A 56622-nucleotide genomic window follows, 5' to 3' on the forward strand; every position below is an offset into this window, starting at 1 on the left:
CGGTGTCAGTCACTGGAACTTATCCCATCTATAGAGTTCCGCGCCCGGTCGGTCCGCCGACGGTCGCAGAACATGGCTTTGATGATAATTGAATGATCCCGCCCCAGATAGGGTCGCGGGATCACGCATTCAAGCGCCCAGGCACCAGGCGAGCACGGCCTTCTGCGCGTGCAGCCGGTTTTCCGCCTCGTCGAAGACCACCGAGTTCGGGCCGTCGATGACCTCGTCGGTCACTTCCTCACCGCGATGCGCCGGCAGGCAGTGCATGAACAGGGCGTCGGGCTTGGCATGCTTCATCAGGTCGGAATTGACCTGATAAGGCAGGAACACGTTATGGCCGCGGGCGCGATGCTCCTGGCCCATCGACACCCAGCAGTCGGTGACGATGGTGTCGACACCGCGAACCGCGTCTTCGGGCGAGCGCGTGATCATGACCTTGCCGCCATTGGCGCGGGCCCAGTCGATATACTTCTGCTCCGGCTCGCTGCCCTCGGGCACGGCGATGTTGACGTTGAAGCTGAAGCGGGCCGAAGCCTCGAGCAGCGAGTGCAGCACGTTGTTGCCGTCACCGGTCCAGGCAAAGGTCTTGCCGCGCACCGGGCCGCGATGCTCCTCGAAGGTGAGGATATCGGCCATCAGCTGGCACGGATGGGTGTCGTCGGTCAGGCCGTTGATGACGGGAACGGTCGCATTCTCGGTCAGCTCGAGCAGTCGGTCATGCGCGGTGGTGCGGATCATGATGGCGTCGACATAGCGCGACAGCACCTTGGCGGTGTCGGCGATCGATTCCGAGCGGCCGAGCTGCATCTCGGTGCCGGTCAGCATGATGGTTTCGCCGCCAAGCTGACGCATGCCGACATCGAACGAGATGCGCGTGCGGGTCGACGGCTTGTCGAAGATCATCGCCAGTACCTTGCCCTCCAGCGGCTTCGATCGCTCGCCGGCTTTCAGGCGCGCCTTGCGCTTGGCTGCGTCGTCGAGAATCCCGCGAAGGTCGCTCCCGGAAAGTGCCGAGAGGTCGGTGAAATGGCGAATCCCGCTGGTCATGTAACTTCCTTGGGTTCAGCCGCCGCTGGCGGCGGCCTTGGAAAGGCTGGCAGCTCCGGCGCGAACCCGCGCGAGCGCCTCTTGGATGTCCGCGTCGCTGGTCGTCAGCGGCGGCAGCAGGCGGATCACATTATCACCTGCGGGCACCGCAAGCAGCTTGTGGTCACGCAGCGCCATGTTCACCTTGGTGTTGGGCATGGTGCATTTGAGACCGAGCATCAGGCCGGAACCGCGGATACCCTCGATCACGTCGGGGAACTCGTCGGCGACGGCGGCGAGGCCCTGCTTGATCAGCAGTGCCTTGCGGCTGACCTCATCGAGGAAGCCTTCCTCGAGCACGACGTCGAGCACGGCATTGCCGACGGCCATGGCAAGCGGATTGCCGCCAAAGGTGGTGCCGTGCACGCCGGCAGTCATCGCGCTTGCTGCCTCCTCGGTGGCCAGGCAGGCACCCATCGGGAAACCGCCGCCGATGCCCTTGGCGATCGCCATCAGGTCCGGATTGACGCCGGCCCATTCATGGGCAAACAGCTTGCCGGTCCGGCCGATGCCGCACTGGACTTCGTCGAAAATCAAGAGCAGGCCGTGCTTGTCGCAAAGCTGGCGCAGGCGCTTCAGGGATGCGGTCGGGAACGGACGGATGCCGCCCTCGCCCTGCACCGGCTCGAGCATGATCGCCGCCGTCTCCGGTCCGATCAGCTTCTCCGCCGCATCGATGTCGTCAAAAGCGACCTGGTCGAAGCCTTCGACCTTCGGACCGAAGCCCTCAAGATATTTGGCCTGGCCGCCGGCGGCGATTGTCGCCAGGGTGCGGCCATGGAAGGCGCCCTCGAAGGTGATGACGCGGTAACGCTCGGGATGCCCCTTCACATACTGGTAGCGGCGCGCCGTCTTGATCGCGCACTCCAGCGCTTCCGCACCCGAGTTGGTGAAGAAGACGCGGTCGGCGAAGGAGTTTTCGGCCAGGCGTTCGCCAAGCCGGCTCTGGCCGGGGATCTGGTACAGATTGGAGACGTGCCAGAGCTTGGCAGCCTGCTCGGTCAGTGCCTGGACGAGATGCGGATGGCTGTGGCCCAACGAATTCACCGCGATGCCACCAGCAAAATCGAGATATCGCTCGCCGGTTTCGGTGATCAGCCAGGAACCCTCACCTCGCTCGAAAGCCAGAGGTGCACGAGCAAACGTCTCGAAAAGCGCCGAACCGCTCATTATATGTCTCTCCGAAGCCCGGAAAATCAAAAAGCCGCCTCAGAGCGGCGGCCTGCGGCTATATCAGGTTTTTCTGCCATGAAGTCAACGAAAACGTCGCTTATGCCAGCGCATTCCACGCCACCCGTTGCCGCGTAGCCACGTTATCTCGGCAAGTTGGGGAAAACCGTAAAAACCGAATCGTGCTGCCCTCTCGGACTCTTGTCACGGAGTCAGCGCATCGGTAATTGTAATTGAGAAATAACTAGATTTCGTGCGGCGGACATAATCACCGAATAGATGTGGTGTCCAACCGGCTTTGCCCGGACGGAAAAGGATTCCGAGTACTGCGCGTTAAATCAGGAGCACTGTCTCATGAATTGGACTGACGAGCGGGTCGAACTACTCAGGAAATTGTGGTCGGAAGGTCTGAGCGCGAGCCAGATCGCGGCGCAATTGGGCGGCGTCAGCCGCAATGCCGTCATCGGCAAGGTTCACCGCCTGAAATTGTCGAGCCGCGGCCGCGCGACGACTGCCCCGGCCCGTCAGAAGAAGACGACGCAGGCAACGACCGCGACCAAGACTGTGCAGCGCACAGTCACGGCGACGCGCACCGTAACCGCCAGCATCGGCGCAACCGCGCTGCAGGCGCAGTTCGAGGTCGAGCCGGTTGCCCGCCAGTACATCCGCCCGGTTGAGAACGTCGTCGTGCCGATCTCGCGCCGCCTGCAGTTGGTTCAGCTCAGCGAGCGCACGTGCAAGTGGCCGAACGGCGATCCGCTGAGCGAAGACTTCAGTTTCTGCGGCAACGAAGCCGGTGAGAGTGGGCCCTATTGCGGCTACCACTCGAAGATCGCCTTCCAGCCGGCCTCGGAGCGCCGCCGCTCGCGCTGAGCGAATAGCAAACAGTGCAATTGAGAAAGGCCTCGGATCGCCAAGCGTTCCGGGGCCTTTTCTTATCCGCTACTCACCATTTGCTGCTCTCACAGCCACCCGTTCTTCCTGAAGCGCCAGTACAGGATCGAGCAGATCGTCGCGATCGCGACCAGCACGGTGGGATAGCCGTACTCGAAATGCAGCTCGGGCATCTCGGCGAAATTCATGCCGTAGATGCCGGCAAGCGCCGTCGGCACGGCGAGGATGGCCGCCCAGGAGGCGAGCTTCTTGGCGATCGCCGTTTCCTGGCTTTGGCCGACAAGCAGGCTCGCCTCGAAGGCGAAGGCCAGCACCTCGCGCAGATTGTCGACCTTTTCCAGCACGGTGCGGATATGGTCGGTGACGTCGCGAAACAGCGGATGCATCGCCGGTCGCAACTGCGGCAGGTCGGCGCTGGTCAGGCGGCGACAGACCTCGACCAGTGGGCCGGCGGCATTGCGCAGGCGCAACAGGTCACGCCGCAGCATGTAGAGCCGCTCGATGTCCTTCGACGTCATCGGCCGCGCCAGAACGCCATCCTCGATGAGGTCGACCTCTTCCTCGATCTGCTCAAGCACCGGCATGTAGTTGTCGACGATGAAATCGAGGATCGCGTAGAGGATGAAGTCCTCGCCTTTTGCCAGCGCGCTCGGACAGCTTTCCCAATGCTGGCGGACAGCGGCATAGGAGGTCGAGACGCCGTGGCGGACGCTGACGATGTAGCCCTTGCCGACGAACATGTGTGTCTCGCCGAAATTCACCCGACCCTGCACCAACTGCGCTGTGCGTGCGACGATGAACAAGGCATCGCCATATTGCTCGATCTTGGGACGTTGGTGCGGATGCTCGGCGTCCTCAATGGCAAGGTCGTGCAGATTGAACTGGCGCTGCACCCTGAGCAGCAGCTCGCGGGCCGGCTCGAGCAGGCCAATCCAGACGACGTGGCCTTCCTTGGCCGCCCAGAGGCCGGCTTCTTCGATCGGGATGTCGGCAATACGACGGCCGCCGAAATAGACGCTGGAGGCGACGACACCGCCTTCCAGCTCGGGGTCCTTGTCGAACTTCCTGGCCAGTTCGGTCATGCTGCACCCCTGCGGGGATCAGCCCCGCCGATCGGAGACTATTCTAGACCTTCACCACCCGGCGCAGAAGAGCCTGCGTCCATCGTGGCTCAGCCGGACTTTCCCTCGCCTTCCAGCGTCACGCGATGGCTCTTGTCTTCCTTGGGACGCTCGGGCGGCATCTGCTCTCCGGTGACGATGTAATAGATCGTCTCGGCAATGTTGGTGGCGTGGTCACCGATGCGCTCGATGTTCTTGGCGACGAACAGCAGGTGCGTGCACGGGGTGATGTTGCGCGGATCTTCCATCATGTAGGTCAAAAGCTCGCGGAACAGCGAGGTGTACATGGCGTCGATCTGCTCGTCGCGGTCGCGCACGAAGCCGATACGCTCGACCGAACGCGAGGCGTAGACGTCGAGCACTTCCTTAAGCTGGGTCAGCGCGAGCTCCGCCAAAGCCTCCAGGCCGCGGAACAGGCTGTTGGGTTGCCGGCCCTCGGCCACCGCCAGCACACGCTTGGCGATGTTCTTGCCAAGGTCGCCAACGCGTTCGAGATCGGCCGAAATACGGATCGCGCCGACGATCTCGCGCAGGTCGGTCGCCATCGGCTGGCGCCTGGCGATGATCAGGATCGCCTTGTCGTCGATCTCGCGCTGGGCCTCGTCGAGCACGATGTCGTCCTGGATCACCCTCTGGCCAAGTGCCGGGTCGGCATTGACCAGAGCGGCGATCGCCTGATCGACCATACGCTCAGCCTGGCCGCCCATCGCGGCGATCTTCCGCGCCAGGAATTTCAGCTCGTCGTCGTAGGCACTGACAATATGTTGTGACTGCATGGCCGAATTTTCTTTCGTCGGTTCCCGTTGGGGAATCGTGATCCTGAATCTAGCGCTTTACGCTAGCCGCATGACGGAAAAAAGAAACCGGGGAAGGATTTAGCGCCGGCGCGACGAAATCTGCCAGGTCTGCACATCGGAAAGATCGCTTTGCCGGCTTCAGGCAATCATCGCGTGTGATTGGCCAACCGGTAACTGTAGATGCCACCCACAAGCAGCGGCACCAGGAACGCCGCCAGCAGTGCGGCGATCAGCCAGGTCGGATGCTGCACCAGCAGCGCGCAAACCACCAGCACGATGCCGCCGGCAACGAACAGCATGCCGGTCAGCCGCTGCGTCGCGCGCCAGAGCGCGGGATCATTCATGATCCACGGCAAGCGCACGCCGGCGATGGCATTGGGCTGGGTTTTGGGCATGACGTTGCCCACAAGGATCAGCATGACGCCAAGCGACAGCGTGATGACGCGCACCATCTGGTCGGGGTAGCCGAGGCCGATCAGCACGATCGAGCCCTGGATCGTCAGCATCAGCCCGGTCATGAGGGGTATGACGGTCGCAAAGGCATGTTTGCTCGACGCCATCTGCTCCGGTCCCGCCCGGTTTCCGATGAAGGCCAGCAGCACCGACAGCGTAACAACCGCCACGGGCGTCAGCAGCAATGCCGTGTCGCGCGGCCAGAATGCATCTGCCTCGCCGCTCGGCCCCCAATGGATCGGCAACATCGTGCCCGCCGGCACCAGCAGGTAACCGGCAAGCGTGACGGCAGCGAGGGCTGCCGCAAGCGCCAGATTGATGCGCGAAAACAGGGCCTGCTTCATGGTTCCTGGTCCTTCAGGCTGAGGAGTCCTGTTAGGGCCTCCTCGAGGATCGACGTGTTGAGGTGATAGATCAGGCTCGTGCCGCGCCGTTCGACAGCGACCAGCTCGGCCTCCTTGAGCTTGTTGAAATGCACCGACAGCGTCGGTTTGGTCAGATCGAAATGCCCTGCCAATTCGCCCGCGCTCAGCGGCCCGTTCTTGAGCAACGCCAGGATCCGCCGCCGGACCGGGTGTGAAAGCGCCTCAAAAACCGCATTGATCCCCATCTGGCCGCCGTTGATTGTGTCTGCGCTATTATTTAGAAATTCTTCTAATTAGAGTCAATGCGAATTATCGAAATGCAGAAGCGTCGACCGGCTGCCCATGCCAGGCGGTCGACGCTGCATGCGACAAGGCAAGTTTTGCTTGCGGCTCAGGCGATGGGGAAATGCACTGTGAAGGCCGATCCTTCGCCCAGCTTCGAGCGGATCGACAGCCTTGCGCCATGCCGCGTCAGGATGTGCTTGACGATCGACAGGCCGAGGCCGGTGCCCTTCTGCGCACGGCTGGTCTCGACATCGACGCGGTAGAAGCGCTCGGTGACGCGTGGAATATGCTCTTCCGGAATGCCCGGACCGAAGTCGCGGACGGTGACTTCAAGCTCGGCTTCGCTGCCCTGCCCGACGCGCCGCATCGTCACCTGCACGCGCCCGCCCGACTGGCCGTATTTGCAGGCATTTTCGAGCAGGTTCTGGAACACCTGGAACAGCTCGTCGCGGTCACCGTGAACCTCGAACGAACCATCGCCGAAATCGCGCTCGACGACCACGCCGGTCTCTCCGGCCAGAGGGCCGAGCGAGGCGATCACCGCGTCGACCGTCTGGCGCAGGTCGACGCGGACGCCGGGCTTGAGATAGGGCTTCATCTCCAGCCGCGACAGCGACAAGAGATCGTCGATCAGGCGAGCCATGCGGCCGGTCTGGTTCTGCATGATCTGCAGGAACTGGTCGCGCGCATTGGGATCGTTACGGGCCGGACCGCGCAGCGTCTCGACGAAGCCGGCGATGGAGGCGAGCGGCGTGCGCAGCTCATGGCTGGCGTTGGCGATGAAGTCGGCGCGCATACGGTCGATACGGCGCGCCTCGCTCTGGTCCTTGAACGCCAGCACGAACAGCCCGGTGCCGCGCCCGACCGCCGACGCGGTGACGCGATAAACACGCTCGAACGGCACCCGCTCGACATAGTCCGTAGCCTGCCCGTTGCCCGCGCCCGCCAGCACCGTCTCGATCAGCGCCTGCATTTCGGGCGCACGGAACTTCAAAAGCAGCGGAAGGTCGGGCCTGATCGCGCCGAAGGCCGTCTCGGCAGCCGCATTGGCATGCACCACCGTGCCGTCGCGGTCGAAGATGATGAGCGGATTGGCAACTGCTGCCGCCAGCTTCTCGCCCGACAGCCTGTCGAGCAGCGAGCGCTCGATGCCGGCGCTGGCCTCGGCCAGCCGGCGGGCTGCCGGCGTGCGCGGCGCGACGAGCGCGAACAAGATTAGCGCTGCAATCGTCCCAAAAGTGAAGGGCACGGAGACGCCGCCGAAGAAATGGACCGCGAGGACGGCAAGGATCGCCGCGGCCAACATCCAGCGGTTCTGGTACAGCCGGCCGACCCCGATCCGCGCCGTGCGCCTTGCCTTCGTCTGCGTGGTGGTCTCTGCCATACGAACGTTTCCGGTGCCGCAGCACCCGCAAGAAGCCTCTGGACCGCTTCCAAGCCACCCAATAGCATGACTTGCCGAGCTGGAAAGGTGCCGAGGTCATGAAAAAAGACAAGGAAAGCAAGAAGGACAACGCCGCCAGCGCGGCGGTTAAGGTCGATCCGGTGCCGGTCGCCGGCCCCGTCGAGATCAGGATCGGCAAGGAAGAGCGCAGCTTCGACATCAACGACCCCGTCCTGCCCGACTGGATCGACAAGAAGGCGCTGACGTCGGGCCACTATCCCTATGACGACAAGCTGCCGCAGAAGGAATACGAAAAGACGATCGAACAGCTGCAGATCGAACTGGTCAAGCTGCAGGCCTGGTTGCAGGCCGTCGGCAAGCGCGTGCTCGTCCTGTTCGAGGGCCGTGACGCCGCCGGCAAGGGCGGCACCATCGCTGCGGTGCGCCAATACCTCAACCCGCGTACGGCGCGCGACGTTGCTCTGACCAAGCCGACCGAGACCGAACGCGGCCAATGGTATTTCCAGCGCTACGTCGAGCATTTCCCGACCTCGGGCGAGTTCGTCACCTTCGACCGCTCCTGGTACAACCGCGCCGGAGTCGAGCCGGTCATGGGCTTCTGCACGCCCGAGCAGCACCGCCAGTTCCTCGACGAAACGCCGAACTTCGAGAAGATGATCGTCAACGAGGGCATCCATTTCTTCAAGTTCTGGCTCGACATCAGCCAGGAGATGCAACTCAAGCGTTTTCACGACCGTCGCCACAGCCTGCTCAAGAGCTGGAAGTTCTCGCCGATGGACATTGCCGGCATCAGCAAATGGGACGACTACACCAGGGCGCTGAACCTGATGGTCGAAAAAACCCACACCCAGCACGCGCCATGGATCGTCGTCCAGGCCAACGACAAGCGGCGCGGCCGCATCGCGGTCATCCGCCATATCCTGCGGGCATTGCCTTATGAAGGCCGCGATCTCGACGTTGTCGGCAGGCCCGACGGCAAGATCATCGCCGAAGGCATGAAGTTCCTGAAGGACTAGCGGTTTGAAGGCAAATGAGTGAGCTCGCGCGGCGGCGCCGATGCGGTGTATTCGCCCAATGGGGCGACCACCGGCATCGCTCCAACAGCAAGCACCACCTGCCCATGGCAGCATCGCCCAACACGCCGTCGCAAACGCGCACAGCCTTCAGAAGCTGCGGCGGTCTTTTGGTTTCAGCGCAAGCCGGCAGCGCCATACCAGCCTCATAGGCGTGGTGCCGTCTGCTTCGTCGAACGCCTGAGCTTCGGTGGCGCGCAATACAGCGCGGACGCAGAAAAAGCGGGGCGGATGGTCGCGTGACTGGAGTCAACCGCAACCATCACGCACCCACGGCCTGCGAGCCGTAAATTTGGATACTACGACAGTAATCGAACCAAGCCACGCCAGCTGTTTCAGACAGCCCGCACGCGCAGGTGCGTCCCCCCCAAGGCGACTGGTCCAGTTGCATTGCAACACCCCCATGCTGCAACTCCCCGCAGGCGATTATGCATATTGGCCCATTTGAGGCCATGCCCCGAACGGGTGAGACGCCGACTAATTAACTTAGATTGTCTTTTTCACCTCGGGGCTTGTGACCCTTGTGGTGCATTGTTCCACAATCGCTTTGCCTGCGCGCGACGACGACGCTAAAGCTTCTGCCAGTGATCATCGCGACGCGTGTCCAGACCGGACACGCGGCAACCGAAGGCCCGGAGCAGACATGAACCCCGCACCGCTGATGCTTGCGATCGTCATGTCGCTTGCAACACTGCCCGGCCCGGCCCGGTCGGCCGAACCGCAGGTGCCGGTGCTGTGGGACAGCAAGGAGCGGCTGCCGAAGCCTGATCTGTCGACGCTGCCGCGCCTGCGCTTCCTGACCACCACAGATTTCCCGCCCTTCAACTTCATCGACAAGGCGGGCCGCCTGTCGGGCTTCCATGTCGACCTCGCCCGCGCCATCTGCGCGGAACTCGGCATTGCCGAGAAATGCCAGATCCAGGCCCTGCCCTGGAACGAGCTCGGCAGCGCGCTGAACGCAGGCGAAGGCGAAGCCCTCATCGCCGGCGTGCCGGCAACGGCCGAGACGCGCGAAAAATACGCCTTCTCGCGGCCCTATCTGCAATTCCCGGCGCGCTTCATCATGAAGAAGGCGCAGGCCGTCACCGAGCCGCTGGTCGACAAGCTGCGCGACAAGCGTGTCGGCGTGATCGCCGACTCGGCGCATGAGCGTGTGCTCAGGGACTATTTCGGCAATCTGAAGGTCGTCACCTATGCCAAGCCGGACTGGCTCAACGCAGACCTCAAAGACGGCAAGCTCGACGCCGTCTTCGGCGACGGCATGCGCCTGTCGTTCTGGCTGAGCGGCACCGACGCCGTCGGCTGCTGCCGCTTTGCCGGCGGGCCCTACCTGGCGCCCGAATATCTCGGCACCGGGCTTGCGATCGCGACAACGCCAGGCAATGCCGCACTTGCCGCAGCCTTCGACTACGCGCTGCACGAAATCTCGGCCAAGGGCACCTTCGCCGAGCTCTATCTCCGCTACTTCCCGGTCAGCTTCTTCTGACCAAGGCTCGACCGGCTCAGGTCAGGGAGCGGTGGCGGGCCTTGGTGGCGCGCTCGATTGCAGCGACAGTCAGCGCGTCGACGCTCAGGTGATGGCGCAGGCGCTGCAGGATGCGCACCTCCTCCATCCGCATTTCGAGATCGACTGAAGCCACCTCGAAGGCCGCCGCATAGGCCGTGTCATGTAGCCGCTCCGGAATTGCCCGGCGGGCGAGTTCGAGCACGCCTTCCAGCCCCGGCTCCTCGTGCAGCAGCTCCTGGCAGTCCTGTGCCACGCCGATCAGCCGCTTCTGGTCGAAGTCCATGAAGACGGGCCAGGACTTGACCACCTCGCCGATCCGCGCCAGCTCGACATCGGTCATGTCGCGGTCGGAAGCTGAGGTGATGACCATCAGATAGATCAGCGCCTCGTGGGCAGTCGGCAAGGGCATGGAGGTCTCCAAAGTGTTGAATCTCGCCCGAACTTAGGAACGCAACCCCGTCACTGCAACGAAAAATGGCCGGAATCGTTGACGCCCGCGGCATGCGCGCATAGAGCATGGCCGTCTTCGGCGGAAACTCCGCCCAACAATCAAAGGGCTCTCGACATGACGAGATCAAACACCATCGATCTCAACCCCGAACTCCTCGCGGCAGCGGCTGAAAGCAAAGCCTGGCCGTTCGAAGAGGCCAAAAAGATCGTCGAGCGCTACAAAGGCAAAGAATTTCCCGAGATCGTCCTGTTCGAGACCGGCTACGGCCCATCCGGCCTGCCGCATATCGGCACCTTCGGTGAAGTGGCGCGCACCACCATGGTACGCCACGCCTTCCATGTGCTGACCGAAGGCAAGGTCAAGACGAAGCTGCTGTGCTTCTCCGACGACATGGACGGCATGCGCAAGATCCCCGACAACGTGCCGGACCGCGCCTTCCTCGAACCGCACCTGCACAAGCCGCTCACGGCGGTGCCCAATCCTTTCGGCGGCGACTACGCCAGCTTCGGCGACCACAACAACGCCATGCTCTGCCGCTTCCTCGACACCTTCGGCTTCGAGTACGAGTTCGCCAGTGCGACCGAGTATTACAAGGCCGGCAAGTTCGACGCGATGCTGCTGCGCGCCGCCGAGCGCTACGACCAGATCATGGCGGTGATGCTGCCGACGCTGGGCGAAGAGCGCCAGGCGACATACAGCCCGTTCCTGCCGATTTCGCCCAAGAGCGGCCGCGTGCTCTACGTGCCGATGAAGCATGTCGACGCCAAGGCCGGCACCATCACCTTCGACGACGAAGGCACCGAAACCACGCTTGAGGTCACCGGCGGCAAGGTCAAGCTGCAGTGGAAGCCGGACTTCGGCATGCGCTGGGCAGCGCTCGGCGTCGACTTCGAAATGTTCGGCAAGGATCACCAGACCAATGCCGTCATCTACGACCGCATCTGCAACCTATTGGGCGGGCACGCGCCGGAGCACTTCGTCTACGAACTGTTCCTCGACGAGAACGGCCAGAAGATCTCGAAGTCGAAGGGCAACGGCCTCACCATCGACGAGTGGCTGACCTACGCGCCGACCGAAAGCCTTGGGCTCTACATGTACCAGCGCCCGCGCCAGGCCAAGAAACTCTATTTCGACGTCATCCCGCGCGCCGTCGACGAGTACTACACCTTCCTCTCCGCGTATCCGCGACAGGAATGGAAGGAACGGCTGGGCAATCCTGTCTGGCACATGCATGACGGCAACCCGCCCGTTGTCGACATGCCGGTGCCGTTCTCGATGCTGCTCAACCTGGTCAGCGCCTCCAACGCGCATGACAAGGCAGTTCTGTGGGGCTTCATCTCGCGCCATGCGCCCGGCGTGACGCCCGAGACGCATCCCGAGCTCGACAAGCTGACCGGCTATGCCGTCCGCTACTTCGACGATTTCGTGAAGCCGACCAAGACCTTCCGGCCGGCCGACGAGGTCGAGCGGGCGGCACTGGAAGCGCTGGAAAAGGCGCTTGCCGACCTGCCCGCGGGTGCTGACGGCGAAGCCATCCAGAATGCCTCGCTTAACGTCGCGCGCCAGATCGAGCGCTACCAGGACCACAGCAAGAAGAGTCCGGAGGGTGGCCCCGGCGTGTCCGGCGCCTTCTTCCAGATGATCTACCAGGTGCTGATCGGCCAGGAACGCGGTCCCCGCTTCGGCTCGTTCGCAGCCCTTTACGGCATCGCCGAAACCCGGGCGCTGATCACCAAGGCGCTGGAAGGCAAGTTGGCGGCCTGACGTGCCACCAGCCGGCGCGGCCGCTGCGTTCAGCCTGGTGCCAGCCCGCGAGGCTGATTTCGAACGCTTGTTCGAGATTAGATTGCATGCAATGCGGCCGAGCCTGGAGCGCATCGGCCGCTTCGATCCAGAGCGGGCGCGTGCCCGCTTTCGCGCGTCGTTCCGCCCCGAGCATACGCGCCTGATCCTGGACCCGGCCGGACAGCTGATAGGCTGCGTCGCCTTTGGCCCACAAGATGGCGCGTTGTTGCTCGAGCACTTCTATCTCGTGCCGCAAGCGCAGGGGCGTGGTGTCGGCGGCGCCATATTGCGACAGCTGTTGGGCGAGGCCAATGAGAGTGCCAAGCCAATCCGCCTCGACGTGTTGCGCGGCAGCGACGCCCGGCGCTTTTACGAGCGCCACGGCTTCGTCGAAACCCATCGCGACGAATTCGACCTCTATCTGGAGCGGTTGCCCGAAAGCGCCTGAATTATTGCGCCGGCTCTTCGACGGCCGGCTCGGATGGTGGCGGCTCGACCGCGGGCAGGCTCGTCCCCACGGGCGTGAGCGTCATCTCGATGCGCGTCGGTACCGGCCCGTAGATGCCCTTCTTCTCGGCCTCGGCCTTCTTGCCCGCCTCGACATAGGGACCACCGGCCTCGGCTTTGGCCCAGCCATTGGCGACCAGCCATTCGCCGACGTCCTGCTTGCCAATGCGGCAGCGGGCAACGATCACGCCGCGCTCGGACTGAGGCGGCACATCGCAGACCACGGCGCGGGAGCGCAGAAAGCTGCGAAACGCCGTGCGCGCCCGCGTTCCGCAGTTCCACTCCTTACCCTCATAGCTGCAGTTTTCGCCGACATCGACGGGGGTCACCCCCGCAATCGCCACACTGAAACCTTTGGCCTCGATCAGGCCTGAAGCCGACGCTACCGGCTGGAACAGTGTTGTGCCGTCCCAATCGTCGGGCATCTTGGGCTTGGGCGGCAACGCCAGGCTGAGTTCGCTCAATGGCGGGCGCGGTGCTTCGCGCACAAGATCGCCCTGCTCGAGCGGCGGCGGGGCGATGTCTTCAGGCGCCACCGGTCTCGACGCAGCCTCGGCATCGAGCGCCTCCGGCTCGACCGCCGACGTGCTACCCTCTTCCGGCGGCGGCATGTCAGGCAGGTCGCTTTCGTCGATCACGTCGATCTCGGGCGCCTCGATCGCCGCGAGCCTGTGCCCGCCCATGGTGACGAGCAAAGCCGCGATGCCGAACCCCGCGGCGGCGACTGCTATGGCTGCCGGACGCACCTTACTGGCTCGCCCACACGATGCGCGCCACCCATTCGACCTCATGGGCCTGAAAACGCCTGATCGGATGCTCGGGATTGAGCGAGACCAGTTCGATGATGCCTTGCGTCTGGCGCTCCAGCACCTTGGCCATGACCTCGCCCGAGATCGTCTTGACCACCACGCGGTCGCCTTTGCGCACCACGGCCCCAGGCTCGACGATCAGGACGTCGCCATTGCGGTAGAGCGGCAACATCGAGTCGCCCTGGACCTCGAGCGCGTAGGAGCTTTCGGTGGCGCGCGCCGGAATCTCGATGAGGTCCCAGCCCTGCCCTGCCGGAAAACCGGCATCGTCGAAAAAGCCGCCGGCGCCGGCCTGCGCGAAGCCGAGCAGCGGCACGCCGGCCGCCCGTTCCCGTCCCTTGGCCCTGCTGACCGTTCGCACCGGTTCGACAAAACCCAGGAACTCCTCGAGCGAGGAATTGGTGGCCTCGATGATCTTGGCCAGCGACTCCGTCGACGGCCAGCGCGGCCGCCCATCGACGGACTGGCGCTTGGATTTGTTGAACGCCGTCGAGTCGAGCCCGGCCTTCTTGGCGAGGCCCGACGCCGAAAGCGAATAACGCTCGGCGAGAGCGTCGATCGCGGCCCAGACACGTTCATGCGAGAGCATGGCGCTCTCCTTCGGACAGGAAAAAATACCTTTCGGCATTTAACCACGCCTGTCGCCGTTGTCCACCGCCAATGCGGACAGCCAGAGTGACCGCGTCGCAGGTCTGCACGCTGCCGCTGATGAAAGGGATCAGCCTGCCAGCGCGGCCATCGCCGCGGGCAGGCCCTTCCTCAAGTCGTCGGCATTCATCACGGGGATCATGTCGACGTTGGCGTTGAAGCCGAAGAAGAAGCGTTCCGCGACCAGCGGCATGTCGGACGAATGGGCCACATCGAGGAAGATGAACGCCGTGCGGCGCCCGGCCTCGGCAGTGAAATAGGCTGCCTCCGGCGTGAGGTCGGCCATGACGCGTTCAATGGCCTGGGGCAGCGAGCCGTCCTTGATCGCCCTGTTGCCGTCTTCGGTGGGGATTGAGACCTTCAGCATCATGCGCATGGCGAACACTCCTCCCAATGCACAATCGTTCAGGTCTCGCTATTTTAGCACTCTCCACCCGCCGCCAGAAGCGGCATCAGTCCTTCGACTTCGCCAGCGTGCGCAGGCCCTTGTGCGAGGCGATGAAGATGCTCTCCTCCTCGCTGGCGTCACGCGGGGTGATGTCGGCGCCGAGCTCGCGCACCAGATCGTCGATCAGCACGAAGCGGCGGTTGGCCCGGTCGTAGACACCGGCGCTGGTCATGATCAGCGCCGCTGTCTCGCCGTTTTCGAGCACGAAGCGGTGCTTGCCGATCACCTCGGAGCCGCTCCAGGTCTCGATTGAGGAGACGACGTCGAAGCGCTTCCACAACCTGATTTCGCGCACGAACACCGTCTGCAGGCCACCCAGCATCGGTGCCCAGCCACGCTTGCGGGCGAGCTCGATCAGGCCCGAGCGCATGAAGATGTCGATGCGACCGACATCGGCCAGCATCATGTAGCGCGCATTGTTGAGATGCATGTTGAAGTCGATGTCGGTCGGCAGGCAGCGGAACGACAGCCGGCCCTCATCGCCAAAACGGTAAGGGCCGCGACGAGATTTCGTCGCGGCCATGCGTGCCAGTCTTGCCCAGACGTACATGCTGCGTCAGGCCGCCTTCTTTTCCTCTGCCTTCGCGTAAGGATCGAAGCGCTGGTAGAAGGTCTCGCCCTTCTCGGCCATGTCGACCAGCAGCTTGGGCGCCTTGAACTCGGCGCCGTACTTCTTCTGCAGGTCCTTGGCGATCTTGACGAACTTCTTGGCACCGATGCCGTCGATGTAGGACAGCGCACCGCCGGTGTAGGGCGCGAAGCCGAAGGCGAGGATCGAGCCGACATCCGCCTCGCGCGGGTCGGTGACGATGCCCTCCTCCATCACGCGCACGGCTTCGAGCGCGATGACCGACAGCAGGCGCTGCTTGATCTCCTCGACATCGACCTTCTCCGGAGCAAGCTGCGGATAGAGGTCCTTGAGGCCGGGCCACAGCTTCTTCTTCGCCGGTTTTGCCGGGTAATCGTAGAAGCCCTTGGTGTTCTTGCGGCCGAGGCGACCATGGCTGTCGACCATGGTGTTGATCAGCGCCATCTGGCGTGGATCGACGGCCTTCTCGCCGAGGTCCCGGATGGTCTGTTTCATGATCTTCTGGGCGAGGTCGACGGCGGTCTCGTCGGTCAGCGCCAGCGGGCCGACCGGCATGCCGGCAGCCTTGGCGGCGTTCTCGATCATCGCTGCCGGCACGCCTTCGATCAGCATCTTGAAGGCTTCCGACATGTAGCGCAGCACGCAGCGGTTGACGTAGAAGCCACGCGTGTCGTTGACGACGATCGGCGTCTTCTTGATGGCGCGGACGAAGTCCATCGCCACCGCAAGCGCCTTGTCGCCGGTCTTCTTGCCCATGATGATCTCGACCAGCATCATCTTGTCGACCGGCGAGAAGAAGTGGATGCCGATGAAGTTCTTCGGCCTAACCGAGTTCTTGCCAAGCGAGGTGATCGGTATGGTCGAGGTGTTGGAGGCAAACACCGCCGACGACTTGAGCACGGCTTCCGCCTTCTCGGTCGTCGCCTTCTTGACTTCCGAATCCTCGAAGACCGCCTCGACCACAAGGTCGCAGCCGGCGAGGTCGGCATAGTCGGCGCTCGGCGTGATCAGCGACAGGAGCTTCTCGCGCTCCTCCGGCTTGGCCCGCCCCTTCTTGACCTGGTCGGAGATCAGGCTGTCGGAGTGCGCCTTGCCCTTGTCGGCCGCTTCCTGGTCGCGGTCGACGAGCACCACCGGGATGCCGGCCTTGGCGGTGACAAAGGCGATGCCCGCCCCCATGAAGCCGGCGCCGATGATGCCGATCTTTTTGAACTTGGTATCGGCGATGCCTTCGGGACGGCGAGCGCCCTTGTTCAGCTCCTGCAGCGACACGAACAGCGAGCGGATCATCGCTGCCGCTTCCCTGGTCTGCATGATCTCGGTGAAGTAGCGCTGCTCTATCCGCAGGCCGGTGTCGAACGGCACCAAAAGGCCTTCATAGACGCATTTCAGGATCGCTGTCGCAGCCGGATAGTTGCCATAGGTCTCGCGGCGCAGGATGGCGATTGCCGGCGGCCAGAGATTGGCGCCTGCGGCAGAATAGACGGGACCGCCGGGCAGCTTGAAGCCCTTCTCGTCCCAGGGTTGGACCGGCTTCAGGCCATTCCTGATCATCGCCTTGGCGGTCTCGATCAGCTTCTTCGGCTCGGCGATCTCGTGGATCAGATTCATGCCCTTCGCCTTCTGCGGCGACAGCGTCTGGCCCGAGGTCAGCATCTGCAGCGCCGACTGCGGGTCGGCAAGCCTCGGCACGCGCTGGGTGCCGCCGGCGCCCGGGAAGATACCGACCTTCACTTCCGGCAGGGCCATCTTGACCTTGTCCGAGTCAGCCGCGACGCGGCCGTGGCAAGCCAGGGACAATTCAAATGCGCCGCCCATGCAGGTGCCGTTGATCGCCGACACCCACGGCTTGCCGCAGGTTTCGAGCTTGCGCCACAACGCGCCCATGCGGCCGGCATTGTCGAACAGGAGCCTGGCTGCCTTTTCCGGATCCTTGGACTTCTCCTTGGCATAGATGCCGAGCATCTTCTGCAGCATGGTGAGGTCGGCACCGCCGGAGAAGGTCTCCTTGCCCGAGGTGATGACGGCGCCCTTGATGCCGGCGTCGGCGACGACCTGGTCGATGATCTTGTCGAGCTCGCCCATCACCTCTTCGGTGAAGACGTTCATCGAGCGGTCGGGCATGTTCCAGGTGACGAGCGCGATGCCATCGGCATCGGTTTCGACCGTGAAGTTGGTATAGGTCATGTCTGTCTCCTTCCGGCCGAAATCAAACGCGTTCGATGATCGTTGCGGTGCCCATGCCGGCGCCGATGCACAACGTCACCAGCGCGGTGTTGAGGTCCCGGCGCTCCAGTTCGTCGAGTACAGTGCCGAAGATCATCGCCCCGGTGGCCCCCAACGGGTGTCCCATGGCGATCGCGCCGCCATTGACGTTGATCCTGTCGTGCGGGATCTCGAAGGCCTGCATGTAGCGCAGCACCACCGAGGCGAAGGCCTCGTTGAGCTCGAACAAGTCGATGTCGGAGATCTTCATCTTGGCGCGCTTGAGCAGCTTCTCGGTGACGTCGACCGGACCGGTCAGCATCATCGCCGGCTCGGAGCCGATGTTGGAGAAGGCGCGAATGCGGGCGCGCGGCTTGAGGCCCATCGTCTTGCCGGCCTTCTTAGAGCCGAGCAGGACGGCCGCCGCACCGTCGACGATGCCGGACGAATTGCCGGCATGGTGGACGTGGTTGACCTCTTCGAGCTCGGGATAACGCTGCACGGCGACCGCGTCGAAGCCGCCCATCTCGCCGGGGATGACGAAGGAAGGCTGCAGCTGGCCGAGCGACTGCATGTCGGTGGTCGGGCGCATGTGCTCGTCATGGGCGAGGATGGTGAGGCCGTTCTGGTCTTTCACCGGAACCACCGACTTCTTGAAGTAGCCCTTCTCCCAGGCCTTGGCGGCGCGCTTCTGGCTCTCGACGGCATAGGCGTCGACGTCGTCGCGCGAGAAACCATATTTGGTGGCGATCAGATCGGCCGATACGCCTTGCGGCATGAACCAGGCCGGCATGCCGACCGAGGGATCCATGAACCAGGCGCCGCCCGACATGCCCATGCCGACGCGCGACATCGATTCCACGCCGCCGGCGATCACGATCTCGTCGGCACCCTGCGCGATCTTCGCAGCGCCGAAGTTGATGGCGTCGAGGCCGGAGGCGCAGAAGCGCGAGATCTGCATGCCCGGCGCCTTGTTGTCGTAGCCGGCCTCGAAGGCGGCCGAGCGCGGGATCACCGAACCGGCTTCGCCGACGGGATCGACGCAGCCGAAGATGATGTCGTCGACTTCTGCCGTGTCGAAGCCGTTGCGGTCGCGCAGCGCTTCCAGCACCTTGGCGCCGAGGCGCACCGCCGGAACCTCATGCAGCGATCCATCCTTCTTGCCCTTGCCGCGCGGCGTGCGCACGGCGTCATAGACAAAAGCGTCAGCCATTTTCTTGCTCCTTGGTTTCCGGATCGGCTGCTCAGAGCGAGCGCGCGATCAGCAACTTCATGATCTCGTTCGTACCACCATAGATGCGCTGCACGCGGGCGTCGCGATACATGCGGGCGATCGGGTATTCGTTCATATAACCATAGCCGCCAAACAATTGCAGGCACTCATCGACGATCTTGCACTGCAGGTCGGACAGCCAATACTTGGCCATCGAAGCAGTTACCGGATCGAGCCCGCCGGAAATGTGACGGGCGACGCAGTCGTTGTAGAAAACCCTGCCGATGGTCGCCTCGGTCTTGAGTTCGGCCAGCTTGAACTGGGTGTTCTGGAAATCCAGGATCGCCTTGCCGAAGGCCTTGCGGTCCTTGACGTAGTCGATGGTCACGGCCAGCGCGCGCTCGATCATGGCAATCGCGCCGGTGCCGATTTCCAGCCGCTCCTGCGGCAGCTGTTGCATCAGTTGAACGAAACCCTGCCCCTCTTCCTGCCCGAGCAGGTTGGATGTCGGCACGCGCACGTCGTTGAAGAACAGCTCCGAAGTGTCATTGGCCTTGAGCCCGATCTTGTCGAGGTTGCGGCCGCGCTCGAAACCGTCGACCTCGTCGGTCTCGACGACGATCAGCGAGGTTCCCTTGGCGCCCTTGGACGGGTCGGTCTTGGTCACCACGATGACCAGGTTCGCCAGCTGGCCGTTGGTGATGAAGGTTTTGGAGCCGTTGATCCGGTACTGGTTGCCGTCCTTTTCGGCGCGCGTCTTCACACCCTGCAGATCGGAGCCGGCACCCGGTTCGGTCATGGCGATGGCGCCGATCAACTCGCCGGTCGCCATCTTGGGCAGCCACTTCTTCTTCTGCTCTTCGGAGCCATAGTGAAGGATATAGGGGGCGACGATGGCATTGTGCAGGGCGATGCCGAAACCGTCGACGCCGACATGGCCGATCGCCTCGATGATCGCGCTCTCATGGGCGAAGGTGCCGCCCGAACCGCCATATTCCTCGGGAATCGAGGCGCAGAGCAGGCCAGCAGCACCGGCCTTTTCCCAGGCGGCACGGTCGACGATCTCGTTCTTCTCGTAGCCGTCATAATGCGGAAGGATCTCTTCCGACATGAAGCGGTGTGCCATGTCGTAGAGCATCGCCACGTCGTCCGCGGCCCAGGCGGGCTTCGGGAGCCCCAGAACATCTGCAGGAATTGTCGCCACGATCTCCTCCGCGTTTCGACGCCGCAATTGCGAGGCGGCCGCGAACGGCCGCCAGGTCTTCGATCAGAACGCCTCCGCGGCGAGCGCCATCATCGTCGCCGAACCGGTCGACAGGCGCGCGAGATGCGCCGAGGTCTCGGGCATGACGCGCTCCATGAAGTAGCGCCCCGTCACCAGCTTGGTTTCGTAGAAATCAGCCGAACCATTGGCGCCTGTTGCCAGCTTGTCCTGCGCCGACTTGACCATCCGACCCCACATGTAGCCAAGCGCGACGAGGCCGAAGAGATGCATATAGTCGGTCGAGGCGGCACCGGCATTGTCCGGATTGGCCATGCCGTTCTGCACCAGCCACATGGTCGCTGCCTGCAGGTCGTTAAGGCCCTTCTTCAGCGCCTTGGTGTAGGGCGCCATCTGCTCGTCACCGCGATTGGCCTCGCAGAACTCGCCGACTTCCTTGAAGAAGGCCTGCACGGCGCGGCCGCCATTGAGGCCGAGCTTGCGGCCGACGAGGTCGAGCGCCTGCACGCCGTTGGCGCCCTCATAGATCATGGCGATGCGGGCATCGCGCACGAACTGGCTCATGCCATGCTCCTCGATGTAGCCGTGGCCGCCGAAAACCTGCTGCGCCATCACGGCATGCTCGAAGCCCTTGTCGGTCAGCACACCCTTCACGATCGGGGTCATCAGACCCATGTGGTCGTCGGCAGCCTGGCGCTCGGCGCCGTCCTCGGAACGGTGGGCGACGTCGGAATTGATGGCGGTCCACAGCACCAGTGCCCGGCCGGCCTCGTTGAAGGCCTTCATGGTCATCAGCTTGCGGCGGATGTCGGGGTGGACGATGATCGGATCGGCCTTCTTGTCAGGCGCCTTCGGCCCGGTCAGCGAGCGGCCCTGGATGCGGTCCTTGGCATAGGCGACGGCGTTCTGATAGGCAATTTCGGAAACCGCCAGGCCCTGCAGGCCGACGCCGAGGCGCGCCTCGTTCATCATCGTGAACATCGCCTTCAGGCCGCCATTGGCCTCGCCGATCAGGAAACCCTCGGCCCCGTCATAATTCATGACGCAGGTCGAGTTGCCGTGGATGCCCATCTTCTCCTCGATCGAGCCGCAAGAAACGGTGTTGCGCGCGGCGGGGTTACCCGAAGCGTCGAGCTTGAATTTCGGCACGATGAACAGCGAGATGCCCTTCACGCCTTCCGGCGCGCCCTCGATACGGGCCAGCACCAGATGGATGATGTTCTCGGACATGTCGTGCTCGCCGGCCGAGATGAAGATCTTCTGGCCGGAGATCCGATATGAGCCGTCGCCATTCGGCACGGCCTTGGAGCGGAGGAGGCCGAGATCAGTGCCGCAATGCGGCTCGGTCAGGTTCATGGTGCCGGTCCAGGTGCCCTCGACCATCTTCGGCAGCCAGGTCGCCTTCTGCTCGTCCGAACCATGGACGAGGATCGCGGCCATCGCGCCTTGCGTCAGGCCGGGATACATCATCAGCGCCATGTTGGCGGCCGACATGTATTCGCCGACAGCTGAATGAACAGTGTAGGGAAGGCCCTGCCCGCCGTGCTCGACTGGTACGGCCAGCCCCATCCAGCCGCCTTCGCGATACTGGTCAAAGGCTTCCTTGAAGCCCTTGGGCGTCGTCACCGAGCCATCGTCGTTGCGGACGCAGCCCTCCATGTCGCCAACGCGGTTGAGCGGATGCATGACGTTTTCGGCGAGCTTGGCGCCCTCTGCGAGGATCGCCTCCAGCACGTCCGGGCTGGCGTCGGAGAAGCCGGCGAGGTTGCTGTAGCGCTCGTAGCCGAGCACGTCATTGAGCACGAAAAGTGTGTCTTGGACCGGCGCGCGAAATGTCGGCATTGCTCTTCCTCCAGCAAATGTGAGCCGGTTCCGGCCAGACGGTATGCGACGGGGAACCGCTTGTCGAACCGCGATTAGCAAAAATTGACGTTTGCGTAAACGTCAATTTTTGCGAATCCGCAATTCGGCGAAATTTTCCTTGCGTTTTGAGCTTTTTAGGAGGTCGTCAGCACTGAGCAGGCGCTGGCCGGGCGGAAAGGCGCAGGCGCCTGCTGCTTGGCTGCTTCCGCCCTTGCCAATGTCGCCGTGACAACGCCGGTGCCGGACTTGCCGATATGAGGATGCGATAGCCAGTCAGCCGTCGAGTGCCGGCGACCACCGTGCGGAAGCACAGAGCTTGGCCTCCCCTTCAGTCCTTCCTGAAGATGATCCTGCCGAGCCAACCGGTGAGCATGGCCAGCCCGATGGCAAAGAGGCCGTAGCCGAAGCCGTGGTCGGTGGCGAAGCGAAAGATGGTCTGCTCGAAGCCCGACTTGACGATGGCCAGCTGGGCCGAGGTTTCCTTGATGAAGATGCCGTTGCGAAACAGGAAGGCACGCGCCTTGTGGGTGCCGACCGGCACGTTGGGTGCAAGGTGCAGCGTGGCGCGGAACAGGCTCTGCGACAGGAACTGCACGCCGCCGATATTGTCGGAGTAGAGCCCGGTCGCCAGCTTGCGCTCGCGCAGCGCCTCGGTGAACTCCTGGATGGTCAGCGGGCTGTCGCGCTTGTCCTCGGGCTCCATGTAGATGTTGTTGGCGCCCAGTGAGAGCTGGCGGTAGTTGTTGGGATCGGTGATGTCCTGCGGCTGGCGGGTGGTCGCCACCGAATAGGACATCGGCACGTTGACGAAGGTCTCGGACTGGGTGTTGATCCACATGCCGAGCACGCGGCTCTTGCGCCGCACCACCACCGGCCGCGCCGGACCCTCGAGCACGACATAGACGTCGTAGCGGCCCTGGCGGTTGATCAGCGGGTCGGCGTTTTCGAGCGCCCCGAAGATGGTGAGGTCGGCACCGGCGAAGTCGGCGGTGATGGCGACACGGTCGGTCGAGAGCCCGATCTGGATGCTTTCGGGATGCGCCGGCTCCTGGGCGCGCACTGGCCCCGCTGCCGCGAGCATCAGGGCTGCGAGATATGCCGCGACCCGCATCACAACAGCCCGCTCACGCCGGTCAGCGAATAGAGGTTCTGCGGCTTGACGAACAGGTCGAAGCCGAGGCGCAAGGCGACCGCCAGCACCAGCAGTGCGAGCAGCGCGCGCAGCTGTTCGCCGCGCAGCTTCTGGCCGGCCTTGGCGCCGTATTGGGCGCCGGCAACGCCGCCGACCATCAGGACCAGCGCCAGGATGATGTCGACGGTCTGGTTGGTCGAGGAGTGCACCAAGGTGGTGAAGGCCGAGACGACGACGATCTGGAACAGCGAGGTGCCTACGACGACATTGGTCGGCACCTTGAGCAGGTAGATCAGCGCCGGCACCATGATGAAGCCGCCGCCGACGCCCATGATGGCGGAGAGGAAGCCGATGCCGGCGCCGATGCCGAGCACCGGGATGACCGAGACGAACAGCTTCGAGGTGCGGAAGCGCATCTTGAAGGGCAGGCGGTGGATCCAGTTGTGCTGGCCCGACTTCTTTAGGGCCGGCGGCACGCCGCCCTTGGTGAGCCGCAGCGCATTGACGCTTTCGATCAGCATCAGCCCGCCGACGGTGCCCAAGAAGACGACGTAGAGCAGTGAGATGAACAGGTCGAGCTGGCCTATGGCGCGCAGCAGCGCAAAGACGAAGCCGCCGGCGGCGGAACCTGCGATGCCGCCGATCAAAAGCACCGTGCCGAGCTTGAAGTCGAGCGTGCCGCGCTTGAGATGGGCAAGCGCACCTGAAAAGGACGAGGCGATGACCTGGTTGGCGCCGGTGGCGACAGCGATGGCGGGCGGGATGTTGTAGAAGATCAGAAGCGGCGTGATCAGGAAACCGCCGCCGACCCCGAACATACCAGACAGAAAGCCGACCGCCGCACCCATCGCCAGGAGCACGAACACATTGACCGACATCTCAGCAATCGGGAGATAAATGCCCACCCGTCAGACTCTGCAAATCGAATTGTTGCCGACGCCCATCCCTGGGAGCTTGTTGGCTACCGGGTACTTGCGCCGACATTGCGGCGAAGTCAAACTTCACCGGACACAAAACGAAAAATAACTCAATCAGTTAACCCGCCGGTAAAGGCGGGTCACCTGATATCAGCTGTGGCTAACTATTTGCGCGCCAGGAGCGCCTCGACCAGCGGCTCGTCGACAGTGCCGGTGGGCGCCAGCGCATTGTCCTTCTGGAAGGCCATGATCGCGTCCTTGGTCTTCTGACCCATCATGCCATCGGGCTTGCCGGCTTCGTAGCCGTTTTTGTTGAGGATCGCCTGGATGTTCTGCACCGCCCGCTTCATGTCGATGTTGGCGGCCGGTGCATCCTGCCAGGCAGCCGGCACGACGACCGAATTGGCGGCCGCGTCGAGCTGCTTGGGCTGCCACAGTGCCGTCGTCTCCTCGGCGCGCTTGAGCTGCTCGGGGCTGAGCGCCTTGGCGATCTCGTCGCGCTTGGCTGCGGCATCCTTGTCACCCTCTTTGGCGACAATGGCGAACCACTTATAGGATTCTTCGAGGTTCTGCTTCATGCCGACGCCCTTGGCAGCAAGGATGCCGAGATTGAACTGGCTGTCCTTGATGCCAAGTTCGGCGGCGCTGGTGAACCAGCGATTGGCCGAGTCGTTGTCGACAGTGCCGTCGGCACCCATGGCAAACAGCACCGCCAGATTGTGCATGGCGCTGGCGTTGCCCTGGGCAGCCGCGAGCTGGTACCAGGTCTTAGCCTTGATGGCATCGCGTTCGACGCCGGTGCCCTTCTCGTACATGTTGCCGATGCGGTATTGTGCCGGCGCGAAGCCGAGCTCGGCGGCCTTTTCATACCACTGCGATGCTGCCTTCATGTCGGCATTGGCGCCACGCGCCTCGGCATAACGCGAGCCCATCTCGTACAGCGCCTTGGCGTCACCGGCGTTCGCTGCCTGGCGCAACGCCTCCGGTCCAACGGCCTCGGGCATGAAGGCTGCCGGGGTGACGGAGGGCTTGATGGTCTCGGTGGTTACAGGCTGTGCCGGTATCGACTGGGTGCTGGTCTTGTCGAGCGCGGCAGCGGCGGGCAACTGGTCGACCGACACGTCGGCGATCTGCTCGGGCTCGGCGACGGTCGCGCTCGCCGTCTCCGGCTTGTCGACATTGCGGACAGGCGCAGCTGCTGTCACAACCGGCTTTGCCGGCACCACGGCTGCCGTCTGGACCGGTTGCGATGCCGCCGGAGCGACGGTGACGCCTGCCGTCTCGATCGGGTCGCTGATAAAGGCCTTGCCGAGCTGCATGCCGGCGAGCGCCAGCATCACGGCGCCGACGGCCATCAGCACCGACTTGCGCCGCGACTTGATCAGGTCGCCGATCCGCAGCGCGCGCACCGGGCCCTTGAGGTCGGAACGGCGCTTGGCCGCATCCGCCTCAGCGGCCGCGGCCTGGGCGGCACGGCGAGCGGCGGCAATGAAGTCGGACTTCGAAGCGTCGGGCTCGTTGGGGCGCACCGTGTCGCCACGTTCGTCGCGGACGCGGCGCATGATGGCGTTGAGGTCGGGCGCGCCCGAACCGGGTTCCAGCGGACGGTTGGCAATCTTGGGATCGAGCGGCGCGTCGAGCGCCATGCCGGGCGCCGGTGCCTCGACGACGGGTTCGGCAGCTTCGACGACCGGCGGCTGCGGCTTGGCCTTCTTGCTGGTGAAAGCGCGGGCGAGACCACTCAGCATCGAAGTTCTGGCCGGCTTCTGCTCCTTCTTTTCGGTGCGGACACCGTCAAGGGCTGCAACTGCCGCAGCGGCTTCGGCGGCGGCTTGGGCCGGGCTGCGCGCCGGGCGATCGTCGTCGGGCCTGTCACTGGCGCGACGACCGAACGTGTGATTGGCCTCGGGCAGCGGTGCCGGCGCTTCCGGCTGCAGCGACGGCGTTTCGCTGAGTGAAAGCTTCGGCGCCGGCGACAGCATGGTGGTCGACAGCAGTTCTGCGACGGAAGCGGGCGGGGCTTCGACAGGCGCCGGCGCTTCGCTGGTCTCGATCGAGCCAAGCCGGTCGACGATCTTCAGCAGCGTGTCGTGGATCGCTTCGAAGGTCTTGCCGTTGCGCTCGTCGGAACGACGGGTCAGCGCTTCGAGCGCCTTCAGGTCCTGAGCAAGGCCGGTCACCGCGGCGATTTCGGTGGTCGAGCCGGAGAAGGAACGCACCGCGTCCTCGGCGGCCTGGCGGGCTGCTTCGACCAGCGCATGATGATTGCCAGAAATCGCGCGCTCGATTTCCTCGAGGCGCGGGCGGACGTCTGCGAACTCGGGCAGCGGCGAGCCAGGCCGCGCCAGATGGTTCGACAGCTCGCTGACCTGGGCTTCGAGACCGCGGATCAGGTCGGGGTCGATACTCGCCACCTGTGCCGCCGAGATTTCCAGACGGTTGGAGATGTCGTCCAGCCGGGCTTCGAGCCCGCGCATCGCCAGTTCATTCGCCGGGTCGGGGCGATTGGTCTCGAGGCGCTGGGCGAAGGCGGTGAAGCGCGCATCGATCGCTTCCATGATGCCGGAATGATCGGCGGCGGGCTGTGCCGATTGGCGATCGAGGCGCTCGCCCAGGTCTTCGAGGCGACGCTCGAGGTCACGGAACAATGTGTTGCCATGTTCGAAGGCATCGCCCTGGCGGCGCTCGAACACGTCGGCCAGGGCGTCGAAGCGCTGTTCGATGCCCTGGAAGATCAGGCCGGCGTCAGGTGCGGCGGGCGTGCGCTCGATCTTGTCGGCGATCAGCGAGATCTGCCGCGTCAGACGCTCGACAGCCTGCTCGGGGATGTCGCTGCGCTGCGCGATGTCGTCGACACGCTCGGACAGTGTGTTGAGGCGGTCGATGATCTCGGCGGTCGGCTGCTCCGCGGTGATCTCTTCGATCTGATGGGCAAGGGCCGCAATGCGCACCTCGATCCGCTCGAACGGCTCGGGGTTGAAGTGCGGCGTCTGGGCGGCGACCGTCGAGGCGACGATGGCGCGCGAGATTTCGTCGAGGCGCTCGTCGATCAGGCTGAACATCTCGTCGCCATGGCTGTCGCGCTGGCGCACGAACTGCTCGACCGCACCCGCAAGCGTGCGGACCTTGTCCTCGATCGACAGCAGCGACAGCGATTCGGGCAGGTTGTTGACGGCGTCGTTGATCTGTTCGAGGCGGCCGGCAAGGGCAGCAAGCGCCGGATCTTCGGGACGCTGGCGAGCATCTTCCGACATGCGGTCGGCGAATGCGTCCCAGCGGCGGTCGAACTCGTCCCAGCGGCGGTCGACCGAAAGCACGGTCTCCTCGCGCGCCAGCTCGCCGAGCGAGCGGCGGACCTGCTCGAGTTCGAGGCGCAGCGTGTTGACGCTTTTGTCGTCGCTGCGTTCGGCGAGCGTGTGGATAGCCCCCGACAGGCGCTCCAGCTCGAGGCCCAGCTCGACGGCCTGCGAACCGACGGCGCCGGACTGGCTGGCGCGATCGATGTCCTTGCGCAAGAGGTCGAATTCGCGCTGCAGCCCGGTGCTCATCTGGTGGCGCATCTCTTCGCGCAGGGCACGGAGCTCGCCAGCGATCTTGCCGACGGCGGCAACGCCATCTTCCTGGCCGCGGGCGCGGTCGATGTCGCGGGCGATCGCCTGGTAAGGGCGCTCATAGGGTGCGGTGCGGCCATATTCGCCGCGCGACGTGTAGCCGGCAGGCGGCGCCTGGCGCTGTGGCGCGCGATACGGTTCGGCAGGCGCATCGCGCTGCTCGTTGCGCTGGCGCTCAAGCCGAGCCTCGAGATTTTCGAGCGAGCGATTGAGCTCGTCGAGCGAGGCAAGCGGGCGGCGCTGCCTGCCGTCATTGAGGGAATCGAGATAGGACCGCTTGCTGTTCATCGAATCGCCCGTTGGTCAGAGTGCTGGTGCCGGAACCAGAAGTCTCAAGCCTTGCCGGGACGGAGGCTGCGATTTGCCGCGGGTTTTGGCTCCTCGGGCATTTCGCCGCCTTCCGAAACCGTGAACAATTCGGTACATGATGACCACGGGGGAAACCGACACGGCTACATTTCCCTCAACGTGGTAAACAAGCTCTTAACCAAGCTTAAGAAAGTGCGACGTTGTGTTCCCGCCTTGGCGGTCGGTTCGGCCAGATTTCCCTTGCGTAGGGTAGGCCAGATCGTTATAGCATTTACGTAAACGTAAGACGTGTACAGATCGCCGTCTTTTTGTAGCATTTACGTAGAAACCACGATCGGAAGCCTTGCCCCCTCCGGCTTCCATCAGAGCATCGGCCGGCCCTGCCGCCATTGCTCGCAATTGGGGATAGCAGAGTAGATGATGAAACTTGTATCGGTCGCCGATGTTGCGGCCAATGAAAACAATCTCTCCGGCGAGGACTATGTCCGCATCGGCGAAATGGCAAAGAAGTACGGCGTAACGCTCCGTACTTTGCGCTTTTACGAAGACAAGGGGTTGCTCAACCCCAAGCGCGAAGGTGCGACGCGCCTCTACACCCGCCGCGACCGCGCCCGGCTGAAGCTTATCCTGCTCGGCAGGAAGGTCGGCTTCTCGCTGCGCGACGTCAAGCAGATGATCGACCTCTACGACCCGACCGGCACCAACGCCAAGCAGTTGCGCCTGACGCTCGACAAGTCGGACAAGCAGCTCGGTCGCCTGCAGAAGCAGCGCCAGCTGCTCGATGAGGCGATCGGCGAACTGAACAACCACATGGCCGTCGTCCGCCAGCTCCTGGCTGAGCGCACCGCCGTGCAGGCAAGTGCTGCCAGCTAACAAGGCGACTGCGTGTTGACGAAACGACCCGGCGCGGGAGACCGTGCCGGGTCGTTTTACGTTTGAGGGCCGCGTGCCGTCTCTTCCGATGCTTCCGTGCCTGATATGGCGGCAGTCCTCGACGCCGGCGTCGGACGCCCTGTTGCTCCCCTCCGCGGTGGCTGTTTTGCAGCGCAGAATTCGCGGTGAGCCTACACCGTCACTGGCAAGACCTGGAGAACGGCAAGGAGCGACTGCCGAGCAGTCAAAACGACATCAACCCGGCCTGAGCAGCGACCCTGCAATCGGATAGACCCGGCTCGTCCCGATCATGTAAGCCGTCGGCGCCCCTTCCCGGAACATGCCGCGATAGGCCCGGTCGAGCACGTTGAGCGAGCCGGTGAAGGCGCCGAAGGCGGGCATGATGAGGCGCATTCCGTCGCTGGCGAAGCAGCGGCGACGGACCGAGCGGCCGCGCTGGACGATGCGGGCGCAGGGGTGCAGGTGGCCGGCGACCTCGCCCTCGGCATGGCCCTTCGACGGCTCGTGGCGGAACACCAGGCCTGCGACCGCCAATTCCTCTACCGTTTCGCCCGGCAGATCGTCGGGCGCGTCGGGGTCGTGATTGCCTGATATCCAGAACCAGCTCCGCCCGGCCATCATCGCCATCAGGCTGTCACGGAATGGTTCGGGCAGGCGCGCCGCGCCCTCGCCGTCATGGAAACTGTCGCCGAGGCTGACGATTGTGCGCGGCTGGTAGTCCTCCACAACCACGGCCAGGCGTTGAAGCGTCGCTGCCGTATCATAGGGTGGGATCAGCCGGCCGCGGCGGGCATGCGAAGAGCCCTTCTCCAGATGCAGGTCGGAGACGACGAGCAGGTCGAGCTCAGGGAAATGCACCACGCCGCGCCAGTCGCAGGCGGCGCGCACGCCAGCGACCGCGATCGTCTCGCAGCCTGCCCTGGTCAGTTCGCGCGCGGCTATGTTCATGCGCTTCCCATCGCCTCATCGATCAGATCCGCCGCCTCCAGAAGCAGGGAGTCGTGCGCCTCGCCATTGACCGGCTCCTTGCCGATCTCAAGCATCACAGGCACCGCCAGCGGCGAAATCTGGTCGAGCATCTTGTGCACGATTCGGCCGCGGATGCGCGAGAGCATCTCGGCAAGCCTCCTGACATCGAGCAGCCCGCTGGCTGCATCCGCCCGCGTCGCCTTGAGCAGAAGGTGGTCGGGCTCATGGCTGCGCAAGACGTCGTAAATGAGGTCGGCTGAAACAGTCACCTGTCGGCCGCTCTTTTCCTGGCCGGGAAACCGCTTCTCGATCAGCCCGGCGATGACGGCACAGTTGCGGAAGGTGCGCTTGAGCAGCCAGCTGTCGGCCAACCAGGCCTCGAGGTCGTCGCCCAGCATATCCTCGTCGAACAGTTCGCCCAGCGACGGTTCTTTCGCCCTGAACATCGCCCCCAGATCGCCCAGCGCCCAGACGGCCAGCGAATAGTCGGTGGCGACAAAGCCCAGCGGCCGCGCGCCCATGCGCTCCAGCCGGCGGGTCAGAAGCATACCGAGCGTCTGGTGCGCCAGCCGCCCCTCGAAGGGATAGGCCACCATGTAGAAGCGCTCGCCGCGTGGAAAAGTCTCGATCAGAAGGTCCTCCTTGCGCGGCAGCACCGACTTCTCCTGCTGGATGCGCAGCCAGTCTGCGACCTGCTCAGGCAGCGCCTTCCAGCGCGCGGGGTCGGCCAGCATGCCGCGCACCTGGTCGGCGAGATAGGTCGACAGCGGAAACTTGCCGCCGGCATAAGTCGGCACCAGAACGTTGCCGGCGCCGCCCGTCGAGACATAACACTCATTTTCGCGGATGCCCTCGAAGCGCAGCACCTTGCCGGCGAACATGAACATGTCGCCCACCGAAAGTGTCTCGACGAAATACTCCTCGATCTTGCCGAGCACCGGCCCGCCGCGCAGGGTCAGTGCTGCTGCCGTGCCCGCGCCGACCTTGCCCTTGGCCCTGGTGTAACGGACGTTCAGCATCGGCGCTTCGATGATGGTGCCGACATTCAGCCTGTATTGCTGGGCAATGCGCGGATTGGACACCCGCCACTTACCATCCTTGGTCTTGCGGATGCGGGCGTAGCGCTCGTAGCTGCGCAGCGCGTAGCCGCCGGTGGCGACGAAATCGACGACGCGGTCGAAACTGTCGCGGTCTAGCCCGGCATAGGGAGCAGCACCTGTTACCTCAGCGTAAAGCTCGTCTGCGACGAAGGGCGCGCCACAGGCGCAGCCCAGCACATGCTGGGCCAGCACGTCGAGCGCGCCGTCTATCAGCGGCGGGGTGTCCTGCGCGCCGAGATAATTGGCCTCGAGTGCGGCCCGGCACTCCAGCACCTCGAAGCGGTTGGCCGGCACCAGGATCGCCCGGCTCGGCTCGTCCATCCGGTGGTTGGCGCGGCCGATGCGCTGGGCGAGCCGGCTCGCGCCCTTGGGTGCGCCGACATGGACGACGAGATCGACGTCGCCCCAGTCGATGCCGAGATCGAGCGTCGAGGTTGCGACGACGGCACGCAACACATTGTCGGCCATCGCCTTCTCGACCTTGCGGCGCTGGCCGACGTCGAGCGAGCCGTGATGGAGGGCGATCGGCAGATTGTCGTCGTTGACGCGCCACAGCTCCTGGAACAACAGCTCGGCCTGGCTCCGGGTGTTGACGAACAAAAGCGTCGTCTGGTGCCGGCGGATCGCGTCATAGACTTCGGGAATGGCATATCGCGCCGAATGCCCCGACCACGGCACACGCTCCTCGGAATCGAGGATCGTGATCTCTGGCCTGGCACCGCCCGACACGGTGATGAGGTCGGCCATCTCGCCTGCCGGATTCTGCCTGACCAGCCAGCGCCGGAGCTCGTCCGGCTTGGCCACCGTCGCCGACAGCCCGATCGCCTGCAGGTCGGGCACATAGGCCCTGAGCCGCGCCAGCCCGAGCGACAAGAGGTGCCCGCGCTTGGAGGTGACCAGCGAATGCAGTTCGTCGAGCACGATGTAGCGCAGCCCGTTGAAGAAGCGGTCTGCGTCGGGCGATGCGATCAGCAACGCCAGTTGCTCGGGTGTCGTCAGCAATATGTCCGGCGGTGACAGCTTCTGGCGCGTGCGCTTGTGCTGCGGCGTGTCGCCGGTGCGCGTCTCCATCGTGATCGGCAGGTTCATCTCGTCAACAGGCCTGCCGAGATTGCGTTCGATGTCGACGGCAAGCGCCTTGAGCGGTGAAATGTACAGTGTATGCACGCCGCGTTGCGGCTCGCCGGGACGCCTCTTCGGCCGGATCGCCAGATCGGTCAGCGCAGGCAGGAAACCGGCCAGCGTCTTGCCGGCACCGGTGGGGGCGATCAGCAGCACCGAATTGCCCTGCTGGGCACTGGTGAGCAGGTCGAGCTGGTGGGCACGCGGCGACCAGCCGCGCTCGGCGAACCATCGCAGGAATGGCTCCGGCAGCATCGCGGCAGTCGAATTCGGCTCCAGTCGCGCTTGGCTCGTCACGCCTCATGCCTAGCGCGGCGATCAGGCTGCGCCAAGCGAAATCTGGAACAAACAGGGATCAAGGACAGCTGTATGCCAACCGGCCAAGGTCTCGTTCCCTCCCCCCCCCTCTGCCCTGCCGGGCATCTCCCCCACAAGGGGGGAGATCAGGCCTTCACCAGCGCTTCGTCCAGTCTTTAACAGCAGAGCGGAAATACTTCATCAGACTGGACGCGCTTCGACGCGGCAGGAATGGCACGGCGCCGAAGCGACTAATCTCCCTCCTTGTGGGGGAGATGCCCGGCAGGGCAGAGGGGGTGGGAAGGAACGTGACGCAGCAGGCTTGCGTTCCAGGCACCGCCGTATCAGATGGCCTCAAAAACTGAGAGCCTTCGCCCATGACAGACACCGCCTCCCACGAAGCCCGCATCACCGAGCTGGAAAAGCTCGTCCGCGACCTTCAGGCCCAATTGGCGGCCTTGCAGCATCAGGTGGCCCCCACTGCCAAACCGGCTGAAAAGCCGCTGCGCTCGCGCGGCATGCTCGGCAGCCCGAGCAGCAGTCGGCGCTAGACCGCCAGGTCCGTCACCACGATCAGGCCCTCGACTGGCGTGCGGCGGTCCTGGCGTATGACCGCGTGCTCCAGCGACAGCAGGCGTAAACCAGCAGCGGCGATCAGCCCGTGCACATAGGCCTCGGAATGGGCATAGCGCCTGGACTCCTGCAGATCGAACACCCCTTCGCCCGCAAGACGCTCGACCGAAAACGCAAACACACCACCCGGTGCCAGCATCTTCATCACGCTCGCAAACACCCGGTCGAGCGCGCCGAGATACATGAACACGTCGGCCGCGGTGACGAGATCGGCCGTCTGCCCCACCGGCTCCAACTCCTGCAGGTCGGCCTTGATCAGATAGTCGTAGACGCCCTTGTCGCGCGCCTTGCGGAGCATCTCTGCCGAGATGTCGTAGCCGTCGAGGCGCTTCGTCACTGGCCGGAGTTTCACGCCCATCAGCCCGGTGCCGCAGCCGAGATCGACGGCGTGCGCGAATGTGTTGCGCCCGGTCGCGCCGATCGCCGCCGTCAGCAGTTCCGGCACGCGGTAATGCAGCGTCTCGACCAGCGCGTGGTCGAACTTTTCCGCATACTGGTCGAACAGCATTTCGACGAAGGCGCTGGGCGGGCTGTCCTCGGCAGGTGCCGCCCCGATCAGCTGCAGCTTGAGCGCGGCACCGGGTCGATCAGCCGGCTCGAGCTTCAGCGACATGCGCCAGGCCTCTGCGGCGGCCCGCATCTCGCCGGCAGCTTCCTGCATCTCGCCGAGCCGGAACCAGCCCATGGCCCAGCCGGGGGCGAGTTCCAGCGCGCCGAGCATCAGTTCGGCGGCGGCGGCATGGTCGCCTGAGGCGAACAGCATTTCGGCATAGTCCGCCCGCCGGTCGGCAAGCAGGTCGTTGGAGGAGAGCTGCAACGGCGTCAAGCGCGACATCCATGACAAGGAGGGTGGCGCGCATTACTGCCAAACCGGGCTTCCACGCAAGCGGCAAATGCCTATCTTGAGGAGATGCGGCCGAGCGACCTCCTCCATTCCCGTCCCGAAGGGCTCTACTGCCCGCCAGGCGATTTCTACATCGACCCCGTGCGGCCGGTCGACCGCGCGCTCATCACCCACGGCCATTCCGACCATGCCCGCCCTGGCCACGCCAAGGTGCTGGCGACGCGCCAAACGCTCGACATCATGGCGATCCGCTGCGGGCCTGACTTCGCCGGGACCACCCAAGCGATGCCATTGGGCGAGAAGATCCGGCTCGGCGACGTCACCGTGTCATTCCACCCCGCAGGCCACGTGCTCGGCTCGGCGCAGATTTCGGTCGAGCGCAGCGGCATGCGCATCGTCGCCTCCGGCGACTACAAGCGCGCCAGGGATCCGACCTGTACTGCCTTCGAGGTCGTACCCTGCGACGTGTTCATATCAGAGGCCACCTTCGCCCTGCCCGTCTTCCACCATCCCGACGCCTCCCAGGAGATCGGCAAGCTGCTGAAATCGACCCGGCAGTTTCCCGAGCGCGCCCATCTCGTCGGCGCCTACGCACTCGGCAAAGCCCAGCGGGTGATGCGATTGCTGCGCGACCAGGGCTACGACAAGCCGATCTACATCCACGGGGCACTGACCAGGCTCAGCGAATACTACCAGAGCCATGGTGTCGACCTCGGCGACCTCCGACCGGCAACCGTCGAGGATGGCGACAAGGCCGACTTCGCCGGCGCCATCATCGTCGCCCCCTCCGCCACCTTCGCCGACCGCTGGGCGCGGCGCTTCCCCGACCCGCTCGCCGCCTTCGCATCCGGCTGGATGCGCATCCGCCAGCGCGCCAAGCAAGGTGGCGTCGAACTGCCGCTCGTTGTCTCCGACCACTCCGACTGGGACGAGCTGACCGCCACCATCACCGAAACCGGCGCCGGCGAGGTCTGGGTTACCCATGGCCGAGAGGAAGCGCTGGTACGCTGGTGCGAGCTCAACGGGATTGCTGCGAGGCCGCTGCACCTCGTGGGGTATGAGGATGAGGGGGATTGAGGATGGTCCAGCCCCGTAGCATTGCTCGCTCCTCTGTCTGGCCTACTGTCCGTCACAGGACGGAAAACACTGCGGGACAGCGCCCCCCTCTGCCCTGCCGGGCATTCCCCTCACAAGGGGGGAGATCGGCCCTCATCGCGGCCTTGGCCAATCGCAACCGTCGAAGATATGGGGCCGCCGGAGGCGCGCCTGATCTCCCCCCTTGCGGGGGAGATGTCCGGCAGGACAGGGGGCAACGTAGAGCGCGGACCTCGCGCGGCGTGGTTCTCCCATGAACCGCTTCGCCGAACTGCTCGACCGTCTGGTGCTGACGCCATCGCGCAACGGCAAGCTGAAGCTCATCACCGACCACTTCCGCGCGGTCGAGGATCCCGATCGCGGGCTGGCCCTTGCCGCCATCACCGGCGAACTCGACATCGCCTCGGTCAAGCCGGCGATGCTGCGCCAGCTCGTTTCCGAGCGCATGGACCCTATCCTGTTCGGCTATTCCTACGACTATGTCGGCGACCTTGCCGAGACGGTGTCGCTGGTCTGGCCGGAGGCGCCTGAAAGCCGGCCCAACCACGACATCACACTCGCCGAGGTCGTGCAGAAACTGCAATCCGCCAGCCGTTCCGACGGGCCAGCCGTGCTCGCCCGGCTGCTCGAACAGGCCGAAACCTCCGCCCGCTTCGCGATCATCAAGCTCGTGACCGGTGGCTTGCGCATCGGTGTCTCCGCCCGCCTCGCCAAACAGGCGCTGGCCGATCTCGGTTCCGTCGACGTCGCCGAGATCGAGGAGCTGTGGCACGGACTGACACCACCCTACACCAGCCTGTTCGCCTGGCTGGAAGGCAAGGCGACGAAGCCTGAAAAGGCTGCCCGCGCATTGTTCCGGCCGGTGATGCTGTCCAATCCTGTCGGCGACGGCGACCTCGAAAAACTCGCCCCCACCGACTACGCCGCCGAGTGGAAATGGGACGGCATCCGTGTCCAGGCGGTGTCGGAGGGCGGCATCCGCAGGCTCTATTCGCGCACCGGCGACGATGTCTCCGGCGCCTTCCCCGACCTGGTGGCGGCAATGGAGTTCGACGCGGCACTCGACGGCGAGCTGCTCGTCGGCTCACCCCGCGAGGCGACCGGCACCTTCTCCGACCTGCAGCAGCGGCTGAACCGCAAGACCGTGTCAGCCAAGATGCAGGACCGCTATCCCGCCTTCGTGCGCTGCTACGACCTGCTCCAGCTCGACGGCGAGGATCTGCGCGAGCTGCCCTTCACGACGCGCCGCGCCCGTCTTGAAGCCTTCATCGCCACGCTCGCCCCCGACCGCTTCGACCTGTCGCCGCTGGTCGCCTTCGACAGCTGGGATCAATTGGAGGCGATGCGACGAGAACCGCCGCATCCGATCATCGAAGGCGTCATGCTGAAACGGCTGGATTCACCATATCTCGCCGGTCGGCCCAAGGGTCCGTGGTTCAAGTGGAAGCGCGATCCGCACATTGTCGATACCGTGCTGATGTACGCCCAGCGCGGCCACGGCAAGCGTTCGAGCTTCTATTCCGACTACACATTCGGCGTCTGGTCGGGCGCGGAGGGGGCTGAGGAGCTGGTGCCGGTGGGAAAAGCCTATTTCGGCTTTACCGACGAGGAGCTCAAGCAGATCGACAAGTTCGTGCGCGACAACACTGTCGAGCGTTTCGGTCCGGTGCGCTCGGTGCGCGCCGACAGGGCCAACGGCCTGGTGCTGGAGGTCGCCTTCGAGGGCCTCAACCGCTCGACCCGCCACAAATCGGGCGTCGCCATGCGCTTTCCCAGAATCTCCCGGCTGCGCTGGGACAAGCCACCAGCCGAAGCTGACCGCATCGAGACGCTGCAGGCCCTGCTCGACTGAGGCCCGGTTCCGAAAACCTGACGTCGAACGAAATCGTTGCCGCCGCGAGGCCGCACTACTCCGTCACCGACACCCTGATCTCGTAGATGTCGACGGCCTTGCCTTCCTTGGTCAGGTCGGAGTTGATGGCGATGGTGCCGGCAGCACCCGGTTCCTTGTCGGGCACGTCCATCTCGAACAGGTACTCGCCGCGCTGGTAGCCGACGAGGTAGCGCTTGCGGCCGCAGTCGCCGAGCTCGCCAAAATTGCAGTCGACGGCCATCTGCGTTTCCTTGCCGTCCTCGGCGCGCGCAATGATGTCGAACACCGCATGCTTTCCGGCGATCTGTTCGAGCACGCCGCGGCCGACGTCGAAGACGATCGCCGAGCCGGTGTTGCCCGAGCGGATGCGCAGGAAGCTGCCGGTGTCGTCCTTGGCAACCTCGGCCGAGGTACCACCCGGCGCGCTGACATCGGTCGGGTCGGTCGGCGTGAACACGGTGATCCAGTTGCGCGACTGGTCGACCTCGCCGGGCCGCGCCGGCCCGGCATCGGTCGGCGAAAAGTCCTCGCTTTCAAGCTGCTTGGGCGGATTGTGCACCGAGGTGTCGATCTCGGCCGCCGACTTGAACTGGCCGGTCTGGACCGCCCACCAGGCGCCGATGCCGCCCATGGCAAGCAAGGTGACGGCAAGAAACATCGCGGCATAAGGCCGGCGCCGTTCGGCCCGCGCGCTGGCACGGTCGGCGGCGCGCCGTTCCGCGCGGCTGCGCTTCTCCGTGATTGCGATCGGCGGTCCGCCGGGCAACACTGCGTCGGGCATGATGTCGGGCACGACGGGGGTGATACCCGCCGCCGGGGTGCCGATCGAAACCGACGGTGCGCTGGCGGCGCCATTGCCGTCGAGCGAGATATCAGGCGCCGGGGCCGCGCCGGCCTGGCCGAGCGAAACCGCTGGGGCCGCGGGCATGAATTCCGATTCGATCTCGGTGATCTTTGCCTGCAGCGACTTGCGGCGGCCGATCGCCGCCTCCACGGTCATCGCCGGATTGGCCTTGAGCGCGCGGTCGAGCGCACCGAAGGCGGCACGATAGACCTTTTCGCGAAACTCGCGATTCTCGGGATCGCCTTTTTCGAAAGCGTTCCGGATCGCTTTTTCGATCGAATCCAACCGATGTTCCTCGCAACGCGCCAGTGTTGCCAGATGGTTAGCGGCAGAAAAGACATCAATCAACGGCACCGCGAGCGAAATGTCGGCCAAAATGGGTGCAATGGGCGGCAAGGCCGGCAAAACAAGTCGCGCCTCGCAGCGGACGCCGCAAACCGGCGACGGCAAGCCCCGCCGGACTGGTGTCCAGGACTCGTGCCCATGCTCGTGCCCAGACTCGTGCATTGTCGATCGTGCCCGATCTGCTATATGGAGTGACGTTTACGGAAACGTCAATTTCTAGACCCGGGAGAGACGCGTGGCATTGCCTGACATCCTCAAGAAAAACCTGCGTGTTCCCGTCGTCGGCGCGCCTTTGTTCATCATCTCGCATCCGCCACTGGTGCTGGCCCAATGCAAGGCCGGCATCGTCGGCTCGTTTCCGGCGCTCAACGCCCGCCCAGAGGCCCAGCTCGACGAATGGCTGGCGATGGTGACCGAAGATCTCGCCGCCCATGACGCCGCCAATCCCGACCGTCCGGCAGCCCCCTTCGCCGTCAACCAGATCGTCCACAAGTCCAACAAGCGGCTCGAGCACGATCTGCGCCTGTGCGTGAAGTACAAGGTGCCGGTCGTCATCTCGTCGCTGGGTGCTGTCGAGGAGGTCAACCAGGCGGTACACTCCTATGGCGGCGTCGTGCTGCACGACATCATCCATGACCGCCATGCCCGCAAGGCGATCAAGATGGGCGCCGACGGCCTGATTGCGGTCGCGGCCGGTGCCGGCGGCCATGCCGGCACGCTGTCGCCCTTCGCCCTGATCCAGGAAATCCGCCAGTGGTTCGACGGCCCGCTGCTTCTGTCCGGAGCCATCGCCAATGGCGGTGCGGTGCTCGCGGCACAGGCCATGGGTGCTGATCTCGCCTATATCGGCTCGCCCTTCATCGCCACCGAGGAGGCGCGCGCCGGCGACGACTACAAGCAGATGATCGTCGAATCCAAGGCCGCCGACATCGTCTACTCCAATCTGTTCACCGGCATCCACGGCAACTACCTCAAGGGCTCGGTCCGCGCCGCCGGCATGGACCCCGACAACCTCGCTGTCTCAGATCCCTCCAAGATGGATTTCGAGGAAGCCGGCAAGTACAAGGCCTGGAAAGACATCTGGGGCTGCGGCCAGGGTATCGGCGCCGTCGACAAGGTCGTGCCCGTCGCCGAGTTGGTCGAGCGCCTCGCCACCGAATACGCTGCGGCCAAGGCCCGCATCACGGGCTGACAACATCCGTAAACCGTCGGCGCCCGACCTGTTCCGGTGCCGTCCGGCGCGCTGAATATCCGGCAGGCAGCACGTTTGTCCCGCCTGTCGAAAGCCTCAGAAGGCGTCTTGCAATCGCAGCGCTTTGAAGTTATCAGGCACACACCGTCGCGCGGCCGCCAGGCTGCGTTGCCTGGAAGCCGCTTTAGCTCAGTTGGTAGAGCACATCATTCGTAATGATGGGGTCGCGTGTTCGAGTCACGCAAGCGGCACCAGTTTCCCAGGAAAATCAGCTCCTGCCAGATGCCCACGCGGCACCGGAAATCTATGCCCATTTCGGGACTGTCCTTCGCCCCACGAGGTGCAGACGGATCACTCCGTGATGGCGTCGACGCTTGCCGCGAGAGCATCTTCGACAAGCGCACGGATCCTGGCCTGGGCTCCGACCAGATGGGCCCGCCAATTGCCGGCGCGCAATTCGTCAAGAGCCGCCCGCACCGTTTCGGCAGACACCTTTTCCGCCTGGAACACAAATGGCCAACCGGTCCTGCCGACCACGGCTGAAACCTTAGCTCCACCGGGAACCTGATCGATCGCAATCACCGGCTTTCCTGCGGCGAGCGCCAACAGCGCCCCATGCATGCGGGTCGTCAGCACGATGTCGGATCGTGCGAACCCGGCATGGATCTTCCCAGGACCATTCTCAGGTGATAGCACCGTGTCGATCTCGATCGGGTGTAGCGTCGACCCGCGCACCACATCTTGGAACATCGCCAATGCCTGAGGTGCCATCGCAACTCGCCTGGCGCCATACTCGCCTTGAGGGCCACGCAGGCAAACACCTGCGGTCTCGAGCCTCTCCTTTCCAGTGGGTTCAACGGTCTCCGAAACGGCGAGATCGAAATACGGTGGATCGACGCCATCACGGCCAACAATGTGATGGAAGCGGCGATTCATCCTGGCGTGATTGGGAAGGACGCTGACGCCTGCCGCGATCTTGGTCGCTAGCCTGTGGACAGACAAAAGGTCGTTCAGGTCGCGACTGTAGGTGATCGGACCACAGACGAACACGAGCTTTTTCGCAGGCTTGATGGCATAGAGATCATCAACCGGCAGATGGCCCGGAATCTGCAGTTCCGGATGCGAAATGACGGCGTGCTCGACGCCGCGCAGACGCAGCCTCGATGACAGGTTGTCGACCGCCATCAGGTCGCCGATCGTCGGACCGCCCCTGTAGCCGTAGCTTCCCCACCAGAACAGAAGCGTCGGCGGCGTGTCGACGGTGCGCGCAGCCAGATACACGCGACGAAAGGAGCTTAGCCGGCTCTTCAGCGACATCAGTGCAGTCTCGAAACGAGCTATTGAGTGACAACGGCGTCCAGAAGGCTGCCGCGTATGATTTCGCGTCCTGATATGACCGACGCGCTCAAGTGAACGCCAAGCGTCCGATTGGTTGCTACATCGGGCCAGGACAGCCCGCGATCGAAGAGCAGGTTGGTGTTCTGGTAGCTGACCGGATAGAACACATCGATCGGCTTGGCCGAAGCTGCAATTTCGTGGCGCCGGGTGACGTTGGTCAACAGCTGCGGTCCAATGACACCCCAACGATGGCGGGATACCGGGACAGGCAGGCGCATGGCCTTGCGCAGGCGCAGTAACCGTCTCTTTGTGCTTCGATACCACCATGGAATGAAATGAGGATCGCTGGATGCCGTGATCAGCTCATTGAGCGCCGGATGCTGCGAAGGCAGCCCCAGCACGGCGCCATTGATCGCCTTGTCGGATTCCCAGCCGAAGAGGAATTCCTCCTGCTGGATCGGCCTCAGGCAATAGACGTCGCAATCCACGTATATGCCGAGGCCCGCCCGCAGGATGCGGTACCGATAGATATCCGACGCCAAAGCCAGGCTACCGGTCGTCTCATGCGCAACGATTTCCGATCGAGCCATCAACCGTTGGGCGTCGAAAAGTTCGACGCCTTCAGGCACGTCCTCCGGCCGGTCAAACACATGCAGAACGACACGATGCCCATTTCGAAGAAACGACCTCAGACACCCCGCGTGGACCGGCCCCAATCTGTTGCCGATCCACAGCGAATTCACCACTGCCAACATAAATTACCACCCCATACCTGCCCGGGGCCTAAATAAACCAGATCGGGCAAAGGTCAACCTTCTGCAAGCACAGGTGGTAGCCCGCAACAGCCGCGGACAAGGTCGATGGTGATGTTGTGGTGGTCGCGCAGCGAGCGATAGTCCTGGCCGCAAAGCTTGGAAAAATGCTCATTCTCGGCCGGGGAACGCAACATGCGCGATGCATCTCGCGTTGTTTGATCATTCAAAGCTGCACCAGCCTTTTCCCAAGGAAATTAAGCCAGCAAGGCATCACCGGTGCGCCTGGTTCCGCTCACTGTCGGAACCAGGTCGAATCAATCAGGCGTTCGCCCGCGTGCACGAGCCGGCCGGCAGCCTTCTTCGACAGCCGATGGAGATATCCCCGCCGGTTGCGCGGTGTTTCCTACGATCCCAGCGTAACGACGAAGTGCTTCGTCACCGGCTCGATGATCTTCCAGGTGCCCCTGAAATCCGCTTCCACGACGAACGCGTCGCCCGGCCCAACCTCGACGGGCGCGCCGCCATCCGGCGTGATGATGATGCGACCCGAGATCATGTGGACGAACTCGTAGTCGGTGTAGCTGGCGTGGTAGGTGCCTGGCGTGGCCTGCCACGTTCCCGACAGCACCTTGCCATCCCCGGTCGTATGCTGGACGGCCGTTTTCATCGTCGGCTTTCCGTCGACCACCACCCATCCCGGTAGGTCGTTGGAATCTGCACCTTCCGGCTGGCCAAATTTGAGGATTGTTTTGTTCGCCATGGCATTCTCCTCCCTTAAGACACCCCTGCATAGCCGACGCCCTCAATTCAGGCAACTTTGTTTCCTTATGATAAAGAGGCATATTCCTATGTTGGTGTTCTTCCGCCGCCCCTTGCGGAATCAGCCCTGTCTGTGTTGATGGACGGATGTTTAGCAAGGACTCATAGATGAAGGCCAGACTGCTCGCTGCGGTGACGATGCTCGCAGTTGCCGGCTGTGCATCCCAGCCCGCCGACTATGCCACCACACTCTCTGCCAAGGATTCCAAATGGCGGTCAGCGGACTGCACGAAAGCTCGAGCTGAGGCGGCGAACTACGCAGCGCAAGAGAAAGAAACCCTGAGCGTATCGGCAGGGCTGCTGCTTGGCCCATACGGGCTCGGCATCGCCATGGCCGGCAAGGAGCATCGCGCCAAGATGCGCAAGAAATTCGCCCGGGACATGCATCTGAAATGCTCGAGCAAGCCCCTTCCTGCCAGCCTGGCGAGCAGCGCGGACACCGCGAAGCGGTAACTTCGGTCCTCACTGCCAACGGCGCGCATGTGCGGCAAGCTCGTCGCGCGCCTGCTCCAACGCCTTCGGCGAAGCGTTCGCCCACGCGGTGAGCCGCCGCCGCGCACATCATCGACACCTCCGATCCTCGCCTGTGGCTGTCGCGATTGCATGCCGGGCCACATTGGTGGGGTGCCCACGAAAACAGGCCAAAGCTGCTCTGCAATCATTCTGGCGACCCGCCTGGTGGCCGTTCCCAGCGTCTTCACGTTGGCGGTAACTCACGACACTCGCCGGTGTCCTGGCAACGCACCGGTGGACGGCCGCTCAGATTGCCCTGAACGGGCTCGACGCCGCTTGCGATCCAGCCGCTCTACACGAGAAGTTGAACGACCGCGCCGTCCGCTCGCTGGCGTTGGTTGACCTTACGTTAGGAACCTCTAAACGACCTACAGGCTCACCTCGTCCTTACCCCACCTTGGACCACCCGAGCTTAGCGCCCGCCCTGCCCCCCCCCAATCAATGGGCGGGCGCGTCCCCTCGCACATCCGATGTCGCGCAGACAAGCTTATCAGCCGCGGACGCCTTCACATCGCAACTGCGAGCTTCCCGCTTCATATCGACGCCGGTTGCCGATTTTCATGTCGATATGCCTCGGGCAGGCGCCGTTCGCCTTGTGCGGTTTGCACAGAAGGCAGCCGGCCCTGGCATTCCTGGGCTTATTCCGCTTGGGGTGCATGTCCATCTCCGGTCTCTACCAATGCGCCCCGATGGCGCACGGTCATGATCGGAAGGGCTGCTTGGCAATCGTCGTCCATCGCTGGACCATGTCCAGCAACGCCAAGCGATCGCAAGGCAGCGCATTGCTGGCCTAGGTACGTGTCCATCGACAACCCTTGACTTGCGTCTGCCCGCATATAGCTTGCCGCGCGGTTATGGTTCTTCTGCTTTCGGGCGGAAGCTAAGAGGGAATTCGGTGCGAAACCGAAGCTGCCCCGCAACTGTAAGCGGTGAGCCGCATTGCCGATTGTGTCACTGGCCGACGGCCGGGAAGGCAGGCAATGAGCCGAGACCCGCGAGCCAGGAGACCTGCCTGACCGAGTGATGTTCCGTGGGCGGGGTGTACCACCGGAGCGCAGGTTCGTGCAGGCGGCGCTATCGGCCATCGCCTTCCACCAACATGCGTTGCGACAATCCCGACCGCAGTCAGGCCAGGGATCGATCGTTTGCACAATACAGAAGTTGAGACCGCGCAGTCCCAGGCCAGACGTGCCATCGTGCTCGTCGCCAAGTCGGCCTTTGCTGCCGCGCCCTACAGGCAGATGCAGCAGCTCTGTGATCTCGCCGCGGCGTTGCCCGGCGTCGATCACACCAGCTTCGGCTTCACCGAACAAGGCACGCCGTCGCTGCGCGAGGCGCTTGCGGCACTTCGCCAGCAGGATTTCTCCGATATCCTCATCCTGCCGCTTATGCTGCCGATCGAGCCCAGCTTCAATGCCTGGCTCACCAAGTCGCTGCGCCGGTGGCAGACCGAGGACGCGGCACCTTGGCCGACGGTGCGCATCGCGCGGGGCCTCGCCGAAAGCCCGCTGCTGGCTGCAATGATGGCCGACCTCGTCACCGGTGCCGACGCGACGCCGCCCATCCCGCCGCTCGACAGGCTGGCGCCAGAGGGCTCGCTCGTGCCGGCGCAGAAACGCCGCGTGCTGGTCTGCCAGGGCGGCCCGTGCAATGCCGCCGGCGCGGACCTGATCTGGGGCCACCTGCGCAACCAGCAGGACCGCCAGAAGCTGCGCGTGACCGGCGACGGCACGATGAGCGCCAAATCGACCTGCCTTGGCCCCTGTAACCTGGCACCGGTGCTGCAGGTCTTTCCCGAAGGCACCTATTACGGCGGGGTCACCGAGGCCGCCGTCGACCGCATAGTCACCGAACATCTGCTCGGCGGCGCGGTGGTCGACGACTTTGCCTATCACCCCACCGGCCGCAAGCAGGTGCTGCGGTGAAGGCCCATTGAAAACAAGGGGGATCGTGTCGTTCCGCCACCACCTGCTTTTTGCCCCTGCCTTTTATCGGCCTGGACAGCGACATGCTGTTCTGCCGTGAACCTGATCTGGCACTGGAAGTTGCTGCGGCCGCCCTTCGGCTCCGTCGACGTCAAGGGCATGCGCACATATGGCCGCGACGACCGATCCTCGGGACGGTTATTGGCAGGCGCCGTCCCGGACCTTGGGCGTCAACTACGACCTGGTGCCAATGATCGAGACCACCGTCGACAAGGCTGGGGTCAAAGCGAGCTACGATGGCGGCCTCGTCGTGGTTCGGCGAGAAGACCGTATCCTCGGCTACTCGGCTATTTCGAGCGTTCGGTGGCAGCAAAGCTCGCGCCCAATGTCAGCCATCGTGTCGAGGCGGGCCACGGCGCGTTTCCGCCCGGGGAAGCGAGCTGTGGGACAGTTCGCAGGCCTGCCTGTCGCTGGCCATACCGGGCAGCGGCCTGACGATGCGCACCTTGTCGGCACCGCACAACTTTCCGCACCACCTGTTCGACCCGATTCCGGCCGAACAGCAACGCTTGCCGTTGTCGATCGTCAACTATCACGACGTCTTTACCAGGCACGGCGCGCAATCCGCTGCTCAACGTAACGGCGGATGTTCCCGCCGATATCCGCCACTGGCTGGAAGCCAAGGCTGAAACGCGCAGCAGCGGCAGCGGCGCCTGGGGTCGTCGGGCACAGGTCCGATGGGCTGACACAGCCTGTTGCGATCCACGTCAATCCATCGATCTAATTGACCCAAGGGAAACATCAGCGACTATTGCGCAGGGCTAGATCAGTTCAGTGGGCGGTGGCAGTCATGGCAATTCAAGTATCCTATTCGCGGCGTGATGTCCGCGAAGAGTTGATGCGTCGGCGCGAGACTTACATCGCGGCGCAGAGATCTCTGTCACCGCCTTCGCCGCGGGGATATGGCAACATGGAATGCGTCCATTGTCATAATCGCTTCATCGGCGTCACCGCTGCCGCCTGGAAGTTCGGCCTCTGCGACGACTGCCTGCATCACGACTGATTGTCCAGCCGGCGCAGCTCCCTTTGCGGGAGTTCCAGCGCCTGGATCGACTGCTGTGGAACTTCCGTGTCCGCGGCGTCCCAGGCACATTCTTGGGCGATCTACCTTCCCCGATGATCCGGCCAAACCCGCATCCCCAATAGCAGTGGGTCGCCGCCGCGGCCCACCGTCCGCACTCATATTTCGGGGTAATTCCAAACGTGCCTTGACCCTGAATTAGAAACTGCGCAACCTCGCCCGAAACGGAGGAGGCGGCTCGATCGTGGGGAAGCGATCCGGGCCGCAAATGGGAGCATCTATGTCCGACCAGATCGCGGCGTCGTCCGCCACGCCCGCAATTGCGCGCCGACCGCTTCTGGCCCGCATCGACTGGCTCAATTTGAGCGGCCTCGCCTTCTATCATGTCGTCGCGCTCTACGCCTTGCTGCCCTGGTTCTTCAGCTCTACCGGCGTCGTCCTCTGCATCGCCGGCATCTATGTCTTCGGCACGCTCGGCATCAACCTCTGCTACCACAGGCTTCTCACCCATCGCGGCTTCACCTGCCCGAAATGGCTCGAGCACGGGCTTGCGATCATCGCCGTCTGCGCCTTCCAGGACACGCCGGCGCGCTGGGTTGCGGTGCACCGCCGCCACCATGAGCACGCCGACGAGGAGCCGGATCCGCACAGCCCGATCGTCACCTTCCTCTGGGCCCATGTCGGCTGGCTGCTGGTCAAGTCGCCCGACATGGAGCGCATGCAGATCTACGGGCGCTACGCCAAGGACATCGTCCGCGACCCGTTCTACCGCAAGCTCGACAAGCCGCATGTCTATCTCGGCATCATCATCGCGTCCTGGGCAGCTTTCTTCGGCGGCGGCGTCGCCGCGAGCCTGATCACCGGCGGCACGACTGACGAGGCGATCCAGTTCGGCCTCAGCCTGCTCGTCTGGGGCGTGTTCGCGCGCACCGTGATTACCTGGCACATCACCTGGTCGGTCAATTCGGTCACCCATGTCTGGGGCTACCGCAACTACGACACGACAGACGACAGCACCAACAACGTCATCGTCGGCCTGCTCAGCAATGGCGAGGGCTGGCACAACAACCACCACGCCGACCCGCGCTCGGCCCGCCACGGCCACCACTGGTGGGAATTCGACGTCACCTACCTGACCATCAGGTTGCTCGGCGTGCTCGGACTGGCGAGCAAGATCGCAGAGCCGCGGAAGCGCGCCGACTAGCGCCGCCAGACCTTTTCAAGAGGGGACAAAAAAGATCGCCGGCGAAGCTGTGCTTGCCGGCGATCGCAACTACGTCTCGGGTGGTTTCGCTAGGCTTGTTTCACCAGTCTGAGCAGTACGAGCAGGATCACCGCGCCGATGGTGGCATGGATGATGGCAGCTATGATGCCGGAGCCCAGGCTGATGCCGATCGTCGGAAGCAGCCAGCCGGCGATCAGCGCGCCGACGATACCGACCACGATGTTGCCGATCAGGCCGAAGCCGTAGCCCTTGACCAACTGGCCGGCGAGCCAGCCGGCAACGGCGCCGACGATCAGGAAGACGAGCAAGCTTTCGATACCCATTTGTCTCTCCAGGTTCTGGCGCATCGGCCGGAGCACGTCACGAGCCACGATGCGCAGTTGCAACGACCAGCGCATGATCGACAAGCAGGCAGCCAGAGATCATGCTGGAACAACAGGCTGGAGACGGGCCGACCTATCGGCCCGCCGTGGAAATGCCGCCCGTCAGGCGACCGCCGTGGTCTGATCCTCCACCGCGGCGCCGGGCGTGTTCTTCTTGATCGACTCGATCGCCTTCAGCGCCGATGCCTTGGCCGAATAGCCTTCCGAGCTGAACATCACCTCGCCATTGGAAGCCCTGAAGCGGAACCGAAACTCGCCGCCCTTGTCCTTGTAGACCTCGAATTTGTACATCGCATTTCCCCGTATGTGCCGATCCGCGACTCACGCCGCTGACGAATCGTCGCACGACGGCAACCCGAGGAAAAGCGCGAAGCGATTTTCGCGACGCAAACGCACCAATACAACCGCCAAGGCCCATCGCCGCTGCACCCGTCAGCCGCGCCAAGTGCGATCTCAGATGTCGCGGTCGGTCAGGCAGATGTGGCAGCAGCCGGAGCCATGGCCCGGCTTCCAGGTGACGTTTTCGAAGCGCACACCGGTCGCCTCGAACAGGCCGCGGTCGAAAGCGCCGGCGATCCGGCACAAGGTCGCCAGCCTGTCGTCGCCGACACCGGCCCCCACCCAGGCGTCCTTGAGCGGACAGCGCTTGACCTTGAAGGCGATGTGATGGTCGCTGCGCTCGACATCGGTGGGGTACATGCGCCCGCCATCCGGACTGACGGCCAGGAAGGCCTCGCCGATGGCGCGCGCATCGTTCGGCCCGAAGCTGGCGAACGCCACCTGTGCGACCTCGCGGCCGCGCTTCTCAATCGCCCTTACCAGGACTTCTTCCGCCTTGGCGTCGCCAAGCTCGGCGGCAAGTTCATCCAGCATCAGCCGGTAGAGATCGGCGCGGTTGCGAAAGGCGGAGTCAAGTTCGGCAGCGAGCTTTTCGGCGCGCATGGCATGTTCGGTCACGAAACGGTCTCCTTGAAAACAGGCAACCTTGGGAACACAGGCAGTTCCGGCGTGGCCGCCACCAGCGCCCGGCCCGTGGCCGAGGCGGGCGCGGCTATCACGGCGGCGGCGTCGCCCTCTTCGACGATACGACCGCTGTCCATGATCGCGATGCGGTGGGCTACGGCGCGCACCGCACCAAGGTCGTGGGAGATGAAGAGATAGGCGACGCCCTCGTCCCGTTGCAGCTCGGCAAGCAGGTTGAGGATGTCGCCGCGCACCAGCACGTCCAGCGCCGACAACGCTTCGTCGAGCACGATCAGCGCCGGCCGGGTAGCAAGCGCGCGCGCGATCGCCACGCGCTGGCGCTGACCGCCCGATATTTCGTGCACGCGACGGCTGGCGAGCTCGGCGGCGAGACCGACACGCTCCAGCAGCGCTGCGATTGCCTTGGGTCGATCGGCGCGCCCGACGATGCCGTGAATGCGCAGCGGATCGTCGATCAGGCGGGTCACCGTGGCGCGCGGGTTGAATGCCGCCAGCGGATCCTGGAACACCATCTGCAGCTTCGTTCGGGTGGCCCTCAAGGCTGCCCCCCGCAATCCTAACAATTCCTCGCCGTTGAAGCGGATGCTGCCGGCATCGGGCTCGACCAGCCGCAACAGGATACGCGCCACCGTCGACTTGCCCGAGCCGGAGGGTCCGACCAGCGCCAGCGTCTCCCCCGGCGCAATAGAAAAGGAAATGCCATCGAGGGCGGAGAAATCCCTGTCGCCGCGCCAGTAGCGCTTCGACAGCCCCTCGACCTGCAGCAGCGCGCTCATCGGCTGGCACCAGAATGGGCTTTCAGCCCCAGATGTGCCGCCAGCAGCGCGCGGCTGTAGTCGCTCCTTGGCCGCGCCAGCAACTCGGCCGTCGCCGCCATTTCGACCATGCGGCCGTGACGGAACACGGCGATACGGTCGGCCAGGTTGGCGGCAAGTGCTATGTCATGGCTGACGAACAGCAGCGCCATGCCATCCTCGGCCACGAGCCGGCGGATCAGCGCCACGATCTCGGCCTGGACGATGGTGTCGAGCGCGCTCGTCGCTTCGTCGGCGATCAGCAGTTTCGGACACGCCACGATGGCCGCTGCGATCACCACGCGCTGTTTCTGTCCGCCCGATAACTGATGCGGATATGCCCGCGCCAGCGCCTCGGGCTCCGGCAATTTCACCCTGTCCAGCAGTTCGACCGCCAGCCGCCGTGCAGCACCCCAGTCGATGTAGAGATTGGCGTGCGCCACCTCGGCGACCTGGTCGCCGACCGACATGACCGGATCGAGGCTCGAAGCCGGGTCCTGGAAGACGAAGCCGATGTCGCGGCCGTTGCGCGCCGGATGATCGAGCCCCGGCCATGCGACGGTGCCCTGAAGTCTCGCCGTCTGCGGCAGCAGCCCTGATATGGCCCGGGCCAGCGTGCTTTTGCCCGAGCCACTCTCGCCGATGATCGCCAGCCTTTCGCCGGCGGCCAGATCGAGGTCGACGCCTTCGAGCGCCGGCGCCACTGCGCCGTTGTAGCACACGCCGAGACCACGCAGTTCGAGCAGCGGCTTCATGCCTGCCCCTCCCGTGCCGCCGTGCCTTCAACCACGCCTTCGCCGGCGAGGTAGACGCCGAGGACTGAAAGCACCAGCGCGATACCGGGGATGACGGAGAGGTAAGGCGCCGACCGCAGCACCGCCCTGCCCTCCGCGATCATGCCGCCCCAGGTGACGCGGTTGGGGTCGCCGAGACCGAGGAAGGACAGCGCCGCCTCGGTCAGGATGGCGGCGGCAACGATTACCGACGACAGCGCCAAGACCGGTGGCAACGCATTGGGCAGCACCTCGCGGAAGGCGATCTCGACCGGATGCATGCCGATCACCCGCGCCGAAGCGACATAGTCGCGCTCGCGGATCGACAGCACTTCGGCACGCGCGATGCGCGTCGGGCCGGTCCAGGCGCTGAGCGCGATCGCTGCCACCACGACCGAAAGCGACGGCCCGACGACACTGACCAGCGCCAGCGACAGCAAGAAGCCCGGCACTGTCTGGAAGGCGTCGGTGATACGCATCAGCACTTCGTCGACAAGCCCGCCGGCAAAGCCGGCCACCGTGCCGACGATGCTGCCGACGAGGATCGAGGCGGCAGCGGCAGCAAGCCCGACGGCCAGCGAGGTGCGGGCGCCATGGAACAGCCCAGCGACCACATCGCGGCCAAGGCGGTCAGTGCCGAGCGGCAGGGCCCAGTCCTGGAACGGGGGCAAGAGCGGCTGGCCGGCAATCGCCAGCGGGTCGCGTGGGAACAGCCACGGCGCGGCGACAGCCATGGCGACAAGCAGGCCAAGGATGACCAGGCCGGCGGAGGCCTCCGGCGTGCGAAACAGACGAGAGAGGCTCATGCTTTGGCCTCGCTCGCGCCAACGCGCGGGTCGAGCACGGCATAGGCGATGTCGACAAGCAGGTTGATGACGATCACCAGGAAGGCGCTGACCAGAATGATGCCGATCAGCAGCGGCGTGTCACGCGAGCCCACGGCCTCTTGCGCCAGCCGGCCGAGACCCGGCACCGAAAACACGCTTTCGATCACCACGCTGCCGCCCAGCATCTGCGCCGACTGCAGGCCGAGCATGGTGACCAGCGGCAGCAGCGCGTTGCGCGCGACATGGGCGAGCACGATGCGCCGCCTGGGGATGCCGCGCGCACGGGCGGCCAGGGTAAAGTCCATGCGCCAGACCTCGGCCATGCCGGCCCGCATCATCCTGAGATAGAGCGCGAGATAGATCAGGCCGAGGCTCGTCACCGGCAGCACCATGTGCCTGGCGATGTCGAGCATGCGGGCGATGCCGGTCTTGCCGGAGGCGATGGTCTCCATGCCCGACAGCGGCAGCCAGCGCAGCTCGACCGAAAAGACGATGGTCAGCACCAGCGCCAGCCAGAAGCCGGGCACGGCATAGAGCGCCAGCGAACCGATCGACAGAAGCCGGTCGCGGGCGCTGCCTGGCCGCGCGCCAGCCAGGATGCCGAGCGTGGTGCCAAGCGCGAAGGACAGCGCCGTTGCCGCCCCCATCAAAAGCAGCGTGTTCGGCAGCCGCTCCAGCACAACGTCGAGCACCGGGCGGGAGAAGGCGACCGAGTGGCCGAGATCAAGATGCAGCAGCGCCCAGAGATAGGCGGCGAGCCGCGTCATCGGCGAGGCATCGAGGCCCCAGCTGGTCCGCAGCGCCTCGATCATGCCGGCGTCGCCGCCGACCGAGGCGACGTAAGCATCGACAGCGTCGCCGGGCGCTGCCTCGAGCAGCAGGAACGAGCCGACAACCACGATCAGCAGCACCGGAATGCTGCCGATCAGCCGGCGCTTCAACAGGCCCCAGGCGCGATTCATTACCCTGCCCCTTGTGGGGAAAGTGCCCCGAGCAGCCCGTTGGGGGTTGCCGGAGTGAAGAAATTGCCCCTACCCCTAGCCCCCCACAAGGGGAAGGGGAATTCTGGGGTCGCCTGCCCCGTCAAGATGAACCGCGCGCCAAATGAAGGGCACGCGGCATCATGTCCCCTTACGCTCTGTGGGGAGGCGTAAGGGGTGGGGGTAGGTTCAGGCACTGCGACTTCCAGGGGCATGCTCAGTAACGGATCATCATCCCAGCTCAGGCGATGATGTCACGTTTCGACATAGGTGTCCGCCCAGTTCGAGACCGCCCAGCGCGGGTTGTTCGACACATTCTTCACCGTGTCGCGCGCGACGGTGATGAAGCCCCATTCGGCTACATTGATCAGCGGCAGGTCGGCCGCCACCTTCTTCTGGAACTGCTTGTAGAGCTCGATGCGCGCCGCCGGATCCAGCGTCTCCGCCGCCTTGGCGATCAGCGCGTCGAGTTCGTCGTTCTTGTAGCTGCCCTGGTTGGAGAAGGGCACACCGTCAGGAATACCCGACTGCACCAGGATCGTCGTCGAGATCGCCGGGTCGCCGCGGAACACCGGCGGGGCGATGGCGATGTCGAAGGCGTGCTCGGTGTAGACGGCCTTCTGGTGGGCGGCAGAATCGTTGTTTACGATCTCGGCATCGATGCCCACGGCAGCCAGCGCCTGGCGCAGATAGTCGCCGAACTGCTTGGTCTCGTTGAAATAGGGCGCTGGCAGAAGCTTGAGCGCAAAACGCTTGCCGTCATCCTTCTTCGGATAGCCGGCTTCATCCAGCAGTGCGTTCGCCTTGGCGACGTCGAAGCCATAGGTCGCAACATCAGGCGTGTAGAACTGCTTGTCGTTCTGCGGCACGATGCCGGTCGCCGGCTTGGCATAGCCCAGGAAGATCGTCTTGACGACGAATTCCTTGTCGATGGCATGGGCGATCGCCTGGCGCACCTTGAGGTCGGCCAGCTCCTTGCGGCGATGATTGATCTCGACCACCAGTTGGTAGGTCAACGCTTCGTAGCCTTCAGTGATGACCTTGATACCGGGTACCTTTGTGATGCGCTCGAGATCGGCCAACGGCACGGCAGAGAAAGCTGCAAGCTGGATCTCTTCCGCCTCCAGCGCGCCGGCGGCCGCGGCGCGGTCGGGCAGCACGCGATAGATGATCTCGTCGAGCTGAGGCTCGCCTTCGCCCCAGTATTTGTCGTAACGTTCCAGCCGGTAATATTCGCCCGCCTTGTGCTCGGCGAACTTGAAGGGTCCGGTGCCGATCAGCGCGTTGTTGGCCGGGTTCTCGGCAATATCCTTGCCGTCATAGACATGCTTCGGAACCACCGACGTAAGCGCCGGCAGCGCGTTCTTGATCAGCTGCAGCGGCGTCGGCTTGGAGAACCTGAACACGGCGGTGTTTGCGTCCGGCGTCTCCACCGCCTCCAGGTTCTTGAACACGACGCGGCCGAGATTCTGCAGCGGCTTCCAGACATTGAGTGCCGAAAACGCCACGTCGGCCGAGCTGAATGGCTGGCCGTCGTGCCAGGTCACGCCCTCGCGCAGCTTGAAGGTGACGGACAGGCCGTCAGCCGAACCTTCCCAGCTTGTCGCCAGCCGCGGCTCGAGCCCGTCCTCGCCGTCGAACGAGGCCTCGGCCAGCGGCTCGACTACCTTGCTCGCGACGAAAAACACGCCGTTGGAGGCAACGATCGCCGGGTTCAAGTTGCGCGGCTCGGAATCTGCCGCAACGACCAGCCGGCCGCCCTTCCTGGCCTGGCTCCAGCCGATCGACGGCAGCGCCGTCGAGGCCAGCAGGAACGCCGACCCTGCCAGAATTTTGCGCCTCGAAATGTCAAATCCCGCCATGTCAGCCTCCAAGCCCTCGGCACGGCGGCGTCGCCGGGCCCTGGTGCATGACGCCGAAAATCGGAATCGATCTTCGGAAAGGATCATGCACCGATCCAGAATTCACAACGTCCTTTGCGCGTCCAAGTGAGCGCGCGGCGCTGTAGTGATGGCCGGGATTATGATCCGGGAAAGACTTTTTGCGAGAGACGAAATTGGCGTTTTGGGCCGCTGGCCCAAAACATTGTGCTACGTGCGCGGCCCATCAGTGCGAGAACAGGTCCGGAAAAGCTTCGGCCCGGAAACCGTTGTCGATTTCCGGGCCGAAGCAATGGTCGGTCAGTCATAGTCGCCAGCCGGTCAGGCGGCTTTCTTCCTGGCGAGGCGCGCGCGGATGCTCTCGACATCGGCACGCGGCGTCGCTGCAAACAGCGTCTTGGTGTAGCTGTGCTTAGGGTCGGCGAAGACCTCGTCGCGGCTGCCATATTCGACCGCCTCGCCAAAATACATCACCATCACCTCATCGGCGATGTAGCGCACCACCGAAAGGTCGTGGCTGATGAAGACGTAGGTCAGCTGGAATTCGTCCTGCAGGTCGGCGAGCAGGTTCAGCACCTGGGCCTGCACAGACAGATCGAGCGCCGACACCGGCTCGTCCAGCACCAGAAGCTTCGGGTTCAGCATCAGCGCACGCGCGATTGCGATGCGCTGGCGCTGGCCGCCCGAGAACATATGCGGATAGCGGTTGTAATGCTTCTCTTCGAGGCCGACCTTCTTCAGCAGCGTCATCGCCCGGTCGCGGCGTTCGTCGGCCGGCGTCTTGGTGTTGATGACCAGCGGCTCGGTCAGGATGTCGCCGATCTTCTGGCGCGGGTTGAGCGAGCCATAAGGGTTCTGGAACACGATCTGCACCTTGCGGCGCATCTCGGGCGTCAGGTCACCCTTGGCAATGTCGACGGTCTTGCCTTCGATCAACAGCTCGCCCGACGTCGCCGGGTCGATCAGCGTCAGGATGCGGCCGAGCGTGGATTTGCCGCAGCCGCTTTCGCCGACGATCGCCAGCGTCTTGCCCTTCTCGACCTGGAAGCTCACGCCCTTGACGGCGTGAACGGTCTTGGCCTTCTTCAGAAAGCTGCCGGGCACGTGGTAGTCGCGCACGATGTTGCGCGCTTCGAGAATGACGCTCATCGTGCAACCCCTTCCACCTGGTCGTCGACGAAGAGTTCCGAGATCGTCGGCAGGCGATCCCCCGTCGCATTGTCCGGCAGTGCCGCCAGCAGCGCGCGCGTGTAGTTGCTCTTCGGGTTCTCGAACAGCGTCAGCACGTCGGCTTCTTCCATCTTGCGGCCCTTATACTGCACGACCACGCGGTCGGCAGTCTCGGCCACGACGCCCATGTTGTGGGTGATCATGATCAGGCCCATGCCATGGTCGGCCTGCAGCTTCATCAAGAGGTCGAGGATCTGCTTCTGGATCGTCACGTCGAGAGCGGTTGTCGGCTCGTCGGCGATGAGCAGCTTCGGATTGCAGGCAATGGCGATGGCGATCATCACGCGCTGGCACTGACCGCCGGACATCTGGTGCGGGTAGGAATTGAGACGCTCGGCCGGGTCTGGGATACCGACAGCCTGGAACAGCTCGATCGCGCGCTTGCGGCGCGCAGCCTTGTCGAGGCCCATGTGCACGCGCAGCACTTCCTCGATCTGAAAGCCGACGGTGAAGCACGGGTTGAGGCTCGCCACCGGCTCCTGGAAGATCATGGCAATGTCCTTGCCGATAATCTTGCGCCGTTCGTTTGCCGGCATTCCGAGCAGGTCGCGGCCGTTGAAGGTCAGCTTGTCGGCGGTGACCTTGGCCGTCCAGGGCAGCAAGCCCATCGCCGCCAGCATCGACACAGACTTGCCCGAGCCGGACTCGCCGACGATGGCGAGAACCTCGCCCTCGTGGACCTTCATCGAGACGCCGTTGACGGCGCGGAAGGGACCGGAGGCCGTCTCGAACTCGACGACCAAGTTTTCGATTTCAAGAAGTGCCATCTCAGGACCTCTTCAGCTTGGGGTCGAGTGCGTCGCGCAGGCCATCGCCCATCAGGTTGATCGCCAGCACGGTGATCAGGATCGCCACGCCCGGAAGCGTCACCACCCACCACTTGCTCTGGATGAACTCGCGAGCCTCGGCCAGCATGGTGCCCCATTCCGGGGTCGGCGGCTGCGCGCCCATGCCGAGAAAGCCGAGTGCGGCGGCGTCGAGAATGGCTGAAGAAAACGACAGCGTCGCCTGGACGATCAGCGGTGCCATGCAGTTCGGCAGGATGGTCTTGAACATCAGGCGGGTATGGCCGGCACCGGCCACCTTGGCGGCGACGACGTAGTCGCGGGTCTTTTCGCTCATCACCGCCGCGCGTGCCAGGCGCACGAAATGCGGCTGGTAGACGAGCGAGATGGCGATCATCGCGTTGACCAGGCCCGGCCCGAGGATCGCCACCAGCACGAGTGCCAGCAGCAGCGACGGGAAGGCCAGGATGATGTCCATCACGCGCATGATGGCGGTATCGACCCAGCCACGGAAATAGCCGGCGATGACGCCGAAGACGACGCCGACGACCAGCGACAGCGCCGTCACGATGACGCCGACGAAGAGCGAGAACTGGGTGCCGTAGACCAGGCGCGAAAGCATGTCGCGGCCGACGGCGTCGGTGCCGAGCAGAAAGTCGGCGCGGCCGCCCTCCTGCCAGACCGGCGGAACCAGAACCGCGTCGCGATATTGCTGGGTCGGATCATGTGGCGCGATCAGTGGTGCGAAGATCGCCAAGAGCACGAGGAAGATGAAGAACACGAGGCCGATGACGGCACCGCGGTTTTCGGAGAAGTAGTACCAGAACTCGGCCAGTCGCGCCCGGCGGGACGGATCGGTCGAGACAGCACTGGTTGCAGCAGCTTGAGACATCGTGCCCTCCTAGTGCCGGATACGCGGGTTGATGAGGCCGTACATCAGGTCGACCGCAAGGTTCACCAGCATGATCACGGCAGCGATCATGAGCAGGCCACCCTGGATGACGGCGTAGTCGCGCCGCGACACGGAATCGACCATCCACTTGCCGATGCCCGGCCAGGAGAAGATCGTCTCGGTCAGGATCGCGCCGGCGAGCATCACGCCGACCTGCAGGCCGACTGTCGTGACGACCGGGATCATGGCGTTGCGGAGCGCATGGACGCCGACGACACGGAAGGTCGACAGGCCCTTGGCGCGCGCGGTCCGCACATAGTCCTCGGACAGCACCTCCAGCATCGCGGAGCGCGTCTGGCGCGCAA

At 64.2% G+C, this 56622-nt stretch carries 54 protein-coding genes, 1 tRNA gene and 1 riboswitch (2 of these 56 running past the window's edge); of the genes, 15 read left to right on the top strand and 40 right to left on the bottom strand.

Going from position 1 to position 56622, the window contains the following annotated elements:
* The 3 genes from N7E70_RS26285 to N7E70_RS26295 all read right to left on the bottom strand — a co-directional run.
* Nucleotides 1-13: the start of an Hsp33 family molecular chaperone gene (locus N7E70_RS26285; protein ID WP_182576004.1), read on the bottom strand. 980 nt of this gene lie to the left of the window's left edge; only the first 13 of its 993 coding nucleotides appear in the window; it begins with the start codon at nt 11-13; its stop codon lies off the left edge, out of view.
* Between the two features lie 116 nt (nt 14-129).
* Nucleotides 130-1047 carry an ornithine carbamoyltransferase gene (argF, locus tag N7E70_RS26290; protein ID WP_182576003.1) on the bottom strand — a complete coding sequence of 306 codons (918 nt, stop codon included), beginning with the start codon at nt 1045-1047 and terminating at the stop codon, nt 130-132.
* Between the two features lie 15 nt (nt 1048-1062).
* A complete protein-coding gene (locus tag N7E70_RS26295; RefSeq protein WP_067965417.1) occupies nt 1063-2256 on the bottom strand; it encodes an aspartate aminotransferase family protein in 1194 nt (397 codons plus the stop codon).
* Nucleotides 2257-2610: 354 nt separating this feature from the next.
* Here N7E70_RS26295 and N7E70_RS26300 point away from each other — a divergent pair, with 354 nt between their 5' ends.
* A complete protein-coding gene (locus N7E70_RS26300; RefSeq protein WP_263008073.1) occupies nt 2611-3129 on the top strand; it encodes a GcrA family cell cycle regulator in 519 nt (172 codons plus the stop codon).
* Nucleotides 3130-3218: 89 nt separating this feature from the next.
* On the opposite strand, the gene N7E70_RS26305 is transcribed toward N7E70_RS26300, so the two are convergent.
* From N7E70_RS26305 to N7E70_RS26325, 5 genes are all read right to left on the bottom strand, one after another.
* Nucleotides 3219-4232, bottom strand: a complete 1014-nt coding sequence (locus tag N7E70_RS26305; RefSeq protein ID WP_154387160.1) for a magnesium and cobalt transport protein CorA — start codon at nt 4230-4232, stop codon at nt 3219-3221.
* An 89-nt stretch (nt 4233-4321) separates the two neighbouring features.
* Nucleotides 4322-5047, bottom strand: coding sequence for a phosphate signaling complex protein PhoU (gene phoU, locus N7E70_RS26310; RefSeq protein ID WP_067965420.1), 726 nt, complete (start codon nt 5045-5047; stop codon nt 4322-4324).
* 167 nt (nt 5048-5214) lie between these two features.
* On the bottom strand, nt 5215-5865 hold the full coding sequence (locus N7E70_RS26315; RefSeq protein WP_067965422.1) for an SdpI family protein: 651 nt from the start codon (nt 5863-5865) through the stop codon (nt 5215-5217).
* Entirely contained in the window at nt 5862-6131 is a 270-nt protein-coding gene (locus N7E70_RS26320) for an autorepressor SdpR family transcription factor (protein WP_067965423.1), read from the bottom strand. Before N7E70_RS26320 ends, N7E70_RS26315 begins: the two co-directional genes overlap by 4 nt.
* 146 nt (nt 6132-6277) lie before the next feature.
* Nucleotides 6278-7555, bottom strand: a complete 1278-nt coding sequence (locus N7E70_RS26325; protein WP_263008074.1) for an ATP-binding protein — start codon at nt 7553-7555, stop codon at nt 6278-6280.
* A 98-nt stretch (nt 7556-7653) separates the two neighbouring features.
* Here N7E70_RS26325 and ppk2 point away from each other — a divergent pair, with 98 nt between their 5' ends.
* Together ppk2 and N7E70_RS26335 are read left to right on the top strand one after the other, a co-directional pair.
* Nucleotides 7654-8592 carry a polyphosphate kinase 2 gene (gene ppk2, locus N7E70_RS26330; RefSeq protein ID WP_083948698.1) on the top strand — a complete coding sequence of 313 codons (939 nt, stop codon included), beginning with the start codon at nt 7654-7656 and terminating at the stop codon, nt 8590-8592.
* Nucleotides 8593-9292: 700 nt separating this feature from the next.
* Entirely contained in the window at nt 9293-10135 is an 843-nt protein-coding gene (locus tag N7E70_RS26335; protein ID WP_442866481.1) for a transporter substrate-binding domain-containing protein, read from the top strand.
* 16 nt (nt 10136-10151) lie between these two features.
* Here the strand turns inward: N7E70_RS26335 and N7E70_RS26340 are convergent, their stop codons facing one another.
* Nucleotides 10152-10565 (bottom strand): tellurite resistance TerB family protein, encoded by a 414-nt coding sequence (locus N7E70_RS26340; RefSeq protein WP_067965428.1) that lies wholly within the window; start codon nt 10563-10565, stop codon nt 10152-10154.
* 156 nt (nt 10566-10721) lie between these two features.
* Between N7E70_RS26340 and N7E70_RS26345 the strand changes: the two genes are divergently transcribed.
* Together N7E70_RS26345 and N7E70_RS26350 are read left to right on the top strand one after the other, a co-directional pair.
* On the top strand, nt 10722-12371 hold the full coding sequence (locus N7E70_RS26345) for a lysine--tRNA ligase (RefSeq protein ID WP_067965430.1): 1650 nt from the start codon (nt 10722-10724) through the stop codon (nt 12369-12371).
* Between the two features lies 1 nt (nt 12372).
* Nucleotides 12373-12840 (top strand): GNAT family N-acetyltransferase, encoded by a 468-nt coding sequence (locus N7E70_RS26350; RefSeq protein ID WP_067965432.1) that lies wholly within the window; start codon nt 12373-12375, stop codon nt 12838-12840.
* A 1-nt stretch (nt 12841) separates the two neighbouring features.
* On the opposite strand, the gene N7E70_RS26355 is transcribed toward N7E70_RS26350, so the two are convergent.
* From N7E70_RS26355 to N7E70_RS26405, 11 genes are all read right to left on the bottom strand, one after another.
* The gene (locus N7E70_RS26355) at nt 12842-13645 is read right to left on the bottom strand and encodes a thermonuclease family protein (RefSeq protein ID WP_067965434.1); all 804 of its coding nucleotides are present in this window, start codon (nt 13643-13645) and stop codon (nt 12842-12844) included.
* Nucleotide 13646: 1 nt separating this feature from the next.
* Nucleotides 13647-14297 carry a S24 family peptidase gene (locus N7E70_RS26360; RefSeq protein WP_067967097.1) on the bottom strand — a complete coding sequence of 217 codons (651 nt, stop codon included), beginning with the start codon at nt 14295-14297 and terminating at the stop codon, nt 13647-13649.
* 129 nt (nt 14298-14426) lie between these two features.
* On the bottom strand, nt 14427-14732 hold the full coding sequence (locus N7E70_RS26365) for a hypothetical protein (protein WP_154387163.1): 306 nt from the start codon (nt 14730-14732) through the stop codon (nt 14427-14429).
* 76 nt (nt 14733-14808) lie between these two features.
* On the bottom strand, nt 14809-15354 hold the full coding sequence (locus N7E70_RS26370; protein ID WP_067965439.1) for a thioesterase family protein: 546 nt from the start codon (nt 15352-15354) through the stop codon (nt 14809-14811).
* A gap of 6 nt (nt 15355-15360) precedes the next feature.
* Complete coding sequence (locus N7E70_RS26375) at nt 15361-17580, bottom strand: 3-hydroxyacyl-CoA dehydrogenase NAD-binding domain-containing protein (protein WP_067965441.1); 2220 nt, start codon at nt 17578-17580, stop codon at nt 15361-15363.
* Nucleotides 17581-17602: 22 nt separating this feature from the next.
* Nucleotides 17603-18811 carry an acetyl-CoA C-acetyltransferase gene (locus tag N7E70_RS26380; RefSeq protein WP_067965446.1) on the bottom strand — a complete coding sequence of 403 codons (1209 nt, stop codon included), beginning with the start codon at nt 18809-18811 and terminating at the stop codon, nt 17603-17605.
* A 31-nt stretch (nt 18812-18842) separates the two neighbouring features.
* On the bottom strand, nt 18843-20015 hold the full coding sequence (locus tag N7E70_RS26385) for an acyl-CoA dehydrogenase family protein (RefSeq protein ID WP_157097166.1): 1173 nt from the start codon (nt 20013-20015) through the stop codon (nt 18843-18845).
* Nucleotides 20016-20078: 63 nt separating this feature from the next.
* Nucleotides 20079-21875: an acyl-CoA dehydrogenase gene (locus N7E70_RS26390; RefSeq protein WP_263008075.1), complete on the bottom strand. Its 1797-nt coding sequence runs from the start codon at nt 21873-21875 to the stop codon at nt 20079-20081.
* Between the two features lie 349 nt (nt 21876-22224).
* Nucleotides 22225-23007, bottom strand: a complete 783-nt coding sequence (locus tag N7E70_RS26395) for a TIGR02186 family protein (protein WP_263008076.1) — start codon at nt 23005-23007, stop codon at nt 22225-22227.
* Complete coding sequence (locus N7E70_RS26400; RefSeq protein ID WP_067963116.1) at nt 23007-23933, bottom strand: sulfite exporter TauE/SafE family protein; 927 nt, start codon at nt 23931-23933, stop codon at nt 23007-23009. Before N7E70_RS26400 ends, N7E70_RS26395 begins: the two co-directional genes overlap by 1 nt.
* 176 nt (nt 23934-24109) lie before the next feature.
* Nucleotides 24110-27844: a peptidoglycan-binding protein gene (locus tag N7E70_RS26405; RefSeq protein ID WP_263008077.1), complete on the bottom strand. Its 3735-nt coding sequence runs from the start codon at nt 27842-27844 to the stop codon at nt 24110-24112.
* 441 nt (nt 27845-28285) lie between these two features.
* Between N7E70_RS26405 and N7E70_RS26410 the strand changes: the two genes are divergently transcribed.
* Nucleotides 28286-28738 (top strand): MerR family transcriptional regulator, encoded by a 453-nt coding sequence (locus tag N7E70_RS26410; RefSeq protein WP_067967102.1) that lies wholly within the window; start codon nt 28286-28288, stop codon nt 28736-28738.
* A gap of 255 nt (nt 28739-28993) precedes the next feature.
* On the opposite strand, the gene pdeM is transcribed toward N7E70_RS26410, so the two are convergent.
* Together pdeM and N7E70_RS26420 are read right to left on the bottom strand one after the other, a co-directional pair.
* Entirely contained in the window at nt 28994-29707 is a 714-nt protein-coding gene (gene pdeM, locus N7E70_RS26415) for a ligase-associated DNA damage response endonuclease PdeM (RefSeq protein ID WP_263008078.1), read from the bottom strand.
* The gene (locus N7E70_RS26420; protein WP_263008116.1) at nt 29704-32205 is read right to left on the bottom strand and encodes a ligase-associated DNA damage response DEXH box helicase; all 2502 of its coding nucleotides are present in this window, start codon (nt 32203-32205) and stop codon (nt 29704-29706) included. The genes pdeM and N7E70_RS26420 overlap by 4 nt, the downstream gene beginning before the upstream one ends.
* A gap of 419 nt (nt 32206-32624) precedes the next feature.
* Here N7E70_RS26420 and N7E70_RS26425 point away from each other — a divergent pair, with 419 nt between their 5' ends.
* Entirely contained in the window at nt 32625-32798 is a 174-nt protein-coding gene (locus tag N7E70_RS26425; RefSeq protein WP_192318447.1) for a hypothetical protein, read from the top strand.
* Here the strand turns inward: N7E70_RS26425 and N7E70_RS26430 are convergent.
* Nucleotides 32795-33706, bottom strand: coding sequence for a methyltransferase domain-containing protein (locus N7E70_RS26430; protein ID WP_263008079.1), 912 nt, complete (start codon nt 33704-33706; stop codon nt 32795-32797). The two genes, N7E70_RS26425 and N7E70_RS26430, sit on opposite strands and share 4 nt — an antisense overlap.
* Before the next feature lie 84 nt (nt 33707-33790).
* Between N7E70_RS26430 and N7E70_RS26435 the strand changes: the two genes are divergently transcribed.
* Nucleotides 33791-34801: a ligase-associated DNA damage response exonuclease gene (locus N7E70_RS26435; protein WP_263008080.1), complete on the top strand. Its 1011-nt coding sequence runs from the start codon at nt 33791-33793 to the stop codon at nt 34799-34801.
* 271 nt (nt 34802-35072) lie between these two features.
* The gene (locus N7E70_RS26440) at nt 35073-36671 is read left to right on the top strand and encodes a cisplatin damage response ATP-dependent DNA ligase (RefSeq protein WP_263008081.1); all 1599 of its coding nucleotides are present in this window, start codon (nt 35073-35075) and stop codon (nt 36669-36671) included.
* 55 nt (nt 36672-36726) lie between these two features.
* Here N7E70_RS26440 and N7E70_RS26445 read toward each other — a convergent pair whose 3' ends face one another.
* Nucleotides 36727-37821: a hypothetical protein gene (locus N7E70_RS26445; protein ID WP_192318454.1), complete on the bottom strand. Its 1095-nt coding sequence runs from the start codon at nt 37819-37821 to the stop codon at nt 36727-36729.
* Between the two features lie 295 nt (nt 37822-38116).
* On the opposite strand from N7E70_RS26445, the gene N7E70_RS26450 reads away from it, so the two are divergent.
* Together N7E70_RS26450 and N7E70_RS26455 are read left to right on the top strand one after the other, a co-directional pair.
* The gene (locus tag N7E70_RS26450) at nt 38117-39073 is read left to right on the top strand and encodes an NAD(P)H-dependent flavin oxidoreductase (RefSeq protein ID WP_263008082.1); all 957 of its coding nucleotides are present in this window, start codon (nt 38117-38119) and stop codon (nt 39071-39073) included.
* Nucleotides 39074-39251: 178 nt separating this feature from the next.
* Nucleotides 39252-39327: transfer RNA gene (locus N7E70_RS26455), tRNA-Thr, on the top strand.
* A gap of 97 nt (nt 39328-39424) precedes the next feature.
* Here the strand turns inward: N7E70_RS26455 and N7E70_RS26460 are convergent.
* From N7E70_RS26460 to N7E70_RS26475, 4 genes are all read right to left on the bottom strand, one after another.
* Nucleotides 39425-40390, bottom strand: a complete 966-nt coding sequence (locus tag N7E70_RS26460; RefSeq protein ID WP_182575556.1) for a polysaccharide pyruvyl transferase family protein — start codon at nt 40388-40390, stop codon at nt 39425-39427.
* 20 nt (nt 40391-40410) lie between these two features.
* Nucleotides 40411-41166 carry a glycosyltransferase gene (locus N7E70_RS26465; protein WP_154386919.1) on the bottom strand — a complete coding sequence of 252 codons (756 nt, stop codon included), beginning with the start codon at nt 41164-41166 and terminating at the stop codon, nt 40411-40413.
* A gap of 53 nt (nt 41167-41219) precedes the next feature.
* A complete protein-coding gene (locus tag N7E70_RS26470) occupies nt 41220-41360 on the bottom strand; it encodes a hypothetical protein (protein WP_154386918.1) in 141 nt (46 codons plus the stop codon).
* Between the two features lie 209 nt (nt 41361-41569).
* Entirely contained in the window at nt 41570-41926 is a 357-nt protein-coding gene (locus N7E70_RS26475) for a cupin domain-containing protein (RefSeq protein ID WP_067965465.1), read from the bottom strand.
* Nucleotides 41927-42093: 167 nt separating this feature from the next.
* Here N7E70_RS26475 and N7E70_RS26480 point away from each other — a divergent pair, with 167 nt between their 5' ends.
* The 4 genes from N7E70_RS26480 to N7E70_RS26495 all read left to right on the top strand — a co-directional run bounded on the left by N7E70_RS26480 (nt 42094) and on the right by N7E70_RS26495 (nt 46708).
* A complete protein-coding gene (locus N7E70_RS26480; RefSeq protein WP_263008083.1) occupies nt 42094-42438 on the top strand; it encodes a hypothetical protein in 345 nt (114 codons plus the stop codon).
* An 897-nt stretch (nt 42439-43335) separates the two neighbouring features.
* Nucleotides 43336-43528, top strand: a riboswitch (cobalamin riboswitch).
* Nucleotides 43529-43643: 115 nt separating this feature from the next.
* Nucleotides 43644-44423, top strand: a complete 780-nt coding sequence (locus N7E70_RS26485; RefSeq protein ID WP_263008084.1) for a (2Fe-2S) ferredoxin domain-containing protein — start codon at nt 43644-43646, stop codon at nt 44421-44423.
* Between the two features lie 296 nt (nt 44424-44719).
* Nucleotides 44720-45112, top strand: coding sequence for a hypothetical protein (locus tag N7E70_RS26490; RefSeq protein ID WP_269441429.1), 393 nt, complete (start codon nt 44720-44722; stop codon nt 45110-45112).
* 672 nt (nt 45113-45784) lie between these two features.
* On the top strand, nt 45785-46708 hold the full coding sequence (locus N7E70_RS26495) for an acyl-CoA desaturase (protein ID WP_263008085.1): 924 nt from the start codon (nt 45785-45787) through the stop codon (nt 46706-46708).
* Nucleotides 46709-46797: 89 nt separating this feature from the next.
* Here N7E70_RS26495 and N7E70_RS26500 read toward each other — a convergent pair whose 3' ends face one another.
* The 12 genes from N7E70_RS26500 to N7E70_RS26555 form a co-directional block, all read right to left on the bottom strand.
* Nucleotides 46798-47052 carry a GlsB/YeaQ/YmgE family stress response membrane protein gene (locus N7E70_RS26500; protein ID WP_067967117.1) on the bottom strand — a complete coding sequence of 85 codons (255 nt, stop codon included), beginning with the start codon at nt 47050-47052 and terminating at the stop codon, nt 46798-46800.
* A 162-nt stretch (nt 47053-47214) separates the two neighbouring features.
* Nucleotides 47215-47403, bottom strand: coding sequence for a YegP family protein (locus N7E70_RS26505; RefSeq protein WP_055971136.1), 189 nt, complete (start codon nt 47401-47403; stop codon nt 47215-47217).
* 162 nt (nt 47404-47565) lie between these two features.
* Nucleotides 47566-48069 carry an L-2-amino-thiazoline-4-carboxylic acid hydrolase gene (locus tag N7E70_RS26510; protein WP_185910217.1) on the bottom strand — a complete coding sequence of 168 codons (504 nt, stop codon included), beginning with the start codon at nt 48067-48069 and terminating at the stop codon, nt 47566-47568.
* Nucleotides 48066-48872 (bottom strand): ATP-binding cassette domain-containing protein, encoded by an 807-nt coding sequence (locus N7E70_RS26515; protein ID WP_263008086.1) that lies wholly within the window; start codon nt 48870-48872, stop codon nt 48066-48068. The genes N7E70_RS26510 and N7E70_RS26515 overlap by 4 nt, the downstream gene beginning before the upstream one ends.
* Nucleotides 48869-49645 (bottom strand): ABC transporter ATP-binding protein, encoded by a 777-nt coding sequence (locus N7E70_RS26520; protein ID WP_263008087.1) that lies wholly within the window; start codon nt 49643-49645, stop codon nt 48869-48871. The genes N7E70_RS26515 and N7E70_RS26520 overlap by 4 nt, the downstream gene beginning before the upstream one ends.
* Nucleotides 49642-50469, bottom strand: coding sequence for an ABC transporter permease (locus N7E70_RS26525; RefSeq protein ID WP_154386914.1), 828 nt, complete (start codon nt 50467-50469; stop codon nt 49642-49644). Before N7E70_RS26525 ends, N7E70_RS26520 begins: the two co-directional genes overlap by 4 nt.
* Nucleotides 50466-51452 carry an ABC transporter permease gene (locus tag N7E70_RS26530; RefSeq protein WP_263008088.1) on the bottom strand — a complete coding sequence of 329 codons (987 nt, stop codon included), beginning with the start codon at nt 51450-51452 and terminating at the stop codon, nt 50466-50468. The genes N7E70_RS26525 and N7E70_RS26530 overlap by 4 nt, the downstream gene beginning before the upstream one ends.
* A gap of 272 nt (nt 51453-51724) precedes the next feature.
* Nucleotides 51725-53332, bottom strand: a complete 1608-nt coding sequence (locus N7E70_RS26535; RefSeq protein ID WP_263008089.1) for an ABC transporter substrate-binding protein — start codon at nt 53330-53332, stop codon at nt 51725-51727.
* 339 nt (nt 53333-53671) lie between these two features.
* Nucleotides 53672-54499 (bottom strand): ABC transporter ATP-binding protein, encoded by an 828-nt coding sequence (locus N7E70_RS26540; RefSeq protein WP_067965486.1) that lies wholly within the window; start codon nt 54497-54499, stop codon nt 53672-53674.
* The gene (locus tag N7E70_RS26545) at nt 54496-55347 is read right to left on the bottom strand and encodes an ABC transporter ATP-binding protein (RefSeq protein WP_263008090.1); all 852 of its coding nucleotides are present in this window, start codon (nt 55345-55347) and stop codon (nt 54496-54498) included. Before N7E70_RS26545 ends, N7E70_RS26540 begins: the two co-directional genes overlap by 4 nt.
* 1 nt (nt 55348) lies before the next feature.
* Nucleotides 55349-56257 (bottom strand): ABC transporter permease subunit, encoded by a 909-nt coding sequence (locus N7E70_RS26550; protein ID WP_067965488.1) that lies wholly within the window; start codon nt 56255-56257, stop codon nt 55349-55351.
* Between the two features lie 9 nt (nt 56258-56266).
* Nucleotides 56267-56622 carry the end of an ABC transporter permease subunit gene (locus N7E70_RS26555; RefSeq protein WP_067965490.1) on the bottom strand. The gene runs 649 nt beyond the window's last position, so 356 of the gene's 1005 nt are visible here — the last part of the coding sequence; the start codon falls outside the window, past its right edge — the gene reads right to left on this strand; the stop codon is at nt 56267-56269.

This window comes from Aminobacter sp. NyZ550 (assembly GCF_025628925.2).
Lineage (GTDB): Bacteria > Pseudomonadota > Alphaproteobacteria > Rhizobiales > Rhizobiaceae > Aminobacter > Aminobacter ciceronei.

Bases quoted from the DNA above. Each gene is read 5' to 3' on its own strand.
- argF (WP_182576003.1), bottom strand. From the start codon at position 1,047: ATGACCAGCGGGATTCGCCATTTCACCGACCTCTCGGCACTTTCCGGG.
- N7E70_RS26295 (WP_067965417.1), bottom strand. From the start codon at position 2,256: ATGAGCGGTTCGGCGCTTTTCGAGACGTTTGCTCGTGCACCTCTGGCT.
- N7E70_RS26300 (WP_263008073.1), top strand. From the start codon at position 2,611: ATGAATTGGACTGACGAGCGGGTCGAACTACTCAGGAAATTGTGGTCG.
- N7E70_RS26305 (WP_154387160.1), bottom strand. From the start codon at position 4,232: ATGACCGAACTGGCCAGGAAGTTCGACAAGGACCCCGAGCTGGAAGGC.
- phoU (WP_067965420.1), bottom strand. From the start codon at position 5,047: ATGCAGTCACAACATATTGTCAGTGCCTACGACGACGAGCTGAAATTC.
- N7E70_RS26315 (WP_067965422.1), bottom strand. From the start codon at position 5,865: ATGAAGCAGGCCCTGTTTTCGCGCATCAATCTGGCGCTTGCGGCAGCC.
- N7E70_RS26320 (WP_067965423.1), bottom strand. From the start codon at position 6,131: ATGGGGATCAATGCGGTTTTTGAGGCGCTTTCACACCCGGTCCGGCGG.
- N7E70_RS26325 (WP_263008074.1), bottom strand. From the start codon at position 7,555: ATGGCAGAGACCACCACGCAGACGAAGGCAAGGCGCACGGCGCGGATC.
- ppk2 (WP_083948698.1), top strand. From the start codon at position 7,654: ATGAAAAAAGACAAGGAAAGCAAGAAGGACAACGCCGCCAGCGCGGCG.
- N7E70_RS26335 (WP_442866481.1), top strand. From the start codon at position 9,293: ATGAACCCCGCACCGCTGATGCTTGCGATCGTCATGTCGCTTGCAACA.
- N7E70_RS26340 (WP_067965428.1), bottom strand. From the start codon at position 10,565: ATGCCCTTGCCGACTGCCCACGAGGCGCTGATCTATCTGATGGTCATC.
- N7E70_RS26345 (WP_067965430.1), top strand. From the start codon at position 10,722: ATGACGAGATCAAACACCATCGATCTCAACCCCGAACTCCTCGCGGCA.
- N7E70_RS26360 (WP_067967097.1), bottom strand. From the start codon at position 14,297: ATGCTCTCGCATGAACGTGTCTGGGCCGCGATCGACGCTCTCGCCGAG.
- N7E70_RS26365 (WP_154387163.1), bottom strand. From the start codon at position 14,732: ATGCGCATGATGCTGAAGGTCTCAATCCCCACCGAAGACGGCAACAGG.
- N7E70_RS26370 (WP_067965439.1), bottom strand. From the start codon at position 15,354: ATGTACGTCTGGGCAAGACTGGCACGCATGGCCGCGACGAAATCTCGT.
- N7E70_RS26375 (WP_067965441.1), bottom strand. From the start codon at position 17,580: ATGACCTATACCAACTTCACGGTCGAAACCGATGCCGATGGCATCGCG.
- N7E70_RS26380 (WP_067965446.1), bottom strand. From the start codon at position 18,811: ATGGCTGACGCTTTTGTCTATGACGCCGTGCGCACGCCGCGCGGCAAG.
- N7E70_RS26390 (WP_263008075.1), bottom strand. From the start codon at position 21,875: ATGCCGACATTTCGCGCGCCGGTCCAAGACACACTTTTCGTGCTCAAT.
- N7E70_RS26395 (WP_263008076.1), bottom strand. From the start codon at position 23,007: ATGCGGGTCGCGGCATATCTCGCAGCCCTGATGCTCGCGGCAGCGGGG.
- N7E70_RS26405 (WP_263008077.1), bottom strand. From the start codon at position 27,844: ATGAACAGCAAGCGGTCCTATCTCGATTCCCTCAATGACGGCAGGCAG.
- N7E70_RS26410 (WP_067967102.1), top strand. From the start codon at position 28,286: ATGAAACTTGTATCGGTCGCCGATGTTGCGGCCAATGAAAACAATCTC.
- pdeM (WP_263008078.1), bottom strand. From the start codon at position 29,707: ATGAACATAGCCGCGCGCGAACTGACCAGGGCAGGCTGCGAGACGATC.
- N7E70_RS26420 (WP_263008116.1), bottom strand. From the start codon at position 32,205: ATGCTGCCGGAGCCATTCCTGCGATGGTTCGCCGAGCGCGGCTGGTCG.
- N7E70_RS26425 (WP_192318447.1), top strand. From the start codon at position 32,625: ATGACAGACACCGCCTCCCACGAAGCCCGCATCACCGAGCTGGAAAAG.
- N7E70_RS26435 (WP_263008080.1), top strand. From the start codon at position 33,791: ATGCGGCCGAGCGACCTCCTCCATTCCCGTCCCGAAGGGCTCTACTGC.
- N7E70_RS26440 (WP_263008081.1), top strand. From the start codon at position 35,073: ATGAACCGCTTCGCCGAACTGCTCGACCGTCTGGTGCTGACGCCATCG.
- N7E70_RS26460 (WP_182575556.1), bottom strand. From the start codon at position 40,390: ATGTCGCTGAAGAGCCGGCTAAGCTCCTTTCGTCGCGTGTATCTGGCT.
- N7E70_RS26465 (WP_154386919.1), bottom strand. From the start codon at position 41,166: ATGTTGGCAGTGGTGAATTCGCTGTGGATCGGCAACAGATTGGGGCCG.
- N7E70_RS26470 (WP_154386918.1), bottom strand. From the start codon at position 41,360: ATGTTGCGTTCCCCGGCCGAGAATGAGCATTTTTCCAAGCTTTGCGGC.
- N7E70_RS26475 (WP_067965465.1), bottom strand. From the start codon at position 41,926: ATGGCGAACAAAACAATCCTCAAATTTGGCCAGCCGGAAGGTGCAGAT.
- N7E70_RS26480 (WP_263008083.1), top strand. From the start codon at position 42,094: ATGAAGGCCAGACTGCTCGCTGCGGTGACGATGCTCGCAGTTGCCGGC.
- N7E70_RS26490 (WP_269441429.1), top strand. From the start codon at position 44,720: ATGGCGGCCTCGTCGTGGTTCGGCGAGAAGACCGTATCCTCGGCTACT.
- N7E70_RS26495 (WP_263008085.1), top strand. From the start codon at position 45,785: ATGTCCGACCAGATCGCGGCGTCGTCCGCCACGCCCGCAATTGCGCGC.
- N7E70_RS26500 (WP_067967117.1), bottom strand. From the start codon at position 47,052: ATGGGTATCGAAAGCTTGCTCGTCTTCCTGATCGTCGGCGCCGTTGCC.
- N7E70_RS26505 (WP_055971136.1), bottom strand. From the start codon at position 47,403: ATGTACAAATTCGAGGTCTACAAGGACAAGGGCGGCGAGTTTCGGTTC.
- N7E70_RS26515 (WP_263008086.1), bottom strand. From the start codon at position 48,872: ATGAGCGCGCTGCTGCAGGTCGAGGGGCTGTCGAAGCGCTACTGGCGC.
- N7E70_RS26520 (WP_263008087.1), bottom strand. From the start codon at position 49,645: ATGAAGCCGCTGCTCGAACTGCGTGGTCTCGGCGTGTGCTACAACGGC.
- N7E70_RS26525 (WP_154386914.1), bottom strand. From the start codon at position 50,469: ATGAGCCTCTCTCGTCTGTTTCGCACGCCGGAGGCCTCCGCCGGCCTG.
- N7E70_RS26530 (WP_263008088.1), bottom strand. From the start codon at position 51,452: ATGAATCGCGCCTGGGGCCTGTTGAAGCGCCGGCTGATCGGCAGCATT.
- N7E70_RS26535 (WP_263008089.1), bottom strand. From the start codon at position 53,332: ATGGCGGGATTTGACATTTCGAGGCGCAAAATTCTGGCAGGGTCGGCG.
- N7E70_RS26540 (WP_067965486.1), bottom strand. From the start codon at position 54,499: ATGAGCGTCATTCTCGAAGCGCGCAACATCGTGCGCGACTACCACGTG.
- N7E70_RS26545 (WP_263008090.1), bottom strand. From the start codon at position 55,347: ATGGCACTTCTTGAAATCGAAAACTTGGTCGTCGAGTTCGAGACGGCC.
- N7E70_RS26550 (WP_067965488.1), bottom strand. From the start codon at position 56,257: ATGTCTCAAGCTGCTGCAACCAGTGCTGTCTCGACCGATCCGTCCCGC.